The following is a 56,254-nucleotide window of genomic DNA, read 5'->3' as shown; positions in this document are numbered from 1 at the left end:
TGGGGCAGGCCTTGCGGAACGCGCCGCCCGCCGCCTGATCACATGTCCATCTCGACCTTGAAGAACAGCGTCTCGCCCGAGCTGTCGTCGACGCCGTCGTTGTCGGTCGCCGCAAAGGCGTTGCCGTCCGCGTCGATTGTGAAGCCTTCGATCTTGTCGACGACAAAGCCGTTCAGCGCCTGCAGGTCGGGGATGAAGTCGTAGACCATCGTCTTGGTGACGACCGGCAGATCTTCGGTCAGGGCGACGGGTTCCAGATCCGCCAGCGGCACAGAGTACAGCCGCTTGATGGCGGCGTTGGCGCCGATCTGGTTGTCGCGCTCGATGATGTAGACGACGTCGCCACCCGCGAAGGTGATGTCCGACAGACCGACCCAGCCGCTTTCGACGGCCTCGGTCGGATAGGCGACGCCGCCCCATTCCTTCGACTCGAGGTCATAGGACAGAAGCTTGACCTGGTTCGCCGGATCGTCATCGAACCCGCGCTGGATCGCGACCCACAGGACATCGCCGATACGGGTGACGCCCTCGGCGGCCCAGCGGCGTTCGACGGCCATGATCTCTTTCGGGAAGGGGATCGTCTCTTCGATCTCGCCATCCGCGCCGACGTGGTAAATCGCGTGCAGGACGCCGCGGTCAAGACGGCCCTCGGACGCGACGTAGAAGGTGCCGTCGTCGTTGGCGAACACGCCTTCAAGGTCGAGCCCCTGCGCCGGAACGCCTTCGCGCGTCAGCACCAGCTTGTCGGTGATCAGCGCCGGGGTCTGCGTCGCGTCGATGGTGAAGATCGCGGGCTGCATGCCGTAAAAGCTGTCCGACACAGCGTAAAGCGTTCCGGCGGTTGCGGGATCAGCGGCAAGCCCAGAAAGCGCACCCCAGCCGATCGGACGGCCTTCGTCGTCCATCGTGGACTTGATCTGCGGATAAGCGGCCGGACCGTCGCCAAGTTCGTACAGCATCACGTGCGCGCGCACGCCGCCGTCGGGGCCAAGATCGGCTTCGTTGGCGGTGACCAGCAGGTTGCGCGACGGGATCGCATAGGCGCCTTCCGGGCCGATGCCCGACGGCAGCAGCTGGATGAACTCGGGGTCGCCGCTGGTATCCCGGTACACGCCGACCAGCGAAGCGCGTTCCAGCAGCAGGAAGATATAGGTGTCGTCGCCGAAGACGCCGACTTCCATCCCCTCGGGCTCGACGCCCTTGTTGCCAGAACGGTCTTCCGGATAGTGCCCGGCCATCACGGCTTCGTACTCGATGCCGGTGTAGTTCTCGTACAGCTCGGTGCCATCCTTGTTGAAGATGGTGAACCCGCGCGCGCCGCCGTTCCAATCGCCTTCGTTGGCGATCACAAGGCGGTCGTCGTCCAGCCACTGAACCGCGTCGGGTTCGCGCAGGCGACCGGGCTGGCTGTCGGTGAAAACCAGCGCGCCCTCTTCCTGCGTGTCGATGCCTTCAAGATCGACCGAACCGGCAGAGAAGTGGCTGGCGATGCTGCCATCCGCGTTGAGGATGACGATGTGGTTGTTTTCCTGCAGCGTCACGGCGATCTGCCCGGCGTCGTTCACGTCGACGAACTCGGGCTCGGGATCTTCCGGCGCGATGTCGGCAAGGCCGGTCACGTCGGCGGTGATGATCGCGCCGCAGTCCATCGCGCCGTCGGTGACGGGAACGATCTGCACGGCGCCAGCGGGCATCTGCGGCAGGCCGCCGTCGCCCAGATCTTCGTCACGCTCGTTCTCGATGGCGATGACGACGAAGGACCCGTCCTTCGCGGGGGCGGTGGAATCCGGTTGGCCGGCCAGCGTGCATTCGCCGGTGATCTCTCCGGTCGCGGTGTCGATGGACACCATCTTGCCCGATGGATCGGTGTAGCTTTCCGAGGTGTTCACCCCAACGAAGGCGATCGTGCCGATGACGGACACGGCGGTCGGTTCGCCGTCCATCTCGACGACGCCCTTGCCCATCGGGGCCGCAGGGTCCGAGATGTCGATCATACCGATCACGCCCAGCGGGCTGTCCGAGTAAAGCAGCGTCATGCCGTCCTCGGTGGCCGCGATGATCTCGGGCGAGGTTTCGGTATCGGCATCGGCGCTCGTGTTCTCGGACACCGGGTAGCTGGCGATCCGGTTGAAGACTTGGGCCTCGGCCCCCGCGGCAAGCGCGAGTGTCGACGCCGCAAGCAGCAGTTTGCTGAGCATGGAACTGTCCCCTTGTTGTGTTGTTCCGGGTTGGGCTAGCGCCGGGATGCAACAGCAAGGTGACAGCGCGGCGATTGCCTGTGGATGAGTCAGCGCCGCGCACCGTCAAACGCGGACCGTCGGCGGCTGGGTTCTTTCGTTTTGCCCAAAAATCGGGAACTGTGGGGGCATGAGCCATAACCGAATTCGTATGCGTCACCTGCGCTGCTTCCTTGCCGTCGCCCGCCACGGGTCAGCCACCCGCGCCGCCGAGGCGTTGGGCACGGTGCAGCCCGGCGTCTCTCGGTCCTTGCGCGAGTTCGAGGAAGAGATGGGCTCGCCGTTGTTTGATCGCACCGCCACCGGGCTGGAGCTGAACGAAGCGGGCCGCACGCTTTTGTCCTACGTCAGCGCGGGGCTTGGGCAGGTTGACCGTGGAATAGAGACGATGCGCGGCCAGATGGGGGCCGAGAAGGTCACCGCCTTCGCGATGCCCAACGTGGTGCGGGTGGTGATGCCGGGCGCGGTGCGGCGGTTCAAATCGCTGTACCCCGAGGTAGACGTCGTCCTTGAGACCATCGCCAGCGGCCTGCTGCACCACCGCTTGCGGGACGGTTTCGTGGATTTCGGCTTTGGCCGCATCACGGCGGCCGAAAAGATGGCCGGTCTGAACTTCGAGCATCTCTATACCGAGGGTTTGGTGTTCTTCGCACGCGCCGGGCATCCGTTGGCGGCGCGCTCCGGCGTGTCCGTGGCAGAGGTCGATGACTTCCCGGTCATCCTGCCGTCCGGCGGCACGATCATCCGGGACGAGATCAACCGCTTCATCATCAGCCAAGGCGTCAGCGGCTTCACCAACCTGATCGAAACCGTGTCTTTCGAGTTCTCGCGCAACTACCTGCAAGCGTCGGACGCCGTCGTCTGCCTGCCGCTTGGCGCGATGCGCAAAGAGGTCGCCGCCGGGGATGTCGTGACGCTGGCGGTGGATGCGCCGCAACTGATGGGCGCCGTGGGGATTTCCAACGTCGCGGGGCGCAAGCTGTCCGCCCCGGCGCAACTGCTGATCCAGACGATCCGGGACGAGGTGGCGGATCTGGGTCTGTCATAACATTCAGGTTATGCCTTCACCGAAATTGATATTTCCTTCGCGGTTGGCGCGTCGCTAGCCTGATTGCCGAGGAAACAGGGAGGAGGATCCCGGCGGCGCGACGCAACGCGGTGCCGGATCCGCGACGCATGGCCAAGCCGAAGAACATTCTATTCATCATGTTCGACCAACTGCGGTGGGACTACCTTGGCTGTTACGGACACAAGCATCTGCACACGCCGCACATCGACCGTCTGGCGTCGAAGGGCGTGCGCTTCACGCGCGCCTACATCCAGTCGCCGATCTGCGGTTCGTCCCGCATGTCGACCTACACCGGCCGCTACGTCCACAGCCACGGCGCCAGCTGGAACTTCACGCCGCTGAAAGTGGGCGAGATGACGATGGGAGATCACCTGCGCGATGCCGGTATGGACGCGTGGCTGGTCGGCAAGACCCACATGGAAGCCGACGAAGAGGGGATGGCACGCCTTGGGCTGGACCCGGATTCGAAGATCGGCGCGCGGGTGGCGGAATGCGGCTTCGACATCTGGGAACGCGATGACGGCATGGTCACCAAGGGCCCGGACGGCAGCTTTGCCGAGGGTGGCATCACCAATGCCCACAACTACACCAACTACCTGAAGGCGCGCGGATACGAGTCCGAGAACCCGTGGCACGACTTCGCCAACTCGGGCATCGATGCCGAGGGCAACGTGCTGTCGGGCTGGTTCCTGAAGAACTCGACCGAGGCGGCGAACATCGCGGACGAGGACAGCGAAACGCCCTACATGACCACCCGCGCGATGGAGTTCATCGAGGGGCACGACGGCCCGTGGATGTGCCACCTGTCGTATATCAAGCCGCACTGGCCCTATATCGTGCCCGAGCCCTATCACGACATGTACGGCCCCGAGCATGTGCAGGGGCCGATCCGCAGCGCGGCGGAATACGACGACGCGCATCCGGTGCTGAGGGGGATGATGGAAAGCCCCGTGGGTAAGGCATTCTCGACCGACAAGATCCGGAACGCGGTGATCCCCGCCTACATGGGCCTGATCAAGCAGTGCGACGACCAGATGGGCCGTCTGTTCAAGTGGCTGGAAGACACCGGGCGGATGGACGAGACGATGATCGTCCTGACCTCGGACCACGGCGATTTCCTTGGCGATCACTGGATGGGGGAAAAGCAGTTCTTCCACGACACCTCGACCCGTGTGCCGCTGATCGTCTACGACCCCTCGCCAAAGGCGGACGCGACTCGCGGAACGGTGTCGGACGCGCTGGTGGAGTGCATCGACTTTGCGCCGACCTTCGTCGAGGTCGCGGGCGGCAAACCGGCGTCGCACATCCTAGAGGGGCATTCGCTGTTGCCGATCCTGCACGGCACCGCGACCGAGATGCCGCGCGACCATGTGATCTGCGAATACGACTATGCGGCCACGCCGCTGGCCGACAAGCTGGGCCTGAACGTCCGCGAGGCGGTGATGTTCATGGTCGCCGACAAGGACTGGAAGCTGATCCACTGCGAGGGCGGGTTCCGTCCGATCCTGTTCGACTTGGTCAACGACCCGCACGAGTTGACCGACCTTGGCGACCGCGCCGACATGGCCCCGGTGATCGAGCGGATGTACGACAAGCTGTTCCGCTGGGCCCGCCGCACCTCGCAGCGGACGACGCGCACGGAAGAGCAATTGATCGAGATGCGCACCTCGACCCGCCGCCGTGGCGTGATCATCGGTGTCTACGACGAGAATGACATTCCGCTGGAACTTTCGGTGCACTACCGTGGGCGAAAGGCGAAGGACATGAAGACGGGAAGACAAACGGAACAGACCTGAAGACCCGCGCCGCCGGGGAGGGCGGCGCGTCTACACACAAATTGGGAGGAGCATCCATGAACATCCTGACGAGGGCCATGACCGCGTCCGCGTTGGCAGCCGTCATCGCCACCGGCGCCAGCGCGCAGGCCAACCTGACCGCCGAAACGTCCAGCCCGGGCAACAGCCCGCACGTTTCGATCCTGCATCTGGCAGAGATCGCGGCGGAAGCCGGGATTGCCAACCTGCAGGTGCAGGAAGGCCAGACCCTGACCAACTCGATCGTCAACATCGCGGAAGGCAAGACGGACATCTCGGCGATGCCGCTGATCCTGCCGTTCCTGCTGAACGCGGGGCGCGGGCCGTTTTCCAGCATCGGACCCGAGAAGGGCGCCGAGCTCGCGTCGAACCTGCGCGCGCTGTACCCCTACAACGCGGGGGCCTACGGGCTGATCGCGCTGGAAAGCGAGGGCATCGAGTCCTGGGACGACCTTGCCGGCAAGAATGTCTGGAACGGCCCCCCGCGGGGCGCCGCGCTGGTCAACGCGCGGCAGGCGATCGCCGGTGCGGCGGGCCTGACCGATGGCGAGGACTACACCGGCCACCAGGCGAACTGGGCACAGCTTGCGACGCAATTGGTCGACGGCTCGATGGATGCGTTCGTGGTGCCGCTGACCTTCCCGTCGTCCCGCGTCACGACGATGCAGGCCGCGGGCAACGTGGTGATCGTGTCGACGCCCAAGGACGTGTTCGAAAGCGACGCCTACAGCAAGCTGTTCAACGCGCCCGGCAACGTCCCGATCTCGGTCGCTTGGGAAGACATGGGGTACACCGACGGTGTGCGTCTGGTTTCTGAAGACGGCGTGTTCCGTGGGCTGGGCACCGCCTTTGCGGACGTGGTGCACAAGGACATGGACTTCGATACCGCCAAGGCGCTGACCACGGCGTATATCGAAGCGATGGACCGCATGAAGGCCAAGACGCCCTATGCCGGCAACATCAACATCGGCGTGCTGGACGCCGATCTAAGCGGCTTCTGCGGCGCGAACCCGCTGAAGTACCACCCCGGCGCCGTCGCGGCGTGGGAAGAGGCGGGCTACGAAGTGCCCGACTGCGCCAAAGCCGAAGGGTGATCCCACACGGCCGGGCGGACAGCGCCCGGCCGCCTTATCGGGGACAAAGCGATGAGCGACACCGTCGAACGTGACACCGCGCACCGGCTGGCGCGCGTGCTTGGCATGATCCTTGTGATCATCGGCCTGCTGAACACCATGCCCGCGATCCCCGGGCTGGATGCCGCTTTCGAGCAGGCGTTCGGCAAGGGCGCGGTGATCCGGCGCTTTCCCTACGAATACCTGTTCCCGCTGGTCTTCGTCCTGATGATGACGATCGTCGCGCTGGAGCATTCCTTCGCGCGCGGCTTCTCCGGGCAGGCCCCGGCCAAGCGGGGCTTTGGTCTGTTCATGGACGTTGCGCTGGTCACGATGGCGACGCTGATCGCGCTGGGCTATCTCATCGAGATCGACGCGGTCTGCCTGATCGACCAGTTCACCGGCGAACGTGCCGAGTTGATCGCGCGCAGCCTGCAGGAAGAGAAAGAGTTCGCCGAGATGATGGGCCTTCCGGTGCCCACCACGGTGGACGATCCAAGCTGCATCCGCACGCTGAGCCTGTGGATCTTCCCGCTGATCGCGGCGGCGGTGACCGTGTTCCTTGGCTACAACGTGCGGGTCTGGGGCGTGTCGCTGGTCGCGGTGGCCATCGCGATTGCGGCCTACACGCTGCTGACGGTGGTCATCTGGTACCTGTTCGGCGCCGACGACATGAACAAGTACCTCGTCACCAAGCTGGGCGGAGAGCCGCGCCAACTGATCGACGGTCGGCCAAATGTCGAGGACATCCTCGTCAACAACGGGCAGGGCCTGTTGGGCCGGTTCATGGGCATCCTGATGAACACCGTGTTTCCGTATATCGTGCTGGGTGCGCTGTTCGGTGTGTCGGCGGGCGGGCGGTCGCTGATCAAGATTGCCTTCCTGTGGACCCGTCGCCTTCGCGGCGGACCGGCCCACGCCGCCATCGTGTCCTCGGCCATGTTCGGGACGATCTCGGGCGGGCCCGTGGTCAACGTCCTGTCCACCGGCGTTCTGACGATCCCGATGATGCTGAAGCGCGGCTTCCGGCGAGATTTCGCGGGCGGGATCGAGGCGGCGGCGTCGTCCGGCGGGCAGATCATGCCGCCGGTGATGGGGGTCGCGGCCTTCGTGCTGTCGGCGATGACCGTGGTGCCCTATCGCGACGTGATCATCGCGGCGATGATCCCGGCGGTCGCCTATTTCGGATGCCTGTTCCTGACCGTGGTGTTCGAGGCCCGCAAGCAGGGGCTGCAGCCGGTGGGCGACGCCACCGACGACATGCGGCTGACGCGCGAGGACCGGATTCACCTGCTGATGATCTTCGCCCCGATCCTGCTGATCCTTGTGCTGCTGCTGACCCCGAAAGAGGCGATCGGCTGCGGCCCGTTGTCGGGCCTGTGGGGCGTGACCAAGATCGTGACGGAAAACGGTTGCCGGGCCGAGAACCTGCCGTGGCTGCTGCAACTGATCCAGAACTCGGCAGGCGACGCCGGGTCCGCCGGTTGGTGGGCGACGGCGCTGCTGGTGGTGCTGTTCTTCCTCGACCGCGAGATCCGCCAGCGGCCCGGCCTGATCATCACCGCGCTGGCTGAGGCGGGCACGCTGGTCAGCCGCCTGTACCTGATGTTCCTTGCCGTGTCGGTCATCGACTTCTGTCTGAACCTGACGGGTCTGTCGAACTACATCGCCGTGGATATCATCGGCTGGCTGCGGGCCTCGGGCGGAACCATCGGCGACAGCGGGCTGTTCCTTGTGGCGGCGCTGGGCGCGACGATGGTGATGGCGATCCTGCTGGGCATGGGGATGCCCACGGTTCCCGCCTATATCAACGTGGCGCTTCTGATGGGGCCGATGCTGGTGGGGCTGGGCATCGCGACCTTCACGGCGAATATGTTCATTTTCTACTTCGCGGTGGCCAGCGCGATCACGCCTCCGGTGGCCGTGGCGGCCTTTGCGGCGGCGTCGATCACCAAAGGCGACCCGATGGGCACCGGCTTTGCCGCGGTGAAGGCCGGGATCGTGATGTTCGTCATCCCCTTCATCTTCGCCTTCTACCCCGAGCTTCTGCTGATCGAACCGGCGCAACTGAACCCGGTGCCGGGCGGAGACCGCTATCTTCCGGGGCTGGACGGTACGGTTCACTGGGGCGCGCTGGCGCTGATCGCCGTGCGGGTCGCCGTGGCGCTGTACCTGCTGGCCAGCGTGCTGGCCCGGTTCGACGGCGGCCGGATGACCCGGATCGAGGCGCTGCTGCGGCTGGTGCTGGCGCTTGGGGCTCTGGCCAAGGCACCGCCGGTCTGGGCCGTGGCCGTGGTTCTTGCGGCAGGGGTCGTCGCGTGGCACTGGTTAAAGCGTGACAAGCCGGGTGGCCCGGTCGCATCCCGCGCATAAGGGCGGCGGACCGGCGCATGACGGAGTGACCGACATGAAACTGCCTCGAACGCCCGACATGCGGCTGGATGGCCGCCGCGCACTGGTCGCGGGTGGCTCTTCCGGCATCGGGCTGGCCTGCGCCGCCGCGCTGGCGCGGGCGGGGGCCGAGGTGACCGTGGCCGGCCGGCGCGATGCGCTGGTGCACGAGGCGCGCGACGCGCTGCAGGCCGAAGGCCATGCGGCGCAGGCTTTGCCGCTGGACATCACCGATCTTGAGGCGACCGCCGCCGCCGTAGCCGAGGGTGGGCCGTTCGACGTGCTGGTCAACGCGGCGGGTACGGCGCGGCACAGCTTCGCAACGGAAACGCAGGCGCAGGACTTCGACGCGGTCATGTCCGTGAACCTGCGCGCCGCCTATTTTCTGGCGCAGGCCGTGGCAAAGGGCCTTGTCGCGGCGCGGCGTCCGGGCTCGCTGATCACCATTTCCAGCCAGATGGGGCAGGTCGGCGGGCCGAAGCGGTCGGTCTATTGCGCCAGCAAACACGCGGTCGAGGGCTTTACCAAGGCGATGGCGATCGACCTTGGTCCGATGGGAATCCGCGTGAACACGATTTGCCCGACCTTCATCCTGACCCCGCTGACGGCGCCGTTCTTCGATGAACCGGAAACCCGGCGCTGGATCGGTCAGAACATTCCGCTGGGGCGCGCCGGAGAGGTTGGCGATGTGGCCGGGGCTGCGGTCTATCTTGCGTCCGACGCCTCGGCGCTTGTGACGGGGTCCGCGCTGTCGGTCGATGGGGGCTGGACCGCGGGCTGACCGGGCAGGGGGCGACGGCGTGTCGGCGGCGCGGAGACAATCCGGGCGGCCCGTGCGGTTTCAGGCGCCATAAACGCAGCCGTCACCCGGCAAAATCCGCCGTTGCACGCATAGTTGCGGCTCCTCCCCTTTACACATGGGGGAGTCCCATGCTGGAACGTCGGTTACGCTGGCCGCCGCGCCGGGCGCCGGCTTGGTCGGGCCCAGTGGTGCGGCGCATGAACCGCAGAACCCGCCTCGCGTCCGTCCGATCCGGCACGGGGCACAGCGCAGGAGGAGTCCGATGGCGGTACTTCGCGAACTGGCTCAGGACATCACCCGGGCGACCGGCGTCAACCAACTGTCGGTCGAGCCGATGGCCCGGTCCGACAAGAACATGACGATGCTTCTGCGCGGCGAGGGGCAGGCGTTCTTCGCCAAGATCTTCACCGACGCGGATGCAAGCGCGGGCGACGCGAACCTGCGGTACGACCGCGAGAAGCAGATCCTGTCGAAACGCTGGCCCGTGGCCATGCCGGTCATGGTTTATTCCGCCGACACCGAACGGGTGATCGTCACGCGCGAGGTGAAGGGGCACGGGTTCAAGCACTTCATCGACGAGGGCCGCGTGATGGACGCGCTGGGCATGATGGCGCGTTGGGTCGCGGGCTTTCACAGCGCCGTCGGCACCCAGAAACGGGACGAGACCTTGTGGGATCATTTCGGCCAGTACGAAGAGATGGAGGGCAACCCGGCCTACGCCGTCCTGCGCGAGCTGCTGACGCAAGTGCCGCTGACCGAGTACGTTCTGACCAAGGGCGACGTGTCGGCCCACAACTTCAAATTCACGTCGGACGGAGCGGTCGGTCTGGACTTCGAATCAGTAGGCTACAGGGCCAAGGAATTCGACCTGATCGGCATGATCCGGGGGCTCCACAAGCTGACCGGCGAATCCATTTCCGAGATGGCGGACACGGTTGTGCAACAATACGACCTTGTGCGCCGGATTGATGATCTGGAGACCACGGCTGCCGCGGTAGCCGTCCTGACAGAGTTAACGGATTATTGACGAAATTGTGGCAGCAACCGTCTGATTTCCTTTAAAAAGGGCCTTTTCGATTTTCAATTGGGGCAAAATCTAGGCTTTGTTTAGATAACCTTGCGGCATATATTCTCCCACGAACCTGCGTGGGGGCTGGGCTGCCAATGACTTATTCGATTTTCGGGAACTGGTTCTGGGAGGGCCTGACCAAGGGCTGGTGCGACAAGGACGGCAATCCTGTCGACCAAGTCAGCGGCATCTATCAGGCCGACATCAACCATTACGGCAAGGTCCTGATCGACAACCCCGGTGGCAGCTACGACAACCACTCGATCCGCACGATGCAGGAAAACGTCGACAAGGACACCTACGTGTACCTCGACGGCACCGGCAAGGATTACGGCGACAGCCTGACCCTGCGCTATGACGACGGCGGCCACGACGTCGACATCGTCGAGGTGAACGCGGGCGATTTCGTCGGCGACTTCTGCATGAGTGTGCAAAGCCTTCAGACCATCGACAAGCTGTACATGTCGAATGTCGTCAGCTTCACCGCGATGGACGCGCACGGGAACCCGATCTCTCCGGTCTATACCGCGTCCAACGTCTATGGCAGCGGCGAGACCGGCGACCAGAACGGCGACGACTTCGGCGACGGCACCTATACGCTGAAGGAAACCGACGGCGACTGCGGCGCGCCCAGCGTGTACGAGATCACCTATCTCGACCGGAACGGCGACGAGAAGACGATCCACCTGCAGGCCCACATCGACCACGGCGACAAGGCGACCATCGGCATCGACTTCGTGGATGCGCCAATCTGCTTTGCCGGCGGCACCGAGATCTTGGTGAAGGGCGGCGTGAAGCGGGTCGAGGATCTGCAGCCGGGCGACATGGTCCTGACCAAGGACAGCGGTTTCCAGCCGCTGCAATGGATCGCGAACCGCCGCATCGGCGCGTCGGAACTGGCGCGCGGCGGCAACCTGCGTCCGATCCGCATCCGTGCCGGCGCGCTGGGAGAGAACATGCCCGAGCGCGACCTGCTGGTGTCGCCGCAGCACCGCATGCTGGTGTCCGACTGGCGCTGCGAGGCGCTGTTCGGTGAAACCGAAATGCTGGTTCCGGCCAAGGCGCTGGTCAACGACAGCACCGTCACCGTCGAATATGACGCCGACGAGGTGGTCTATTACCACTTCATGTTCGCGCAGCACGAGATCGTCTATGCGAACGGCGTGGAATCCGAAAGCTTCCACCCCGGAGAGCTGGGGCTGTCGACGCTGGACATGGCGGCGCGGGACGAACTGTTCCGGATCTTCCCGCAGTTGGATGGGAACGTCGATGCCTTCGGCGCCCCGGCCCGCCCGGTTCTGAAGAATTTCGAAGCGAAGGCGATGATGTCGGCCTGATACGGTCCAGACACCGCCTTGGAAATCGGTCGGCACGGGGGCGCCGGCCGATTTCTTTTTGTGGGGGCGGTTTCGGGGCGCGGGACGGCGACGGCGCTCGCGCTGGCGCGCATCGCCCCGCCCGCCGTCCCGTCAGGACAGATTGCCCAGCCGCGCGGCCTGCGCCTGCGCCCGAAGCGCCAGTTCCATCGCCTTGAAGCAGCGCGCCTGCGGCATCGCCGTCTCTGTCCGGTCGCGTACGTCCGCGATCAGCGCCGCGAAATAGGGCAGGCCCGCCCCTGACGCGTCGATGTGTTCGCAGCGATCGCCATTCACCAAGAACAGGTGGTCCTTGCCTTCGCGCCCGGTGATGTCGACGTATTTTCGAAGCTCGATATAGCCTTCGGTGCCAAGGATCGTCAGCCGCCCGTCGCCCCATGTCGGCAGCGCGTCGGGGGTGTACCAGTCGATCCGCACGTAGCCCTGCACGCCGTCGCCCCGGATCAGGATCTCGCCGAAATCCTGCAGCCCCGGATCGTCGGGATTGGCAAAGTTGGCAACGGTCGAGGTCACGATCTCGGCGTCGTCGCTGCCGGTGAAGAACAGGAACTGCTCGATCTGGTGCGAACCGATGTCGCACAGGATGCCGCCATAGCGGGCCTCGTCGAAGAACCAGTCCGGCCGCGTCGGGCGGTTCAGCCGGTGCGGCCCGAAGCCTGCCGTCTGGATCACCTTACCGATTGCGCCCGCGGCGATCAGCTCTGCCGCCTTGGTCACGCTGGCGACCTGAAAATGCTCCGAGTAATTCACCGACCAGATCCGCCCGGTCTCGGCCTGCACCTTCTGGATCTCGGCCAGCTGCTCCATCGTGGTACAGCCCGGCTTGTCGACCATCACGTCCTTGCCCGCGCGCATGGCGCGGATCGCGAACTCTGCGCGTTCGGACGGGACGCCCGCCAGCAGGATCATGTCGACATCCGGATCGGCCAGCAGGGTTTCCGGATCGTCGACACGGGGCAGGTCGGGAAAGCGTTTCACGAACCCGTCCTGCGTGCCCGGCTGACCTTCGGTCCACCAGCCGCGCCCGGTGCAGCCGTGGTCGATCATCATGCCAAGCATTTCGTAGATGTGGCGATGATCGATGCCGATCACGCCAAGAACCGGACCTGTCATTCAGGAGTCTCCCAATTGAATAGCGCGACCCGTATCCGAGGATCGCAGAATCGCGTCGATCAGCCCCTGCGCCGCTAGGGCGTCCTGGCCGGATGGCTCGGGCGCGCGACCGGCCCGTGCCGCGTCGACGAAGCCCGCGATCAGGTCGCGGTGCCAGTCATGCGGAAAGGCCATCGGATCCGCGCCGCCGCCGGTGGCGGCTTCCTCGCCCACGGTTTCGGTGCGCCCGTCGCGCCAGTCGATCCTAAGCGTGCCCGATTGCAGCGTTGCGACGCATTTGGAACAGTCCAATCGAATGGATTCCGCGCCTCCGGGCCATGCGGCCGTCGTGGCGAAGACCGATCCGACCGCACCATTCTCGAACCGCAGCCCGGCGGTGGCGAAATCCTCGCATTCCATGTCGTGCAGCCCGGTGGTCGCCGCCAGCCCCTGCACGGTGCGCACCGGCCCCGTCAGCGACAGCATCAGGTCCAGCGTGTGGATCGCCTGACTGATCAGAACCCCGCCGCCGTCACGCGCCATCGTGCCGCGGCCCGGCGCGTCGTAGTAGCCTTGGTCGCGCCACCACGGAATGTCGGCGCGGGCCATCTGAAGCGTGCCAAGCTCGCCGTCCCGCAGCATTCGTTGCAACGCGACCGACCCGGCGCGATAGCGGTGCTGGAACACGACGCCAAGCTGCACGCCCGCGTCGGCGCAGATCGCGGCGACCTCTTCCGCCTCGGCCAGCGTGCGGCCGATGGGTTTTTCCGACAGCACATGCTTTCCGGCCCCGGCGAACAGGCGCACCGGATCGGTCCGCGCATCGGGCGGGGTCAGCAGCAGCAGTGCGTCGACCGACGGATCGGCGGCCAACGCCTCGGGGCTGTCGGCAAGCGGAAAGCCGTACTCGGCGGCCATCGCGGCGCCGCTGTCGCCACGGGTCCAGACCCCGCGTACCGCGATGTCGGGTGAAAGCTCGGCCAGCGCGCGGGCGTGCGGCGTCGCGGCCATGCCAGCGCCGATGACGGCGATGCCGAATGGCTGTGTCATGCAGGTCTCCTCCCCTGTCCGGGAAGTCGTAGCACCCGCTGCGACGGGATGCCACGGGTTTGCCAAAGCGCCCCTGCCGTGCGAAATGCTTGCATGTCCCGCGCGAAATCGGGGCGCCCTTGCGGGAGGATCCGGGATGTTGAGATCATTGGTCATCGGGGCCGCGCTGGGTCTGTGCGCCGCCGCGGCGCAGGCGCAGACGGTGATCGACTGCAACGGCTGGCAGGGCAGCGCCCGCAACATCGCCGAACCGTGGGAGGCCAACACGACCACCTTCGCGAATGGGGCGATCCGGGTGGCCTTGCTGGACACCGTGGAACCGGCGGTGGGGGCCTTCTATCTGCTGATCATCCACCCCCCCTACGACGAGCTTGGCACGCCCGATTGCGGCATCGTCGGGATGGACGAGGGGATGGGCTTTGCGAACATGGATTTCGGCGCGCTGTCGGCGGCCTACGATCCGGCGACGGGGCTGACCCTGCGCGTCGGGGTCGAAATGTTCGCCGCCGCCACCGGCGGGTTCGATCCGGCGATCCTTGCCGTGACGGTGAACCAGTCGACCGGCGATCTGACCCCGAGGTTCGAAATCCCATGATCCTTGGCATCGGCACCGACCTTGCCAACATCGAGCGGATCGAACGGACGCTAGAACGGTTCGGCGACCGCTTTCGCAACCGTGTCTTCACCGATGTCGAACAGGCCAAGGCCGAGCGGCGGCGCGACACCGCGGGCACCTATGCCAAGCGGTGGGCCGCGAAAGAGGCCTGCTCCAAGGCGCTGGGCACCGGGCTGCGGATGGGCATCGCGTGGAAGGACATGGCGGTGTCGAACCTGAACACCGGCCAGCCCGTCATGGCGCTGACCGGATGGGCGGCGGAACGCCTGCAAGACATGACGCCCGACGGGCACGAGGCCATCGTCCACGTGACCCTGACGGACGACCATCCGTGGGCGCAGGCTTTCGTAATCATAGAGGCAAGGCCGTTGCCTTGACACCGAGGGCGCGCGCGCCCATGACGACTTACAAATAGAGGCGAGCGGGGAACCGGAATGTCCAGCAATTCCATCGGCAGCGGGATCATCGAGACGATCAAGACAATTGTCTACGCCCTGCTCATCGCGGGCGTGTTCCGCACACTCTTTTTTCAGCCTTTCTGGATACCGTCCGGATCCATGAAGGACACGCTGCTGATCGGGGACTTCCTGTTCGTGAACAAGATGGCATACGGATATTCGCAGTACAGCTGCCCGTTCGCCATGTGCCCGTTCTCGGGCCGCATCATGGGCGAGGAACCCGAACTTGGCGATGTCGTCGTGTTTCGCCATCCGACCACCGGATCGGACTTCATCAAGCGGGTGATCGGCCTGCCGGGTGACAAGGTTCAGGTGCAGGACGGCGTGCTGTCCATCAACGGTGAAGTGGTTCCGCAGACGGATGACGGTGTCTTCGTCGAGACCTTCGAACCGCAGGGTCCCGCCGGCAACCTGCCGCAGTGCGCGAACCCCAGCCCGGGCCTTGGTGCCGACTGCATCAAGGAAAAGTTCATCGAGACTTTGCCGAACGGTGTGGAACACTCGGTTCTGAACATCACCAACACACGTCTGGACAACACGCCGGTCTTCACCGTCCCGGAAGGACAGTTCTTCTTCATGGGCGACAACCGCGACAACTCCACCGACAGCCGCGTCGCTCAGGGCGCGGGCGGCGTCGGCTTTGTGCCCTTCGAAAACCTGATCGGCCGTGCCGACCGGATCATGTTCTCGTCCGCGGGCCGGTCGATGCTGTTTTTCTGGACGTGGAGGGGTGACAGGTTCTTCAAAGCCATCGAATAGGATCGCTGGCCAGGGAACTGGCCACCGACTGGCTTGACTGGGACGGTCGCACCGACCGCACCCGGTTCAGGATCTTCCTTGCCCTTGCCGGGGCGGTCTGGCTGACAGGAACCGCGATCCTGCTGGCGGGAATCCTGCACGAGGTTCCCGCCGTTATTCTGACCATCCTGATGGCGCTGCTTTTGTACCCGCTGGCGGGCTACAGCGTGCGCCGGTATCACGACGCGGGCGCATCTGGGATCCTGGCGTTCTTCGTCTTCGTTCCGGTGATCGGGCTGTTCTGCCTGCTGTACCTGCTGACCGCCCCCACCGATCACCGCACCGATGTCGAGATTTTCCCGATCGAATGGCCCGTCGTCGGCCTGATCCTGCTGACCTGCGTGGTCGGCTTCGCGGTCTCGCGCATTGTCTGGCAGCCGTTCCATGTGACCGACGCCGCGATGAAGCCCACGTTCCTTGTCGGTGACTATGTGATCGGCACCCGGGTCATCGGCACGCCGGACCGCAACGCCGTGGTGTTCTTCAAACATCCGTCTGATGGCGATTACAGCGCGGCGCGCGTGGTCGGACGGCCCGGCGACACGGTGCAGATGCGCGGCGGCCTGCTGCACATCAACGGAACCCCCGTCGAACGTCTGGCGCTGCAACCCTTCGTGGAAGCCTTCCGCGAACAAGGGCCGAAACGGATCTGGCCGATGTGCGCCGCCTTCGGCCCGCCGCCCGGCACCGACTGTATCAAGCGGATGTATGTCGAGCAGCTTGCGCAAGAGACCGGGCATACCATCCTCGACGTACAGAACGCGCCCGGCGACAACACCCCGCTGTACACGGTGCCGGCAGGGCATGTCTTCGTGATGGGGGACAACCGCGACTCTGCCCGCGACAGCCGCTTTGACCCGGACGACGGCGGCGTCGGTTTCCTTCCGACCGCCCGCATCATGGCCGAAGCACGGTTCGTCCTGTTCTCCAGCGGGGCGCGCCGGCCAGCGGCCGTCTGGGCATGGCGGCCCGACCGGTATTTCGCTTCGATCGAGTAGGCGGCGCGCCTTGCCGCCGCCGCCCGGCTTCGGCTATGCCGACGCCGTAGGGCGCGTCATGGAAGGAATCCGGTGAGACTGTCCGCGGAACAAGCAGCCTTCGCCAAGCGGCTGGGCCACAAGTTCGCCAACGGCGAGCTTCTTCAGCGTGCGCTGACCCATGCCTCGATGTCGTCCGCCAACCGGCCCGACAACCAGCGGCTGGAATTCCTTGGCGACCGGGTCCTGGGTCTTGTCATGGCAGAGACCCTGCTTAGCGCCGATGTCGGTGCCACCGAGGGGCAGCTGGCCCCCCGCTTCAACGCGCTGGTCCGCAAGGAAACCTGCGCCGAGGTTGCCGCCGACCTTGGGCTGGGCGATGTCCTGCGCCTTGGCCGGTCCGAGATGCTTTCGGGCGGTCGCCGCAAGCAGGCCCTGCTGGGCGACGCGATGGAGGCAGTAATCGCCGCCGTCTACCTTGACGGCGGGATCGAGGCGGCGCGCAGCCTGATCCTGACCGCTTGGGGAAACCGGATCGAAACGGTCGAGGAAGACGCCCGCGATCCCAAGACCGCGCTGCAGGAATGGGCGCAGGCCAAGGGCCACAAGCCGCCGCAGTATCGCGAGATCGCGCGCAGCGGTCCCGACCATGCCCCCGTCTTCACGATCGAGGTCGCGCTGCAATCCGGCGAGACCAGCCGCGCCGAGGCACCGTCGAAACGGCGCGCGGAACAGGCCGCGGCCAAGGCGCTTTTGGATCGGCTGGGCGGCTAGCCACCGGTCATGGGGACTGGTCATGAAGACTGGTCTCTGGCCCCGGTCCCGTGGATCATGTAGGAACGCGCGATTCCCAGACTGGACATGACATGACCCAGAAAGCCGGCTTCGTTGCCCTGATCGGAGAGCCCAACGCGGGCAAGTCCACGCTTCTGAACGCGATGGTCGGCACCAAGGTGTCGATCGTGACCCACAAGGTGCAGACCACCCGCGCCCGCATCCGCGGCGTTGCGCTGGAAGGCGATGCGCAGATCGTGTTCGTCGACACGCCCGGCCTGTTCCGACCGCGCCGCCGACTGGACCGCGCGATGGTGGCCGCCGCGTGGACCGGCGCCGGGGACGCCGACGTCGTTCTGCTGCTGATCGAGGCGCAGCGCGGCCTGACCGACGGCGTCGAGGCGATCATCGAAGGGCTGGAGGAACGGGGCGGCGACCGACCCGTCGCGCTGGTGATCAACAAGATCGATCGCGTTCAGGCCCCCGCGCTTCTGGCGCTGACCAAGAAGATGAACGACCGCTTCCCCTTCGTCGAAACCTTCATGATCTCGGCCGAAAAGGGCCACGGCGTCGACGACTTGCGTCATTGGCTGGCCGACCGGATGCCCGAAGGCCCGTGGCTGTATCCCGAGGACGAGATTTCCGACCTGCCGATGCGGATGATCGCGGCGGAAATCACCCGCGAGAAACTGACGCTTCGCCTGCATCAGGAACTGCCGTACCAGCTGACGGTCGAGACAGAAAGCTGGGAGGAACGCGACGACGGATCCGCCGTGATCCACCAGATGATCTACGTCGCCCGCGATGGCCACAAAGGCATCGTGCTGGGCAAGCGCGGCGAGACGGTGAAAGCCGTCGGCAAAGCCTCGCGCGAGGAACTGACAGAGATGCTGGACCGCCCGGTCCACCTGTTCCTGCAGGTGAAGGTGCGGCCGAACTGGCTGGACGAGAAGGAACGCTATTCCGCGATCGGTCTCGATTTCTCGGACGGCAACAGCTGACCCGATGCCACGGCTGACCTCGGACCTCTGGGTCTCGGCCTATCTTGCGCGGCTGCGGCTGGCGGACATTCCCGCCTTCGTGGTGGCAAAGGGCGATGCGACGGCGGGCGCGGTGCTGATCAAGCAAAGCCCGCTGGACGGCACCGCGACGCTGTACCAGCGGTCGGTGGACCTGATGACCGGAGACCGGCGCTGGGTCGTGCTGGCCGAAGGCGACGAACGCGACGTCGACGCCTCGGTCGCGAAACAGCGGTCTTTCGATCCCGACCTTTGGGTGATCGAGGTCGAGGACCGCGCAGGCCGCCACCTGCTGGACGAGGAAGGCCTCGACAGCTAGGCCGCACCCTCTTGCCCGTGCCCCCTTGCCCGTCCTCGCGTCCCGGCGATAGTGGGCGCATGGAATGGCGTGATCAGGGAATCCTGCTGTCGTCCCGCCGTCACGGCGAGTCCGGCGCGATCATCGAGGTCTTTACCCCCGGCCGCGGCCGGCATCTTGGCGTCGTGCGCGGCGGTGCCAGCCGAAAGACGGCGCCGATCCTGCAACCCGGCGCCCAGCTGGATGTCACGTGGCGCGCCCGGCTGGAAGAACACCTTGGCGCCTTCACGGTGGAACCCCTGCAAAGCCGAGCCGCCGGTGCGATGTCGGACCGGCTGGCGCTGGCCGGGCTGAACGCGGTGACGGCGCTGTTGTCCTTCACCCTGCCGGAACGCGAAGCCCACGAACCGCTGTACGATCGCAGCGTCACGCTGCTGGACATGCTCGACCGCCCCGAGATCTGGCCGCTGGCGTACCTTCACTGGGAACTCGCCCTGCTGGACGAACTTGGCTTCGGTCTCGACCTCGGAAGCTGCGCCGTGACAGGCGTGACGCAGGGGCTGGAGTATGTGTCGCCCCGCACCGGGCGCGCGGTGTCCGAGGCCGGGGCGGGCGAATGGAAAGACCGGCTTCTGCCGCTGCCGCGCTGCCTGCGCATCCTGTATGACGCGCCCTCGTCCGAGGTGGCGCAGGGTCTGCGCACCACCGGCCATTTCCTTGAAAACTGGCTGGCCCCCGCGTTGGGCGACCGCCCCTTACCGGCGGCGCGGCAACGCTTCGTCGATTTGCAGGCCCGGCAGGACCGTCCCGGCGGTCAGTGACCGCCCGCGATCCGCATCAACACCAATCCGCCGACGATCAGCGCCACCGCCAGAAGCCGCATAGGGGTGGCGGCCTCGCCCATGAAGACCACGCCGACGGCAAAGGCGCCGACCGCGCCGATCCCGGTCCAAACCGAGTAGGCGGTGCCAAGCGGCAGCGATTTCATCGCGACCGCAAGCAGGCCGAAGCTGGCGACCATCGCCACAAGCGTGACCACCGAGGGGCCGAGAACGGTGAAGCCTTCGGATTTCTTCATCGCCGACGCCCACACGATTTCAAGCAGGCCGGCGACAGCCAGAATGACCCATGCCATGACAGATTTGCCTTCCACGTTGTCCGGGTCATCCCGGTCGGGGCCACCATGATGGCGGCGGACCGCACGGGCAAGGCGCCTTGCCCGCCAGGTCCACGCTTTCCCGCCGCGCGGTCATTGCCAAACGCCATCCGATGGGCAACAACCCCGGAACGGCCGAAAAAATGGGAGGATAGTCATGCACACCATCGCGGGATTCGACCGCATCGGCGAAGAGAACGCCTTTGCCGTGCTGGCGCGCGCCGGAGAGCTTGCGGCGCAGGGCATGGATGTCATCAACCTTGGCATCGGCCAGCCCGACTTCCCGACGCCGGAGAACATCGTCGAGGCGGCGGTTAAGGCGCTGCGCGACGGTCAGCACGGCTATACCGCGGCAACCGGCATCCTGCCCCTGCGCGAGGCGGTTGCCGCCGATCTGGACCGCCGCTTCGGCGCGCAGGTCAGCCCGGACAACGTCCTGATCGTGCCCGGCGGCAAGGTCACTATGTTCACCGCGATCCTGATGTTCGGAGAACCGGGGGCCGAGATCCTGTATCCCGATCCCGGCTTCCCGATCTACCGCTCGATGATCGAGTTCACCGGGGCCAAACCCGTGCCGATCCCGATCCGCGAAGAGAACGGGTTCGCCTTCTCGGCCGAGGAAACGCTGTCGCTGATCACTGATAAGACGCGCCTGATCATCGTGAACTCGCCCGCCAACCCCTGCGGCGGCGTCACACCGAAGGCCGAAGTCGACAAGCTGGTCGCGGGCCTCGCGGACTGGCCCGATGTCGCGATCATGTCGGACGAGATCTACGACCAGATGCTTTACGACGGCGAGGAACACGTCACGCTGCTGGGCTACCCCGAGATCCGCGACCGGCTGATCCTGCTGAACGGCTGGTCCAAGACTTACGCGATGACGGGCTGGCGGCTGGGCTATTCGGTCTGGCCGCAGGACCTGTACGACAAGGCCCGCAAGCTGGCCGTCAACGCGTGGTCCTGCGTGAACACCCCGGCCCAATACGCCGCGCTAGAGGCGCTGACCGGTCCGCAGGACGCGGTGGCGAAGATGGTCGCGGAATTCGACGCCCGCCGAAAGCTGGTGGTCGACCTTGCCAACGACCTGCCCGGCGTCTCCTGCATCACGCCCAAGGGCGCCTTCTATGCCTTCCCGAATATCTCGGAAACGGGCTGGAAGGCGAAGAAGCTCGCGCTGTCGCTGCTGGAGGAAACGGGGGTCGCCACCGTGGGCGGTCCGGATTTCGGCACGCTGGGCGAAGGCTACATCCGCCTGAGCTATGCCAATTCGCAGGACAACATCCGCGAGGCGCTGGGACGGATGAAGGCGTTCCTGTCAAAGTGATCGGCCCTTCGGGCCGAGCCTCCGGCGGAGGTATTTGAAAAGAGAAGAAGCAGGGCGCCCTTTCTTCTCTTTGAAAATACCTCAGGGGGGCGCCAAAGGCGCGGGGGACGGCGTCCCCCTCTGCCATTGGCCATCACCCCAGAAGCCGGCGCGCGATCACCTGGGCCTGGATCTCGGCGGCGCCCTCGAAGATGTTCAGGATGCGCGCGTCGCACAGGATGCGGCTGATCCGGTATTCGGTGGCAAAGCCGTTGCCGCCGTGGATCTGCAGCGCGTTGTCCGCCGCGGCCCATGCCACGCGGGCGCCCAGCAGTTTCGCCATCCCAGCCTCGAGGTCGCAGCGCGTGTCGCTGTCCTTGCGGCGGGCGGAGAAATAGGTGAGCTGCCGCGCCACCATGATTTCGACCGCCATCATGGCAAGTTTCGAAGCCACGCGCGGGAAGGCGGCAAGGGGCTTGCCGAACTGCTGGCGATCCGTGGCGTATTGCAGGCCGGTTTCCAGCGCCGATTGCGCGACGCCGATGGCGCGGGCGGCGGTTTGGATGCGGGCGCTTTCGAAGGTCTGCATGAGCTGCCGGAAGCCCTGGCCCTCGACCCCGCCCAGCAGGTTTTCGCCCTGCACCTTGAAGCCGTCGAAGCCCAGTTCGTATTCCTTCATGCCGCGATATCCCAGCACCTCGATCTCGCCACCGGTCATGCCGGGGGTGGGGAAGGGGTCGGCATCGGTGCCCGGTGTCTTTTCCGCAAGGAACATGGACAGGCCGCGGTGGTCGGTGCTGTCGGGGTCGGTGCGCGCCAGAAGGGTCATGACGTGGGCCCGGGCGGCGTGGGTGATCCATGTCTTGTTGCCGGTGATCGCGTAGTCGTCGCCGGTTTTCACCGCACGGGTCCGCAGCGCCCCGAGGTCAGAGCCAGTGTTGGGTTCGGTGAACACCGCCGTCGGCAGGATCTCGGCCGAGGCGATCTTCGGCAGCCAGTGGGCCTTTTGCGCCTCGGTGCCGCCGCACAGGATCAGTTCGGCCGCGATTTCGGACCGGGTGCCCAGCGAGCCGACGCCGATATAGCCGCGCGACAGTTCTTCGGACACCACCACCATCGACGCTTTGGACAGGCCGAGGCCGCCGTGGTCTTCGGGGATGGTCAGGCCGAAGACGCCCATCTTGGCGAGATCTTCGATGATCTCCATCGGGATCAGGTCGTCCTTCAGGTGCCAGTCCTGCGCGTTGGGTATCACGCGCTCGTCCGCGTACCGGCGGAACTGGTCGCGGATCATCTCAAGCTCGTCGTCCAGCCCGGACGCGCCGAAGGTGGCGTGGCCGGCGTTGTCCTGCATCAGCGCGGCAAGACGCATGCGGGCGGCCTGTGTATTGCCGGACTGGGTCAGGGTCATCACGGCCGGGGTCATTAGGTGACGCTGATCGTCCTGCGACAGGTACATATCCTGCGGGCGGGCGATCTCGGTCTGGCTCATGGGGATGCCGCCGTAGATCTGCCAGAGGTATTCGCCGAACGCGATCTGGTGGATCAGGCGTTCCATCTCGCCGAACCGGGCGTCGGCATCAAGCGCCTCGGCCCAGTGCTGCATCTGGCGCAGGGATTCGACGTAGGTGGCCAGCCACGCAACCGCGTGGGCCGCCGTCTGGTGCGCCTCGAGCCGCGCGGGAGAGACGCGGTCGCCTTCGGTGACTTCGGTGCGCACCCGGGCAATCGCCATGTCCAGCAGCGATTGTGCCGCGGAAACGGCGTCGGCTGTCAGGGCCAGCAGGTCTGGCAGCATCACGCGATCGGTAGTCATGTCCTGTCCATCATGAGGCATCGGGCGCATCCTTCTCCACTCCGTCCGCTGGAATAGCGACTTTGCACCTGCAGCGCAACAATAATTCAAAATAGATATTCAAATAGAACAAAAGTGACTTTCAGGATTTAGCGCTGGGACGGGCGGCGCAAGCCTGTATGACGGTCGGGACCCATGAGGAGCGAAGCCGATGTTCGAGGTGTTCACACAGATCCCACCCGCGATCCTTGCCTTCGCATTTGGCGTCGCGCTGTTCGCGGGCTTCGTGAAGGGCGCGGTGGGATTTGCCCTGCCGATGATCATGATCTCGGGGCTTGGGTCCCAGCTATCGCCCGAACTGGCGCTGGCGGCGCTGATCGTCCCGACCGTGGCGGCGAACCTGTGGCAGGCGTTGCGCGACGGGGTGGCGGCGGCGCTGGGCACAACGCGCAAGTATTGGCTGTACATGCTGATCGTGCTGGTCTTCATCGCCGGCAGTGCTCAGTTGGTGCGGGTCATTCCAAGTTGGGTGTTCTTCCTGTTGCTGGGCCTTCCGATCACCGGTTTTGCGCTGGTCCAGATCGTCGGATGGAAGCTGCACATCCGCCCCGAGCACCGCACACGGGCCGAGTTGGGGATTGGCGCCGTTGCCGGATTCACCGGAGGGCTGTCCGGTGTCTGGGGCCCGCCGACCGTGGCCTATCTGACCGCGATCGACGCCCCCAAGGGCGAGTCGATGCGGATGCAGGGCGTCGTCTATGCCGCGGGGTCGATCGTGCTGCTGGCGTCGCACCTGCGGTCGGGCGTGTTGAACGCCCAGACGCTGCCCCTGTCCTTCGCGATGCTGGTGCCTGTCGTTCTGGGCATGGTCGCGGGGTATTCGGTGCACGACAGGCTGGACGCGGTGAAGTTCCGGCGTGCGATGCTTGTGGTGCTGGTCGTTGCCGGGCTGAACCTGATCCGGCGCGGCGTGATGGGGCTGTTGTTCTAGGGCTGCGCTATTCCAGCGGGCGCGCTTCGTCGATCAGCATGACCGGAATGCCGTCGCGGATCGGGAAGGCAAGATGCGCCGCGCGCGAGATCAGTTCCTGATGTGTGGCGTCATAGCTGAGCACGGCCTGCGTCTGCGGACAGACCAGCGATTCCAGCATCCGCCGGTCAAAGGCGGGCGCGGGCGCCGGAACCGAGGCGTCGTCGCTGGGGGTCGGCAGCACCTGCGGCCGGTCGCCGGTGTCGTCGGTCATTGCATCACCTCGTCGCCTGCACCGCCACGCAGCGCGAATTCGATCAGCGTCACCAGCGTCTCGCGCCGGGTGGACAGCGACGGCGCTTCCAGAAGCGCCTGACGGTCTTCGGGTTCGAAGGGGCACAGCATGGACAGCGAGTTGATCAGCAACTCGTCATCCGCTTCGCGCATCGCTTCCCAGTCGGTCTTCAGGTTCTCTTCCTGGAAATAGCGGGACAGCAGGCCAAGAAAGTCGCTGCGGTCGAAGCCCGGGTCGTGTTCCGCCGGTCCAAGATCGCGCGAAAAGTCGTCCCAGCCGATCTCGCACCGGCGGTAGGGCGTAAAGCCCTCGATCTCGTCGCGGACGCGGAAGCGGCAGACCCCGGTAAGCGTGATCAGATAACGCCCGTCCTCGGTTTCCGAAAACGCCGTCAGCCGGCCGGCGCAGCCGATCTGGTGCAGATGGCTTTGGGTGCCGCCCGGGGTTTCATAGGGCTGCACCATGCCGATCAGCCGATGCGGCGTCTTCATGCAGTCGTCCAGCATCGCAAGATAGCGCGGCTCGAAGATGTGAAGCGGCAGTTTCGCGCGCGGCAGCAACAGGGCGCCGGGCAGGGGAAACACCGGGATCGTGTCGGGCAGGTCGGCGGCTGAAATCATGATGCAAACCTAGCCCGACGTTACCCTCAGGCAAATATCATCGACGACAATTTACGGCGTCCCGACAGGACGACGGGATCCTGCGGTTTGAGCGAATCGAAGATGGTGAAAAGCTGCTGCTTGGCGGCGGCATCGTTCCATTCGCGGTCGCGGCGGAACAGTTCCAGAAGCTGGGCGACGGCCTCTTCCACCTGACCCTTGGCGTGCAGCGCCTGAGCAAGGTCGAACCGCGCCTGATGATCGTCGGGGTTCGCTTCGACCTGCGCGCTCAGTTCGGCGACGGGACCGGCGTTTGCGCCCTGCTTCGCAAGGTTCAGCTGCGCGTGGGCGGCTTCCAGTTCCGGCGCGGTGCTGATCGCGGCGGGGGCGCCGTTCAGAATCGCCTCGGCCTGTTCGAGATCGTCCATCGCGATGTGGGCGCGCACAAGGCCACCGTAGGCGGCGGCGTTTTCGGGTTCTTCGCCAAGGATCGCGGCGAAGGTCTGGGCGGCGTCGACAGCGGCACCGTCGGCCAGCATCGCCTCGGCCGCTTCGATCGCCTCGGCCAGACCGTTGTCTTCGCCGCCAAGCGCGGCGACGCGGTCGACGAAGGCCTTGATCTCGGACTGCGGCACGGCGCCTTGGAACATGTCGACCGGGCGGCCTTCGTGGAAGGCGACGACGGTCGGGATCGATTGCAGCGGCAGGCCCTGCTGCGCCAGCGCGGCGGCAAGGCGCTGGTTCTCGTCGACGTTCAGCTTGGCCATGCGGACCTTGCCCTTGGCATCGGTCACGGCCTGTTCCAGCATCGGGCCAAGCGTTTTGCAGGGGCCGCACCACGGCGCCCAGAAATCGACGATGACCGGGACCTCCTTGGATCCTTCCATGACGTCGGCGACGAAGGTCGCCTCGGTCACGTCCTTGATCAGGTCGCCTTGCGGCGCGGCTTGGTCGGTGTTCTGGCCCAGTTCCAGCATTGGCGTGTGCCCCATCCAATAAATATATCGTGTCGCAGCGTTAGATGGAGCATGCCCGGCAGTCTTGCAAGGGGCGCGGCGCCGTTGCCGCCGCGTGCGGCGTCAGGCCTTTTCCGCCTTTCGCTCGTGGGGAAAGTCGCCTTCGGCGATATAGGCCTCTTCGGCGGGGGTGCTGGGACGGCCAAGGACGGCGTTCCGATGCGGGTGGCGACCGAACCGGGCGATCACCTCGCGCACGCGGCGCGGTTGCTTCCCGGCGTCGTCGTAAAGGTTGCCGAAGTCCGGTGACAGCGGCACCACCATGCTGTCGGCCAGCCGGACGATCAGGTCCATCCGCTGCAGGTGATCGGGGCCTTCGCAATGGCCGATGGCGATCAGGTGGAACAGTCGTTCCCACGGTGTGGTCAGCGCCTTGAGATGACCGTTGTCGATCCCATCCAAACACAGGCGGCAAGACTTGATGTCCTGCGCGAAGGCGGCGGGCGTGTCGCGCCAGACCGAGCGGGGGAATTGGTCCAACGTCAACAACAGCGCAAGGCGTCCGCGCGGGGTTTCGGCCCAGCCGTCATAGGCGCCGCGCGCGGCGGCAAGGGTCACGTCGGCGTAGGTGTCGATGATTGCCGCATCCATGCCGCCCTGCATCCGGCTGTTCCAGAAGTCCCCGTGACGTTCGGGGACGCAGTCGGGCAGGTCGTCGGGAAACCAGAAGCCTAGGATCTCGTCCGGCGTCACCGCCCCAGCAGGTCGTTGTGGCATTGTTCGTCCCCCGTTCCTTGACGCAGCGTTGCGCGCGGAACGGGGTCTGGCAAGCCCTACAGGTCGAACGTTGCGAAAACCGGGGCGTGGTCCGACGGCTTTTCCCAGCCGCGCGCGTCGCGAAGGACGCGACTGGAATGCGCCGCGTTCGAGATGTCGGGCGTGGCCCAGACGTGATCCAGCCGCCGCCCCTTGTCGGCACCGGACCAGTCGCGGGCGCGGTACGACCACCACGAATACAGCAGTCCTTCGGGGATGTCCTGCCGGGTGATGTCGACCCAGCCCCCGGCGTCCTGCGTCTGCGCAAGATGGTCGACCTCTGTCGGCGTGTGGCTGACGATCTTCAGAAGCTGCTTGTGGTTCCAGACGTCGTCCTCGCGCGGGGCGATGTTCAGGTCGCCCACAAGGATCGCCTTCTCGGGGCGTTCGGCGTGAAACCAGTCGCGCATCTCGGTGAGATAGTCGAGTTTCTGCCCGAACTTCTCGTTCACCTCGCGGTCCGGCACGTCGCCGCCCGCCGGGACATAGAAGTTCTGCACCGTCACGCCGTTCTCCAGCTTCACCGCGACGTGGCGGGCGTGGCCCAGCCCGGCAAAGTCCATGTCCCCCACGTCGGTGATCGGGATCTTCGACAGCACGGCGACGCCGTTATAGCCCTTTTGCCCCCGCGCGACGAGATACGGGTAGCCAAGCGCACGGAAGTTCTCGACCGGGATCTTGTCGACCGGACTTTTGCATTCCTGCAGGCACAGCACGTCGGGCTGTTCCTCTTCCAGCAGCTTCAGAACCAGCGGTTCGCGCAGGCGGACAGAGTTGATGTTCCAGGTGGCAAGGGTGAAGGGCATGGAGGTCTCCGGTTCGCGGTGCGGCGGACCCTAAGCGCGGCGCGGCAGAGGCTCAAGGGCGAAGACCGGTGCGTTCGACCTGCGGTTGATCGCCTAGCGCAGGCCGGTCTCTTCCAGCAGGCCAAGGCGTTTGGCCTCGTAGTAATAGCCGCGCGCGTACCAGCCGATGGCTTCGTCCATGTTACCGCCAGACACAAGCCACGCGCCGCGCAGGTACTTCACCGCATAGCGCAGGTTGGTTTCCGCATCCAAAAGCGATTCTGGCGGGCCGCGATGGCCCATCGTGCGCGCGGTGGTCGGGTGGATCTGCATCAGGCCCATGTACGGCCCGTTGCGGGCGCCGGGCGTGTACCGGCTTTCACGCTGGACGACCCGGTGTACCAGCTCTCGCGGGACTTCGTAGCGGTCGGCATAGGTGTTGATCAGCGCGCGAAGTTCTGGGGATTCGCCTTGGTAAAGCGGCACGTCAGCCGCGCGCCGTTCGCGTCCGCCGCATCCGGCGACAAGGGCAAGGCAAAGCCCAAGGATCAACATGCGCAGCATCGGCAGTCCCCGTCCGGTTTCGTCGACGTCAGCCTAGCGTGCGCGGCGGCAGGTCAAAAGCCCCCGGCCGCGGGGGGCGCATTCACGTTTCGGCGGGCAGGCGCCTGTCCGCTTGACCGGCGGTCCTACCGCGCCAAGATGGGACGGCCCGCAACGGACGACTCGGTGACTGTCACGAATGCTGCGCCCCGCTTTATGCCTTTTCATTGCCTTGGCGCTTTTTCCACAGGGTCCGGCGCTTGCCGCCGACTGGGAAACCTTTAGCCATGATCTTGGCCGGGGCGCCGCGGTCTGTCCCTATGACGACGCCGAGACCGGCGCGTTCTTCTGCTTTGCCATCGCCTGCCCGCCCGAACGGGGAACACCTTCGATCCGCGTGGCGCTGGGCGGCGAGGTGCCGGACGGGGACGATGTGCCGCTGTCGGTTCAGGTCGATGGCCAGATGCTGTCGCACCTGTACCTGTCGCGCCTGCCGCAGGACGAACAGTCAGAGGACACCGCCGATTTCGCGACCCCGTTCGACCCGTCCCGCGACGAGGCCATGATCGCCGCGCTGATGTCGGGAAGCCGCGCGCGTCTGGTCTTCGGCACCGGGCTGACCGCGATGATCCAAGAGATCAGCCTGTCCGGAAGCCACGCGGCGCTGGACAAGGTATCGACCCTGTGCGGGGTGCCCGCGCTGGCGCCGGAAGAGGAGTGATTCCGGGGCGTCGGACGCCGAAGGTAAGGCCGCGGACAAAAAAGCCCGGGCGTGATGCCCGGGCCAGTCCAACAGGGAGGTGCATGCCATTACCCGGACATGCAACGGGAACTCTTCGCATATGGTGGTCAGACTATGCGATGACAACCATCGCGATAGTCCGGAATACCTTACGCAGGGGTATCCTATGCCACCAACCTGTACCCACCGGATTCGGTCACAAGAAGGCGGGCATTGGACGGATCCGGTTCGATTTTCTGCCGAAGCCGGTAAATATGTGTCTCAAGCGTGTGCGTCGTGACCCCCGCGTTATAGCCCCAGACCTCGTGCAGCAGCACATCGCGGGCCACGACACCTTCGGTCGAGCGGTACAGGAACTTGAGGATGTTGGTCTCTTTCTCGGTCAGCCGGATCTTCCGGTCGTCTTCCGTGATCAGCATCTTCATCGCGGGCTTGAACGTGTACGGCCCAAGCTGGAAGACGGCGTCTTCCGACTGTTCGTGCTGCCGCAGCTGGGCGCGAATGCGGGCCAGCAGGACGGGGAACTTGAACGGCTTGGTGACATAATCGTTCGCACCGGCATCAAGCCCGAGGATGGTGTCGCTATCGCTGTCGTGGCCGGTCAGCATCAGCACGGGGCACTTCACACCCTGCTTGCGCATCACGCGGCACAGCTCGCGACCATCGGTGTCGGGCAGGCCGACGTCCAAGATCACTAGATCGTACAGGCCTTCCTTGGCTTTCTCGAGCGCGTCGTGGCCATTGCCAGCCTCGAACACGTCGAAATCCTCGGTCATGACCAACTGCTCGCTCAGCGCCTCGCGCAGATCGTCGTCGTCATCGACAAGCAGGATTTTCTTCAAATTCGTGGACATAGACGGCGAACTCCTTGCATCCTGTCCAACGAAGTGAGGGCGAAACCGGTTCCCTGCAAGATTTGCTGCACCGATTTCACGCGGTCGTGTCGACACAGGCGGAAATGTTTCATATTTCAGGCTACCCGTAACGAACGGGCCCCGTCGCAACCGGATATTCCTCATGGCTCTGGATCCCACCATCGCAGAACAGCTGTCGCGCGCCCGCGCCGACCTGCGCATGGGGCTGCCCGTGGTGATCCACGACTGCTGCGGCGCCGCCCTTGCCGGCGCGGCCGAGACGCTGGATGCAACGCGGCTGGCGGACCTGCGCGCGTTGGGCAGCCCGCACGTGGCGATCACCGCCCGGCGGGCCGAGACGCTGAAGGCGCGGGCCTACGATGGCGATCTTGCCCGGGTGGCGGTGCCGGACGCGGTGGACATGGGCTGGATTCGCGGCATGGCGGACCCGGCCAACGATCTGGCGATGCCGATGAAGGGGCCGCATGTCTCGTTGCGCGGGGGCGGCGCCGACCTGTCACGCGCGGCGATCGCGTTGGCAAAATCCGCCCGGCTGCTGCCCGCCGCCGTGCTGGTGCCGGTTCCGGATGGTCCCGCGCTGGCCGCCGCACATGGGCTGACCATGATCGACGCCACCGCCGCCGGACCCGAGATGGAGGCCGCCAGCCCGATGCGCGACGTGATCTCGGGCCGGGTGCCGATGGCCGTGTCCGAAGCAGGGCGCGTCCACGTCTTCCGCCCCGACAACGGCGCGGAAGAGCACTATGCCGTCGAGATCGGTCGCCCCCCGCGCGACCGTCCGGTGCTGGCGCGGCTGCATTCGGCCTGCTTCACCGGCGATGTGCTGGGGTCGCTGAAATGCGACTGCGGTCCGCAACTGCGCGCCGCGCTGGCCCGGATGGGCGAAGACGGCGCGGGCGTTCTGCTGTACCTGAACCAAGAGGGACGGGGCATCGGGCTGGCGAACAAGATGCGCGCCTATTCGCTGCAGGATCAGGGTTTCGACACGGTCGAGGCGAACCACCGGCTGGGATTCGAGGATGACGAGCGCGATTTCCGCATCGGTGCCGACATCCTGAAGCGGATGGGCTTCGGCAGCGTGCGCCTGCTGACCAACAATCCGCGCAAGGTCACGATGATGCAGGGCCACGGCGTCGAGGTGACCGAACGCGTGCCGCTGCAGGTCGGGCTGAATCCGCTGAATGCGAAGTATCTCGACACCAAGGCGAAAAAGTCGGGGCATATCCTGTGAAAGGGTTCGCCGCCTTCGGCGCCGACCCGTCGGGGGCTCTGCCCCCGAACCCCCGGGATATTTCCGGACAGAAGAAGCAGGGGATGGTGCTGACGCCGAAAGGCCTGCGCGTCGGCGTGCGGCTGTTTCCCTGCGCCATCGGGCGCGGCGGTATCCGAGCGGACAAACGCGAGGGGGACGGCGCGACGCCCGTGGGGGTGCACCGGATCGTCGGCTGCCTGTACCGCGCCGACCGGATCACGCGGCCGAACGGTTGGGCCGTCCCGATCGGCACGCGCGACCTGTGGTCCGACGACGGCGGCGACCCGAACTACAACCACCTTGTGCGCGCGCCTTATCGTCCCAGCCACGAGCGTCTGCGCCGCGCCGATCCGCTATACGATCTTGTGCTGATCACCGATTGGAACTGGCCTGACGCCGTGCCTGGACGCGGTTCCGCGATCTTCATGCACCAGTGGCGCGCGCCGCGCTGGCCGACGGCGGGTTGTGTCGCGCTGCGCCGCGATCATCTGCGGGCGCTGGCGGCCATGCTGCGGCCCGGCGCGGAGTTGATCGTGCCGCGCGCGCTTGCTTCTTCTAACTGAAAATATCCCCGCCGGAGGCCCACCGCGCAGCGGCGGTCAGTAGACGCGGTCGCCGAAGATGGCAGACCCGACGCGGACACAGGTGGCGCCTTGGGCAATGGCGCTTTCGAAGTCCGAACTCATGCCCATCGACAGCTTGTCCAGCCCGTTGCGCGCGGCGATCTTCGCCAGCAGCGCGAAATGCAGCGACGGTTCCTCGTCGACCGGCGGGATGCACATCAGGCCGACGACCGGCAGGCCAAGCGCGCGGCATTCGGCCACCAAAGCGTCGGTTTCCTCGGGGGACACGCCAGCCTTCTGATCTTCCTCGCCGGTGTTCACCTGCACGTAAAGATCCGGGCACTGGCCCAGTTCGTCCTTCAGCCGCGCCAGCGTGCGGGCGAGCTTGGGGCGGTCGACGGTCTGGATCACGTCGAACAGTTCCATCGCCTGCCGCGCCTTGTTGGTCTGCAGCGGGCCCACAAGGTGAAGCGTCACGCCGTCGAAACGGTCACGGAATGCGGGCCACTTCCCCGCGGCTTCCTGCACCTTGTTCTCGCCGAACACGCGCTGGCCGGCTTTCAGCACCTCTTCCACCCGGTCCAGCGGCTGCACCTTGGAAATGGCGATCAGCTCTACCGAGCCGGGGGCGCGTCCGGCGGCGTCCTCGGCCTTGCGCACGCGGGCGGTGATGTCATCGAGACCCATGGTCAGTCCTTCCTTGCGTAGTCGCCGCCGAGGGCGTCGAGCAGTTCGTCCACCTCGGACCCGTAGCGTTCCCACGCCTTCAGCGAACTTTTGTAGATCGGCTGGCGTACCTGATGCACCGACAGGGTGTCGACCCGGCGCTTGTTCTCGTGAAAGTTCAGGCAGGCGTCTTCCCAGTCCAGACCGCAGGCCTTGATCAGGGCGCGAGACTGGCCCTCGGGGTCGGCGATCAGGTCCTCGTAGGCGATTTCGTGGAACCAGCCGGGCACTTCCTGACGCCAGAAGGCAATGATCTCTTCGAACAGGTGGTAATAGGCGGCAAGGTCTTTCCGGTCGTAGCTGTACAGGTGCCGGCCGGGCGCGAACATGTTGCGGTAGATCGACAGCAGGTTGTCGCGCGGGTCGCGGCGGACCACGACGATCCGGGCGTTCGGCAGCGCCAGCCGGATCGGCCCGATCGACAGGTAGCTTTGCACGCTTTTATCGGTGACGATGTCGGCGCCGGGGTGCAGGGCCAGCATCCGCTCGGCCGCGATCCGCCCTGCGCGGGCGATGTCGTCGTCGGGGACCGTGGCGATGTCACGGAACGACAGGTCCGCGTCGTGCAGGACCTTTTCCAATTCGTGCGGAAGATAACCAAGCTCTCCGCCGCCGGTGACGCGCGAATGGCTGGCAAGGATCTGTTCCACCAGCGTGGTTCCCGACCGGGGCAGGCCGGTCACGAAGATCGGGGCGAAATCGCTGGCGCCCGACACGGTGCGGGCGGTCAGGTCGCGACCGGCGAACGCCGCCTTGATCGCGTCGACGCGGTTTCGCCGTTCCACGACGTCGTAGGGGTACAGCTGCCGCACCAGTTCGTTCGCGGGGCGCAGGTAGGTGAACACGCGGTCGTACTGCTTCGTGTCCTCCATCGTCTTCGCCAGTGCGAAGCCGATGTTGGCGCGCGAGAAGTCGGTGACGCTGTCGTCATCGAACAGGGCCTGCATCTGGGGCACCAGCGGGTCGTCCGCCGCGATCTTTTCGGCCAGCAGGTACAGCCGGTAGGTCTCGCCGTTCTTCGGCATGATCTCTAGCGCGGTGCGGAAGTCGGCGCGGGCGTCGTCGAACCGGCCCAGCGTTTGCAGAATGCCGGCACGGGCGGAAAAGGCGGGGCCGAATCCGGGCGAGTCGGCCAAAAGCGAGTCGAGCTCGGCCAGCGCGGCGGTTTCATCACCGGCCTCGGCCAGCGCGCGGGCAAGGCACAGGCGGGCGCGGTCGGCGTCGGCGCCCGCCCGGATCGCGGCGCGCGCGGTCTCGGCGGATTGCACCGCCTGATGTTCCTGAAGCTGAAGCTGTGCCAGTTCCAGCAGCGCGCCGGGATGTGCGGCATCCAGCGAAAGGGCGCGGCGCAACGCCTCTTCGGCCTGCGCGGGGGGCAGGTTCGCCCCGACGCGCGCCGCGCCAAGCGCCACCCACGCGCGGGTCAGTTTCGGCAGCAGCGCCACCGCGCGTTCCAGAAAGGGCACGGCCTCTGCCGAGCGGCCTGTCCGTTGCAGGAAAGCGCCGTAGTTCGCCAGCCCTTCCGCATAGTCGGGCGCCAGCCGGACGACATCGCGGAACGCGGCATCGGCCCCGGCGGTATTGCCAAGCGCGGCTTGCGCGTTCGCCTCGATATCCGCCAGAAGCGCCACCTCGGGATGGGCCCGGCGCAGGGCTGCGATCACCTTCAGAGCGCCTGCGGGATCGCCGCCTTCCATCATGCGGACGGCCCGCTGCACCTGATCCGGGGGCGCCTTGCCAAGATCGACGCGGGTGCGGGCGCGGTTGCCGGTCAGCGCATCCTGCATCGCCACCACGAATTTCGGGGGCAGGGGCGCGGCCTTGGCGCGTTTCAGAAACGCGGCGGTCCGGGCCCGGTCGTTCAGCTGTTCCAGCGCGCGGGCGTACAGACCCCACAGCGCCTGTTCGCCGGGCTTCAGTTTCAGGGCGCGGTCCAGCAGCCCGGTCGCGCTGTCATAGCGTTTCAGTTTGAAGTCGATCTGCGCCATCTGGAACAGCGCGGGCGCCATGCGGCCGTCGATTGTCAGCACGTTGGCGTATTTCGCGCGCGCCTGTTCAAGCTTGCCTGCGGCCTCAAGCGCGCGGGCCTCTTTGACAAGGGCGGGAATCTGGGCGGGACCAAGTGGAAGCATGGGGGCGTATCGCTGTGTGAACCGGCACATCGGGCCCGGGGCCCGTTCGTGGATCAGCTAGCACGCGCGCCGGGGCGTGTCGAATGATGCGGGCCACGCGGCTCGCGCCGGGACTGGCGGTGCCCCAAAAAGAAAAGGACGGGTCGATTGACCCGTCCTTTCCGGAACTGTTGATCCTGATGGATCAGAAGCTCATCGCAACACCCAGCGAGAACTGGTCGGTGTCGGTGGTGACGCCGCCCATGTCCATTTCCGAGTAGCCGTAGCCGAACTGAACCTCGGCGCCGCCGCCCAGGTCGTAAGCGGCTTGCAGACCGAAGCCCGACTGGCTGTCGTCGCCGGTGCCTTCGAACATGCCGTAGTTACCCGAAACCGAGATGGCGCCGGTGGTGTAGCCGAGGCCGATCGCGTAGTGCGAGTCGACAACCAGGCCCGAACCCAGGACGACATCGTCGTACGAGGTGTAGTTCAGGATGGCGTGGAAGCCACCAGCGAACATCACGTCGACGCTGGCACCAACGGCCGAGGAGTCGAAGCCGGGGCCGGAAGCGGCTTGGTAACCGATGCCGAAGCCGAGGTCGACGCCGCCGAACGAGGTGGCGTAGGTGGCACCAACGCCAAAGGTCGGGTCATCAACGCCGGAGTCGTCGATCTCAGCCGACACTGCGAAGGCGAAGTCGCCGAACGAGTAGTCGTAACGAGCGATCTGGCCGTCTTTGCCGTCAAAGCCGTCCATGACGTTGTTGCCGTTGTAACCGGCGTGCGAGGTGTGCGCGTCGTCGATCGAAGCGCCCATGCCCACGTCGGACAGAGCCCAGTCCAGAGCGCCGTCGGTGTCGCCCATCGTCAGGGTGCCGAACGCGCCCGAGATGAAGATGAACTCGCCGCCTTGGGTGGTGCCAGCGAAGGCGCCGTTTTCGTCCAGGTCGACGCCGGCACCGAAGGTCAGGCCGTTGTCGGTTTCGCCGGACATGCGGAATTCAACATCGATGTCGGTCCAGAACTGGACTTCGTCGCCGTACACGCCGCCGCCGACAATACCCATTTCAGCCCAGCCGCCGATCGACACGCCCTGAGCGGACGCGATACCGGCAGAGGCCACGAGGGCGGTGGTCGCGAAGAGAACCTTTTTCATTGGTTTTCCCTCATTCGTTAAAAGGTGCACCTCAACCCGGTATTCGAATTGAGTATGTTGGGTGTGTCGCTCCAACTGTCTTCGAATGCAACGAAGACCGGACCGGTCCAGCCAAAGCGGAAAGGATTGATGCACGTATGCCACAGTGAGTTTTCGCCGCCCGGAAGCTACTGAAATGAAAATGCCTTGTCGCTCGCATGTGCGTCCGGTACACCCCAACGAACAAAGGGCACGGGGCACTCTGGCATGACCTATTTCAAACCGTTGAAAGCTCTCGCCATTCTGGGCGCGGCGCCGCTTCTGGTCGCGTGCGGCGGGTCCATCGGCGTCGGCGACGGCGTGTTCGGGCGCGGTGCGGACGGCCCGGTCAGCGACGCAGTTATAGAGCAGCGTCAGAATTCCCCGATCGAGGTCGAGAATCGCCGCCGCGCTGCGCGCGGTACGATCTGGGATCTGTTCGGTGCCAACCAGGACGACCCGAACGTCACCGTCGAGGTCAACAAGTACATCTGGAACGCGGCGCTGGACGTGCTGTCCTTCCTGCCGATCGAAGGTGCCGACCCGTTCTCGGGCGTGATCGTCACCGGCTTCGGCCGCCCGCCCGGCGGCGGGCGCGCGTATCGCGCGACTGTCTATGTACAGGACCCGGCGCTGGACGCCCGGTCGCTGACGGTGGCGCTGAACACGCAATCCGGCCCTGCCGATCCGGCAACGGTGCGCGCGATCGAGGACGCGATTCTGACCCGCGCGCGGCAGCTTCGGGTGCGCGACAGCAACCTCTGATCCACCCTAGACCCCAGAGTCTGACCAAAGTATCAACGCCGGGCCGGATCGCCCGGCGTTTTCTTTGGTGAACAGGAAGTCCCGCGCAATGTCCCGCTATGACGCGAGCGTAATCGAACCGAAATGGCAGGCCGCCTGGAAAGAGGCCGGCAGCTTCACCGCGCAGCGCGACGAGTCGAAGCCCAAGTACTATGTGCTCGAGATGTTTCCCTATCCGTCGGGCCGCATCCACATGGGCCATGTCCGGAACTACTCGCTGGGCGACGTGATCGCGCGCTATAAATCCAGCTGCGGATTTTCGGTGCTGCATCCGATGGGGTGGGACGCCTTCGGCATGCCGGCAGAAAACGCGGCGATGGCCTCGGGCGGGCACCCGAAGGACTGGACCTACAATAATATCGAAACGATGAAGGACCAGCTGCGGCCGCTGGGCTTCTCGATCGACTGGACCCGGGAATTCGCGACCTGCGACCCGGAATACTATGGCCAGCAACAGGCCATGTTCCTGGATTTCCTTGAAAAAGGCATGGTCTACCGCAAGGCCGCCACGGTGAACTGGGACCCGGTCGACATGACCGTTCTGGCGAACGAGCAGGTGATCGACGGCAAGGGCTGGCGGTCCGGCGCGGCGGTGGAACGGCGCGAGCTGACCCAGTGGTTCTTCAACATCTCCGATTATTCCGAGGACCTGCTGAGCGCGCTCGACGGGCTGGACGACTGGCCCGACAAGGTGAAGTCGATGCAGCGCAACTGGATCGGCAAGTCCACCGGGCTGCAGTTCGCCTTCTCGATGGTCGACGGCCCGCACGGTCACGACCGGGTCGAGGTTTACACCACCCGCCCCGACACGCTGATGGGCGCCTCTTTCGTCGGCATCTCTCCCGATCATCCGCTGGCCAAACAGCTGGAGCGCGACAACGAAGAGATCGCCGCCTTCTGTGCCAAGTGCCGCCAGATGGGCACGTCCGAAGAGGAACTGGAAACCGCCGAGAAGCTGGGCTTCGATACCGGGCTGACGGTCCGCCATCCCTTTGATACCGCTTGGGAACTGCCCGTCTACATCGCGAACTTCATCCTGATGGATTACGGCACCGGCGCGATCTTCGGCTGCCCCGCGCACGATGCCCGCGACCTTGAATTCGCGCGCAAGTACGACCTGCCGGTACAGTCCACCTTTGAACCCGTCGACGCCGAAGGCCACGTCGCGCCGGAGCAGGGCGGCGAGGCCTACGTCCCGCCGAAGCCGCAGCAGGTGCGCTATATCCGCGGCTTCGCGGGCGAAGAAGTACAGACCGGCGAGGACGGCATCGCCACGGCGGTGGCATTCTGCGAATCCAACGGCGTGGGGCAGGGAATCACAAAGTACCGCCTGCGCGACTGGGGCCTGTCCCGGCAACGCTATTGGGGCTGCCCGATTCCCGTGGTCCATTGTGAAGATTGCGGCGTGGTGCCCGAGAAAAAGGAAAACCTGCCGGTCCGCCTGCCGGATGACGTGTCCTTCGACACGCCCGGCAACCCGCTGGACCGCCACCCGACGTGGCGCGACACCGATTGCCCGCGCTGCGGCAAGCCCGCCCGGCGCGAAACCGACACGATGGATACCTTCGTCGATTCGTCGTGGTACTTCGCCCGTTTCACCGCACCGCGCGCCGCCATGCCCACCGACCGGGCCGAGGCCGATTATTGGATGAACGTCGACCAGTATATCGGTGGCATCGAGCACGCGATCCTTCACCTGCTGTACTCGCGCTTCTTCGCGCGGGCGATGAACGAATGCGGCATGCTGCCGGACAAGTCGCGCGAACCCTTCGACGCGCTGTTCACGCAAGGCATGGTGACCCACGCGATCTATCAGACCACGCGCGAACAGGATGGCCGCCCGGTCTATCACTATCCCGAAGAGGTCGAGCTGTCGGACGGCAAGGCCTTCCTCAAGACCGACGGGCGCGAGGTCCAGATCGTGCCCTCGGCCAAGATGTCGAAGTCGAAGAACAACGTGGTCGACCCGCTGGCGATCATTGAAAGCTACGGCGCCGACACCGCTCGCTGGTTCGTCCTGTCCGACAGCCCGCCGGAACGCGACGTGGAATGGACGGCCTCGGGCGCCGACGCCGCTTACAAGCACCTCGGTCGGGTCTGGCGCCTTGCGTCCGAGATCGCGGCAATGGACGACGGCGCGGGCGACGGGGACGAGGACCTGCAACGCGCGATGCACCGGGCGATTCACGACGTCACGATGGGGGTCGAGTCGTTCGGCTTCAACGCGGCGATCGCCAAGCTCTACGCCTTCACCAACACGCTAGCGAAGTCCAAGGCTGGCGGCACCGCCAAGCGCGAGGCCGCGAAGGTGCTGGCGCAGCTGATGTCGCCGATGACACCGCACTTGGCCGAGGAATGCTGGCAGATGCTGGGCGGCGAAGGGCTGGTCACCGGCCACGCGTGGCCCAAACCGGACGAATCGATGCTGGTCGAAGACACGGTGACCCTGCCGATCCAGATCAACGGCAAGCGCAAATCCGAGATCACGGTGCCCAAGGACATGGCCAAGGACGCGATCGAAGCCCTCGTGCTGGAAGAACCGGCGGTGCAGAAGGCACTGGACGGCGGCGCGCCGAAAAAGCTGATCGTCGTACCGGGCCGCATCGTCAACGTGGTGGTCTGACCGGCGCCTTCTTCTCTTCCGAAATACCTCGGGGGAGTCGCGCAAAGCGCGACGGGGGCAGCGCCCCCGCCGCCCGCGCCCGCACAACGCACCACGGTCGCAAGGGGCCGAGCAACCGCTTGTCATTCACCCGCCGCAGGGCGATTGTGGCGGACACCGGCCCTGCCGACCGGGCCGGGCCAGACCGACGCCAACCAGACTCGACAGACCGGATTTTCGATGACGACTTCGCCCGCCCCGACCGCCTCTCGCCGCGGCATGCTGGCCCTGATGGGGGCGCTGGCCCTGTCCGCCTGCGGTTTCACCCCGGTCTTCGGGCCGGGCGGGCAGGCCGAAGGGCTGCGCGGACAGATCTTCGTCGCCGACCCCGAAGACCGCAAAGGCTTCGTCTTCGTGTCGCGGATGGAAGACCGGCTGGGCCTGCCCGAGGCGGCGCCCTACCTGCTGGACTACACCATTTCGGTGCGCGAGGACGGCGTCGGCATCACGCCCGAACGCTCGACCACGCGGTACAACGTGCTTGGGCGTATCGACTATTCCCTGACCGAGCGTGCCACCGGCGCTAAGCTGGCGACCGGCAAGGTCGAAAACTTCACCGGCTATTCCGCCACCGGGTCGATCATCGGCGAGATCTCGGCGACCGAGGACGCCTATGAACGGCTGATGGTGATTCTGGCCGACCAGCTTGTGACCGAACTGATCGCGACCGCGCCGGACTGGCGGCGATGAAGCTTTCGGCCCGGGATTCCGCCAGCCATTTCTCGAAACCCGATCCCGGCTGCTGCGGGACGCTGATCTATGGGCAGGACGCGATGCGCGTCGCGCTGAAGCGGCAGGAACTGGTGGCCGCCATCGTCGGTCCGCGGGGCGAGGAAGAGATGCGCCTGACCCGGATTCCGGCGTCCGAGCTGCGCAAGGACGCGGCATTGGTGACGGACGCGGTGCGCGAAACCGGCTTCTTTCCCGGGCCGCGCGCGGTCTTTGTCGAGGACGCGGGCGACGGGCTGGCCAAGACCATCGCCGCCGCGTTCGACGGCTGGCGGCCGGGCGATGCCCATGTCGTTGTGACGGCAGGCTCGCTGACCGCCAAATCCGCGCTGCGCAAGCTGTTCGAAGGCCTGAAAAACGGCTTTGCGGTCGGGATCTACAACGACCCGCCCAGCCGCGAGGAGCTGGAGGCCGAACTGGCGAAGGCGGGCCTGAAGAACGTCGGCGGTGATGGAATGTCGGAACTTGTCGCCCTGTCGCGGATGCTGGACCCCGGCGACCTGCGCCAGACGATCGAGAAGCTGGCCCTGTTCAAGCTGGACGACCCTGCGCCGCTGTCGCCGGACGACGTCGCCGCCTGCGCCCCCGCGACCACCGAAGCCGCGATGGACGATGTTCTGAACGTGGTCGCCGAGGCCCGCACGCGCGAGATCGGACCGCTGATGCTGAAGCTCGAGGGGCAGGGTGTGCAGCCGGTTGGGCTTGTGATCGGGGCGACCCGGCACTTCCGCACGCTGTACGCCGCCGCATCCGATCCCGGCGGGCCCGGTGCCGGTCTGGGCCGCGCGCGCCCGCCGGTGTTCGGACCGCGACGGGACAGGATGCAGCGGCAGGCGCAGGGCTGGGGCGCGGCGCGTCTGGCGCAGGCGCTTGAAATGCTGACCGATACCGACCTTCAGCTGCGCTCGGCCCAGCAGCGCGCACCGGCGATGGCGCTGGTCGAACGCACGCTGATCCGGCTTTCGATGCTGGCCTCGGCCCGCAGGTAGGGGGCTCTGCCCCCGTCGCTGCGCGACTCCCCCGAGGTATTTTCCAAGAGAAGAAGCAGGCGGGATCAGGCCTGACGCGCCAGCCACGCGGCGGCCGCGCGCCCGGCGTGGCGGCCGGTGGCAAGGCAGGCGGTCAGAAGGTAACCGCCGGTCGGGGCCTCCCAGTCGAGCATTTCTCCGGCGGCGAAAATGCCGGGCCGCGCGCGCAGCATTAGGCCGTCGTCGAGCGCCGCGCGGGCGATTCCCCCGGCGGTCGAGATCGCCTCGTCCATCGGGCGCAGGCCGGCGTGCGGGATCGGCAGCGCCTTGATCGCTTTGGCAAGCTCGGCGCCGGCGGGGAGGGTCGGCAAGGCTTCCCGCATCAGGGCGATCTGCACCGGCGAAAGCCCCGCGTCCTTGCGCAGCCGGTTCGACACCGATGTCTTGGACGGGCGCGACAGGCGGTGGGCCAGCCGGCTGACGCCGACGTCTGGCCGCAGATCCGCGATCAGCGGTGCGCCGTCCCGCAGTGGGCGGGTCAGCGCATAGATCGCGCCGCCTTCCAGTCCGCGGGCCGAGACGACGAACTCGCCCCGGGTGTCCTGTGCGCCAGCGGTGAGGCGCACGCCCTTGACCGGGGTGCCGAAGTGGCGCGCCATGTGCGGCGACCAGTCCATCCGCAGGCCGGCGTTGGCCGGGGCGAAGGGGGCAAGTTCGACCCCCGCCGCGGCAAGCCACGGCGCCCAGGCCCCGTCAGAGCCCAGCCGCGCCCAGCTTGCGCCGCCGAGCGCGAGGATGGTCGCCGCCGGTGTTTCCCGTCTTTCGCCGTCCGGCGTGTCGAAGGTCAGCGCGTCGCCGTCCCAGCCGGTCCAGCGCCAGCGGGTGCGGATCGTCACGCCTTGCGCCGCCAGGTCCGCCAGCCATGCGCGCAGTAGCGGTGAGGCCTTCATCGCCTTGGGGAACACGCGCCCGGTGGAGCCGGTGAACATCTCTTGCCCCAGCCCGCGTGCCCAGTCCTGCACGGCGTCCGGTCCGAACGCGTCCAGCATCGGGGCCAGCCAGGTTGCGGCTTCGGCATAGGCGGCGCGGAAGCGGGCGGGGTCTTCGGCTTTGGTCAGGTTCAGCCCGGACTTGCCCGCCATCAGCAGCTTGCGGGCGACAGAGGGCTTCGCCTCGGCCACCGTCACCGCGACCCCGGCCGCCGCGAGTTCGCCAGCCGCCATCAGCCCCGCGGGGCCGGCGCCGATCACGAAGGCGGTGGGGTGGGTCATCGGGCTTGCCTGTCGCTGGTTTCGCGCCATCCTGTGGCATCGTGAGCGACGAAGGACAAGACGACTGGCCGGTCTGCGCCCTGTGCGGGCGGGTGATTCCGCCTTGGGCGAAGCAAAGCCTGCACCACCTTGTGCCCAAGCTGCGGGGCGGCAAGGGGGGCGAGACCGTGCGTTTGCACCAGATCTGCCACAACGAGATCCACGCGACGCTGACCGAGGCCGAGTTGGCGCGCAGTTATGCCACGCCAGAGGCGCTTCGGGCGCATCCACGGCTGGCGAAGTTCATCGCGTGGGTCGGCAAGCGGCCGCCGGACTTCCATTCGAAGACGCCGGGAAAGCGCCGGGCCCGGCGCTGAGGGCTTGCGGATGCGGGCCCGGGCTGCATGGTGGCAGGGGACTGGAGGTTCGGATGGCTCACGCGACGATGGAACAGTTGCAGGCGGCGCTGCCGCGGATCGAGGCCGCGCCGGCCGAGGGCATAGTGCGGGCGATCGTCGTCCGGCCCGCCCCCGGCGCGCGCGAGATGCCCTCCTCGGGCGAGATGAGCCTTGCGGGCGGGATGCATGGCGATCACTGGGCAAAGGGCTGTTGGCGCGAGACCGACGACGGGGCGCCGCATCCCGACGTGCAGATCTGCCTGATGCCCGCCCGGGTGATCGAGGCCATCGCCGGGCTCGATCCCGCGGACTGGGCGCCTGCGGGCGACAACCTGTTCATTGAGATGGACCTGTCGCCGGACAATTGCCCGCCGGGCACACGGCTGGCGATGGGAACGGCCGAGATCGTGATCACCACAGAACCGCACAACGGCTGTCAGAACTTCATCGACCGTTATGGCCGGGACGCCTGCGTTTTCGTCAACACGGGACGCGGTCGCGATCTGCGGCTGCGGGGAATTTACGGGCGGGTCGTCGTGGATGGCGTCGTGTCCGTGGGCGACGGGGTCAGAAAGGTCGGATCATGAGCGTCGGTTTCACCGAACACCCCAAGGCAGGGTATGTCGAGATCGTCGTCGATGGCACCGTCGGCAAGGCGGATTTCGACGCGATCATGCCGCGGCTAGAGGCCTTCATCGCGGCGCAGGGCGAGATTTCCGTGCTGAAGGTGGTGCGGGGGATCGGATTCGTGAACCTGCCGGCCGCGTTGGGCAACGCGTGGTCGGGGCTTCAGACCATGAGCCGGCTGCGGCGCGCGGCGCTGGTGACAGACCTGCCGTGGCTGGTGCCGTTCGCCGGTGCGGCGGCGATGCTGTCGCCGGTGGAGACGCGGGTGTTCGGGCTGGCCGAGTTGGAAGAGGCGCGGGCGTGGGTGTCGGAGAAGACGCCTGCGGGACCGCAAAGCGCCTGACCGGGGTTCAGATCATCGCCTTGATCGCGGCGACATGTGCGGATGACGCGGCCAGCGTGTCGGCTGCAAGCGCCTGGGCGCGTGGCAGGAGCGCCTCGGGTTCTACGAGTTCATCGACAAGACCGTAGCTCAGCGCCGTGTCGGCGGGGATCTTCTGACCCGCCATCAGGATCATCCGCGCGCGGGCCGGGCCGACAAGTGCGCGCAGCCGCACCGGGTCCGACGGTTGCGGCAGGAATCCCAGTTTCATCACCGGATAGAAGAACCGGGCGCCGGGCACCGAAAGGCGCAGGTCACAGGCAAGCGCCATGCCGAAGGCGCCGCCAGCCAGCGTGCCGTTCAGCGCGGCGACGGTCAGGCAGGGCAGCGCGGCGATGGCGCCAGACAGCTGTTCCCACACCGGGTCCGTGGCCAGCCCCGCGCGGGCTTCTGCCAGATCGGCGCCGGCCGAGAACACGCCGCCCGTGCCGGTGAGGATCAGCGCCTGCGCCTGACCGGCGGCGTCTGCCGCGATGCCGGCAAGCTCTGCCAGCATCGCCTTGGTCAGCGCGTTGGCCTTGTCGGGCCGGTCCAGCGTGACCGTCCACAGGGCGCCGTCCCGGTCCAGCCGGATCACGCGGTCAGCCCCAGCCGGGCGCGGATCGTTTCATCGCGCAACGAGATTTCTTCGCCCAGCCAGTCGTCGGCATCGGCGGTCGCCATCCACATAAGCGCCGTCGCGGGCCACTCGGGCGGGATGTGCGCCGACCAGTCCAATTGGCTGACCGGGTTGATGCCGCTGGACTTGATCTCGCGCTGCATCTGCGTGGCGACCGTGCCGGGCGACAGGCCGATGGCGCGGATGCCGCGCCCGCGATACTCGGCATCGGCAGAGCGGGTCAGCATCGCGGCGCCCGCCTTCGAGGCGCAGTAGTGCGACCATGCCTCGACCGGGTGATGCGCCGCGCCGGAGGACACGGTCAGGATGCTGCCGCCGCCCGCCGCCAGCATCACCGGCATCGCCGCGCGCATCCCGTAGTAGACGCCCTTCAGGTTGACGTCGATCGCGCGGCTCCAGCCTTCGGGGTCAGAGGTCGCGATGTGGGCGATCGGGTCGATCACGCCCGCGTTGTTGATCAGCACATCGAGGCTGCCGAACGTGTCGACGGTCGTCTTCACGGCGCTTTCGATGTCCTCGTAGCGGCTGACGTCGCAGGGGATCGCGATGGCGGCCGATCCGATGTCATCGGCCAGTGCGCCGATCTCGGTCTCGGAGCGCGCAAGCAGGGCGACCTTCGCGCCGGCTGCGGCGAACGCCCGGCCCGCGGCGGCGCCGATCCCACGGCTGGCCCCGGTGATCAGCACTGTCTTGCCGTTGAAATCCATGCGTTCACTTCCTTCTCATGCTTTTTTGTGCGGGTCGGGAATACCTTGCCTCAAAAAAGACCTAGCTTGACCCCGATTGCCAGCCAAACGAAGTTGGTATGGTTCAAATTATTCCTGGAAGGAAACAAATGAAACACTGGCATCTTCTCAGCGGCACCGCAGGAATTCTGATTGCGGCCGGCGCGACGACGGCTCAGGCCGACGTGAGCAGCGCCGACGTCTGGGCCGCATGGCAGTCGATGGCGACGCAGATGGGCGAAACGCTTTCCGCCGGGTCCGAAACGCAGGATGGCGGCACCCTGACCGTCACCGACATGACCGTCGCGATGGAAACCACCGACGCAAGCGCGACCGCGACCATCTCGGAAGTCGTCTTCTCCGAGAACGGCGATGGCACCGTGTCGATCACGATGGCGCCCACCTACGACGTCATGGTGAACATCACGCCCGAAGAGGGTGGCGAGACGGTCGAGATGGCGCTGACCTTCTCTTACGACGGTCTGGACATGACCGCGTCCGGCGATCCGGATGCGGTGAACTACGACTTCTCCGCGGCCAGCATTGCCATCGAAGTGGGTGATCTTGTGGTCGACGGCGAGGCGGTGGAACTGGACGCCGACGTGACCCTGTCGGATGTCGCCGGTGTCTACCGGACCGACGCCGACGCGACTGCCGTGTCGACGTTGACCGCTGCGACGATGTCCTTGGTTGCGCACATGGACGAGCCCGAGGGCGGCGAGGGAACCTTCGACATCACCGCCGATCTTGCGGATCTGAGCATGGAATCCGAAGGGTCCGTGGCGCTGATGGCCGGGGGCGTGAAGGAACTGTCGACCGCGCTGGCGGCTGGACAGTCGAGCATGACCACGATCACGCACGGCGCTGGCACCTACGACATCGTCATGGACAACGAGGATGACAGCTTCAACCTGAGCGGTGCCGCCGAAAGCGGTTCGCTGTCGGTTGGCCTCAGCTCCGAGGCGCTGACCTACGATGTGTCGAACACCGGGATCGATATGACCCTGTCGGGTGCTCAGATCCCGCTGCCCGAGGTCGTTGTGACGATGGCCGAGATGGGCTTTGCCCTGACCACGCCGGTGTCGAAAAGCGAAGAACCGCAGGATTTCGCCTTTGCCCTGACGCTGAACGAACTGGGTGTAAGCGAGATGATCTGGGGCCTGATCGACCCGTCGGGCACGCTTCCGCATGATCCGGCCACGCTGCGTCTGGACCTGTCCGGCAAGGCGAACTTCCTGTTCGATCTGTTCGATCCGGAATCGATGGAAATGGTCGACGACGAGATGCCGGCCGAGATCCACGAACTGGACGTCAACGAGCTGAAGCTCGAGGTGGCCGGTGCGGATCTGACCGGCAACGGCGGCTTCACGTTCGACATGAACGATCTTGAAACCTTCGACGGCATCCCGGCCCCGACCGGGCGTCTGTACCTGCAGCTTGTCGGCGCCAATGCGCTGCTCGACAACCTCGTCGCGATGGGCCTGCTGCCGCAGGACCAGGCGATGGGCGCGCGCATGATGATGGGCCTGTTCGCCCGTCCGGGCGAGGGCGAGGATTCGCTGGTCTCCGAGATCGAAATCGACGGTGCCACCGGTGCGATTTCGGCCAACGGGCAGCGCCTGCAGTAAGGCTTTGTCGGAATAACAAAGGCTTGCCTTTTTCGTGCCGTCGCGTTTCATCGCGGCGGCACGTCCATTTGAGGAGTACACGGATGACCAAAGCCCCCCTTCCGATTGCCGCGTTGACGCTGTTCCCGCTGGCCGCCGCCGCTGACGTGACACCGCAGGATGTCTGGGACAACATGTCCTTGGCCATGTCCGCTATGGGTGCCGAAGTGACGGCCGAACTTGCTGAGGACGGCGCGACCCTGACGGTATCGGACATGGTCGTCGCCTTCGCCTTCCCGAACGACACCGGCAGCCTTGAAGTGGACATGGGCGCACTTGTCCTCACCGGGCTGGACGACGGCACCGTTCGGATCGAGATGCCCGCGTCGCAGGACCTTGCGATACGCGGCGCGTTGGAGGGCGAAGGAAGCTTCAGCACCACCGTGACGCTGGGGGCCGAGAACTACGTCACGACGGCGACGGGCGAGGCTGGGGACGTCACCTATCACTATGAACTCGATGCCTACGACGTCGCGTTCACGGGGCTCGAACTGCAGGGCGCGCCGGGCGAGGAAGCGCCAGAAGCGGACATTGACGGCAACATGCGCTTCGAGACCATGAAGGGGTTCTACCGGATCTGGGGCGACGACCTTGTCCGCATGTCGACCCGCGGCACGATGGAGTCCGGCGCATTCGACATCGGGTTCGAAATGACCACGCCGGATGGCGACACGCTGGTGCAAAACAACTCGGCCGTGATGGGTGCCATGGAAAGCTCGGGCGAGATGGCGCTTCCGCAGGGCATGTCCATCATGGCGCTGGGCGAGGCGCTGCGCGACGGTCTGATGCTGAGTTACGAGTACCGTCTGGACAGTCAGGAAACCGAACAGGATCAGACGCTGAACGACGAGCCGTTGGGATCGCAGACCGCGAGCTATGGCCTGACCACAGGGACGCTTGGGTTCAGCGCCGAGGGACTGAGCCTGACCGGGCAGGTCGAAAACTATGAGATGGAGCTGATGCAGCCGATGATCATGCCGATCCCGCTGCAGTTCGCCATCTCGATGGCCGATGGCAGCCTGAGCGTTCCGGTCCTGCGCAGCGACGAACCCGCCGACTCGCACATGCGGTTTGCTCTGGACGGTCTGACGCTTGGCGACTCGCTTTGGGGCATGGTCGATCCGGCGGGCCAGCTTCCGCGTGACCCGATGCAGGTGGTGATCGACTTGACCGCCAAGCTGAAGCTGCTGTTCGACATGGTCAGCTACGATCAGCTGGTCGAGCTTGAAAGTTCTGATGAAGTCCCGGCCGAAGTGTCAGAGGTCGGCATCACCGAGATCCTGCTGAACGCCGTCGGGGCCGAGGTGATGGCGCAGGGCGCCTTCACGCTCGACAACAGCGATCTTGAGACCTTCGACGGCTTCCCCGCCACCGATGGCGCGGCGACCGTGACGCTGAAGGGCTTCGATCCGTTGCTGGACACGCTGATCGCGATGGGCCTTGTGCCCGAAGATCAGGCCGGCATGGCGCGGATGATGCTGGGCGGCTTCGCGCAGCGCGATGACGAGGGCACCTATACGTCTGACATCGAGATCGACGGTGAAACCGGGCAGATCAGCGCAAACGGTCAACGCATCCGCTAGCGGCAAAGCAGCGCGCGGGGTTGTCGCCCCGCGCCCATCGCATCATGTATGTGGCGCGGGTGGATTGCCCGCGCCGAATTATTTTGCCCCCACAGGGCTAAGAAAGGGAGATGTCATGGGACTTCGCATCAACGACACCGTGCCGGATTTCAAGGCCGAGACTAGCCAGGGCGAGATCAGCTTTCACGACTGGATCGGTGACAGCTGGGCGATCCTGTTCTCGCACCCGAAGGATTTCACGCCCGTCTGCACCACCGAATTCGGCGCTGTTGCCCAGCTGTCCGACGAATGGGCAAAGCGCGGCACCAAGGTGATCGGCATCTCGGTGGACGGCGTCGAGGATCACAAGAAGTGGATCGGCGACATCGAAAGCTATTCCTCGTCCGACGTGGGCTTTCCGATCATCGCCGACACCGACCTTGCGGTTGCCAAGGCGTTCGACATGCTGCCGGCTGAATATTATCTGCCCGACGGCGCGACGCCGGCCGACAGCGCGACCGTGCGATCGGTCTTCATCATCGGCCCGGACAAGAAGCTGAAGCTGTCGATGACCTACCCCATGAACGTCGGCCGCAACTTCGCCGAGGTGCTGCGCGCGCTGGACGGTCTGCAGACCGCCGCCAAGGAAACCATCGCGACGCCGGCGAACTGGGAAGTCGGTCAGGACGTGATCATCCCGACTTCGGTCTCGAACGACGACGCAAAGGCGAAATACGGCGAGTTCGAAACCGTGTTCCCCTATCTGCGCAAGGCCAAGCTGCCGTCGTAAGGATTACCGTTAGGTAAAACAAAGGCCCCGTCAATTTGGCGGGGCCTTTTTCGTTCAGGGTGCGTCAGCCGTCGTTTTAGGCTGTTGGGGCCATCTTGGGGTGCAGCACGACCTTCGTGTCCTCGGCCACACGTTCGTACAGATGCACGACGTGGCTGTTCACCAGCCGAACGCACCCGTTCGAGATGGCCGACGCCACGGTCCAAGGCTGCGGCGTCCCGTGGATGCGCAGCGCGGTGTCGTAGCCTGCGTCGTTGTACAGGTACAGCGCCCGCGCGCCCAACGGGTTGTCCGGGCCACCCGGCATTCCGTCTTCGTACTGGGCATAGCTGGCGGGATCGCGTTCGATCATGTCCGGCGTCGGCGTCCACGTCGGCCACTCTGCCTTGCGCCCGACGGTAAAGGTGCCGTCTTCGTACAGCGCGTCGCGACCCACGCCAACGACGTAACGCAGCGCCTGCCCGTCGCCTTCGGTCAGGTACAGGTAGAAGCGGTTCGGGTCGACGTGGATCTCGCCCGCCGGGTAATCCTTCGACACGCGGACGCGCATCGGCATGTGTTCCTGCGGAACCGTGTAGGTTTCCTGCGCGAATGCAGGGGCGGCGGCCAGCGCGGCAAGCGAAGCCGAACCGCTGGCGAGGAAAGTACGACGGGAAACCATAATGGGTCCTTTCATTGGGTCCCGCCCGGTGCGGCGGGAAAGCTCGTGTTCCTTGCTCTGTTGGCAGTGGAACGCGGAACCCACGGAAAAGGTTCAATCCTTCGACCGTGCGCTATGCAGAACGACGGCGGCGGAGCGCATGAAAAAGCCGCGCCCGAAGCCTGTCGGACGCGGCCTTGGTTCGCCTGTTCGGGCGGATCAGTTCTGGTCGAAGTAGACCAGTTCGATCCGCGAAGAGTGCATCCAGCCCTCGACCCCGTCATAGGTCCGGACCTGCCACCACCCTTGGTTGGTGGGGATGACCTCCATGTTGATTTCGTCGGCGTACACGCGGCCGATGATGGCGTGATTGGTGCCCGGCCCGCTGCGGATGTTGGTGTAGCCGTCCGGGTCGACGACCATGGCGTCCTGATACTCTTCGTAGATCTCGACGTCTTCGATGTACGAGTCGCTTTCCATCGACCAACTTGAGCACATCACATAGGCGCCGCCGCCGTACAGGGTGTCGATGTCGATCCCATAGCCTGACGGCGACAGCTGAAGCGCCCAGCTTTCCAGAACGGACACCGACGCTTGGCTGCGCAGTTCCAGAAAGGTGCCGGGGCTGGTGCCGGGGCCACGCTCGAAATAGGTGGACCAGCCCGGCACGTTCACATTCTCGTCGAAGGCGCAGATCGTGTCGAAGGTAATCCCATTGATGGTCAGGCCGCCCCCGTTGAAGGGAAAGCAGCTGCTGCTGTCCTCGTGCCATTTGGCGGACAGGTTCAAGATGCCGCCGGTCGCCATGTCCACGATCGTTTCTGCCGCGGCAGGCTCTTCGTAGCATTGGACAAAGTCGATGACGGCCTGCTGCACGCCCTGCGCGATGGCCGCGCCGGGAAGTCCAAGTGTCGCGGCAAGGAAAACGCCCTTCAGGGCCGGTTTGAACGGGTGTGTCACGATACAGGTCTCTTTACATTACCAAGTTCGGGTGGGGGACGCAGAAGACTTCAGCGCCGATCGCAAGCAGCCCCGCAGGAGGAGGAGGAGGAGGAAGCGGGGCTGCTTGCCGGGATCTACACATTGCCGCCACGGCCAGAATAAGGCAGCGGCGAGAAAAGCGAGAGAATGAGGAGAATTTAATCTGCACACGCTTTCGCACATTATTCAAAATTTATACTTAATATCTTCTTCTTAAATGTACCTCTTTTCGTTCCTGAGCGGCGGTTTCGATGTTTTTGCTCATGCGTTGCCGGGTTTTCATCCGGTGTGATTTTCATCAACGGCATGTGGTGCCTTGGATCAAGAATAACCATACGGAAATTCTCGTATATATGCGAGGACTGCCAATAACGCTTCAATAAATGCCTAATTTTAAAGATGAGTTTCTCAAGTCTGTGTTGACTGCATGTATGCCGAAAACACGCGTTGGATGATGGCACATCGCCATTCGCAGCCTGCAACGCAAAAGGCCCCGGCATCGCTGCCGGGGCCTTCCTTAACTCTTAAGGTCGAAGCGCCTTAGTCGGCAGCTTCTTCCTTCTTCTCTTCCGCGATCTCTTCGCCGGTCTCCTGATCGACGATCTTCATCGACAGGCGAACCTTGCCGCGATCATCGAAGCCCAGCAGTTTGACCCAGACTTCCTGACCTTCCTTCAGCACATCCGACGGATGGTTCAGGCGCTTGGGCAGGATCTGGCTGACGTGCACAAGGCCGTCACGCTTGCCGAAGAAGTTCACGAAGGCGCCGAAGTCGACGATCTTCACGACCTTACCCTTGTAGATCTTGCCTTCTTCCGGCTCGGCCACGATCGAGTAGATCATGTCATAGGCCTTCTGAATGGCTTCGCCGTTCGGCGAGGCGATCTTGATCACGCCGTCGTCGTTGATGTCGACCTTGGCGCCCGACACTTCCACGATCTCGCGGATGACCTTGCCGCCCGACCCGATGACTTCGCGGATCTTGTCCTGCGGAACCGTCATCGTTTCGATGCGCGGCGCGTGCTCGGAGAAGCCCGACGCTTCGGTCAGGGTCTTGGCCATCTCGCCAAGGATGTGCATCCGGCCCTCTTTGGCCTGAGCCAGGGCTTTTTCCATGATCTCGGGCGTGATGCCCGCGACCTTGATGTCCATCTGCAGAGAGGTGATGCCGTTCTCGGTCCCCGCAACCTTGAAGTCCATGTCGCCGAGGTGATCCTCGTCGCCAAGAATGTCGGTCAGGATCGCGTAGGAGCCGTCTTCTTCCAGCACAAGGCCCATGGCCACACCGGCCACCGGAGCTTTCAGCGGAACACCGGCATCCATCATCGACAGCGAACCGCCGCAGACGGAAGCCATCGACGACGAACCGTTCGACTCGGTGATCTCCGACACGACGCGGATGGTGTAGGGGAAGTCGGTGGCGGCAGGCAGAACGGCCTGAAGCGCACGCCAAGCCAGCTTGCCGTGACCGATCTCGCGGCGACCCGGCGAACCAACGCGGCCCACTTCACCGACCGAGTACGGCGGGAAGTTATAGTGCAGCAGGAAGTTCGACTTGTAGGTGCCGTTCAGCGCGTCGATCATCTGTTCGTCGTCGCCGGTGCCGAGCGTGGTGACCACAAGGCCCTGCGTCTCGCCACGGGTGAACAGAGCCGAACCGTGCGTCCGCGGCAGAAGGCCGGTTTCGCAAACGATCGGGCGCACCTCGTCGGTGCGACGGCCGTCGATGCGGCGGCCGTTCTTCACGACATCACCGCGCAGAACGCTGGATTCCAGCTTCTTCAGCGCCGAGCCAAGGTTCGCATCGGCCTGCTGCTCTTCGGTCAGCGCGGCGATGATCTCTTCCTTGACGGCGGAAACGGTGGTGGTCCGTTCCTGCTTGTCGGTGATCGCGTATGCGGCGCGCATCTTCTCTTCGCCCGCAGCTTTCACCGCGTCGTACAGCGCCGAGTAATCGGGCGGCTGGAAGTCGAAGGGTTCCTTCGCGGCGTCTTCGGCCAGGTCGATGATCAGGTCGATGACCGGCTGGATCTGCTCATGCGCGAAGGTGACGGCGCCCAGCATCTCGGCTTCGGTCAGCTCGTAGGCTTCCGATTCCACCATCATCACGGCTTCCTTGGTGCCGGCGACGACGAGGTCCAGACGCTGATCCGGGTTCTCACGCAGCTTGTGCATGTCGTCGACTTCCGGGTTCAGGATGTATTCGCCATCCTCGTACCCCACGCGGGCACCGGCGATCGGGCCCATGAAGGGCGCACCGGAAATCGTCAGCGCAGCCGAGGCGGCGATCATCGCGACGATGTCGGGGTCGTTGACCAGATCGTGCGACAGCACGGTGCACATCACCAGAACTTCGTTTTTGAAGCCGGGGACGAACAGCGGGCGGATCGGACGGTCGATCAGGCGGGCGGTCAGCGTTTCCTTTTCGGTCGGCCGGGCCTCGCGCTTGAAGAAGCCGCCCGGAACCTTACCGGCGGCGTAGTATTTTTCCTGGTAGTGGACGGTCAGGGGGAAGAAGTCCTGGCCTTCCTTCTGTTTCTTGGCGAACGTGACGTTCGCCATGACCGACGTTTCGCCCAGAGTGGCGATCACGGTGCCGTCGGCCTGACGGGCGACCTTGCCCGTTTCCAGCGTGAGCGTCTCTTCGCCCCACTGCATCGATTTCTTCGTAACGTTGAACATATGCGTATCCTATGAGGGAGCCCTCCCGGGCGTATCCCGGGTCTCCCGTTTGATTGGCGGCCCCATTGCCGCCGTCCCCTGTCATCCATTTCGCGTGCCGGGGACTGGTGCACATCGTCTCAGATGGGCGGGCCATACAGGAGAATGGCGCATTTTGAAACCGGTTTCTCTGACGGCGGGTCACCTGTTCAGGAAATGTTAACCCCGCCCGGGAAAGGTTGCGGCATGGTCATGCCGTCTTACAGCCGCCCGGATCAATGGGTCGAACTTCTGTTCTCTGCCAAGGCGGTCGGGGATGGCGGCGTGGTCCGCCGTTCGGTCGATTGGGTCGAGGCTGAGATCGGGCGCGCCACCTTCGTCGCCGCAGTGCGGGCGCGCGGGTTTCACCTGCTAGAGGCTGGCGGCCAGTTCATCGTGATCTGCAATCGCGCGCCGATGCGCCGGTTGGTCTGATAGGGCGACAGCCGGTGGGCTTTCGTCGAAAATTCGAAAGCCGGAAAATCAAACGCCCGCGCGGCGGACCGGGCGGGCGTCGAAAATCGGACTGTGCCGTCGCTTAGCGGCGGATGCCGAGGCGCTGGATCAGGTCCTGGTAGCGCTTCACGTCCTTGCCCTTCACGTAGTCCAGCAGCTTGCGGCGCTGAGCCACCAGCTTCAGAAGGCCACGACGCGAGTGGTTGTCCTTCTTATGGGTCTTGAAGTGCTCGGTCAGGGTCGAGATGCGGCTGGTCAGGATCGCAACCTGGACTTCCGGCGAACCGGTATCACCGTCCTTGGTGGCGAATTCCTTCATCAGGCGGGTCTTTTCTTCGACAGTAATCGACATCGGGGTCTCCTTTCGGATTGATGGCGCAAGCCGGGATGTCGTCCAGCAGGGCCCGTGGAGAGGCAACCGCCCGGATCGTCCGGACGGAAGCCGCGCATATAGTCCATCGCCCGGGCTTTGCAAAGCGCGAATCTCGACAGATCGCGCGTGGTGTTTCCACCTGCCGGACAATTCCGGCAACGCGTCGGTACAATCGCGGCACAACGGCGCATTCCCGGCGAAATTGGGCGGAATTTTGTCGAACTCGTGGCGAAACGATAGCGTCAGCGTGCTGCTGTAACCTGAAACCGGGGTATCGGGTATGATGAGTCTTGCCATGCTGCTAGGCATGATGCTGTTGGGCCTGTCGCTTGACGCATTCTCCAACGATGACGAAGCACCCGCCGAGGACGACCCAGAGGTCGTAGGCGGCGACTCCGGTGACACGCCGGTGATGGACGTTGCCAAGCTGGTGGATGCACCCGAAGCCGATGACCCCGAGGGCCCCGAGACGCTGGACGCCTTCGACCCTGCCTCTGACGTGATCGTCGTGGAACTGCCGGTCGGCATGACGGACCCGGACGTGTCCGTGACCGACGACAACGGCACATCGGTCGTTTCGCTGGACGGGGCCGAGATCGCGCGGGTCCAGTCGGTGAACGGACCCCTGACCGCCGACGCGGTGCGCATCGTCGAAGCCGGGTAGGGCGCGGACGTTAAGCTTAAACCCTAAAGGTTATTGCGACTCTTCCTTCAGGTCTGCTCCTTACAACACGCGTGGGGGCCTCGCCGGAGGTGGGACGTTGATTGCCGCTTTGCTATTGCTCGGATTGCTGCCGTTCGCGGCGATGCCGATCCTTGAATCCAATTTCGGCCCCGGCCAGCCGCCAGAGCCGGACCCCGACACGCCGCACGGAACCGAAGACACGCCGCTGGACGACATGGCCGGAGGGTCCTCGGACGATGACGCGTCACGGGACGGCGCGCGGCACCTGCTTGCCGCCGGGCCGGGAGAGCACAGCTTCCCCGATTTCCAGCCGGGCGAGGACAGCGTCGTGCTGGACCTGACCGGCGTCGGGGATGACCTGTTCTTCGACACCGCCACGTCCGACGACACCGCGCGCCTGTCCATCGCCTTCGCCGATGACGAGGTCATGACTTTGACCTTCCCCGGCTTGCAGGAGGTGCCGACGGGGGATGTCTTTCTGTCTGTCCTCGATCTGTCGTCGGGAGACCTGCTGGAGATCAGCCTTGACGAGGCATCGACGATCCTTGGCGACGTTGTCGTGGATCCGACGGAGCCCGATACACCGGACACGCCCGGCCCGGACGGGGAGGACGACGTGATCGACCCGGTCGATCCCGACACCCCGGATGCGCCGGGCCCCGAGGAGGACGGCCCCGTTGTCGACCCGGTGGACCCCGACGAGGCGGACGATACGGCAGATGTGCTGGACCCCGTCGATCCCGACACCCCCGACCAGCCGGGGCCCGGCGTGGCGGGAGACGTCCTTGATCCGGTCGATCCCGACACGCCGGACGGCCCCGGGCCCGACGGCACGGATGACGTGCTGGACCCCGTGGACCCGGACGCCGAACTGGCGGATGGCGGCTGGCAGACCGGTTCTGCCGCCATGCCGGCCGAGGTACAGGGTTTCGCGCCAGGCGATGATCTGCTGCGTATTCAGGTGGGGGATGACTGGTCGGCGGACGGCCCCCCGCACGTTCAGGTCGCGCCATCGCCGGATGGCGCCGACGCCGATGTGCTGTTGAACGGCACCCGCATCGCTGTCCTGAACGGCGCGCCCTACACGACCGAGGGGGATATCAGGCTGGACGTCGGCCCCTAACCGTTCCGGGGCAGGGGCACCACAGCGCCGTCCCGGTCCGGTTCCAGTTCCTCGAAGTCGAAGTTGTCCAGCTTCGCCGCCCGCTTGCCCGCGCGTTCGGCGGCGGTGCCGATGCCCTCGACATCCTCGCGCGCCTGACGGAAATGCGTTTCCAGCTTGCCCGCGCGCTGCAGGACCAATTCCACGTCGCGGTGAAGCAGCCGCAGCGTCTGGCGGATCGCTCCCGCCTGCGCCCGCATCCGCGCGTCCTTGAGGATGGCGCGCATCGTGTTCAGCGTCGCCATGCAGGTGGTAGGCGACACGATCCAGACCCGCGCGTCGAAGCCTTCGCGCACCAGTTCGGGGAAGTTCGCGTGCAGTTCGGCATAGACCGCTTCCGACGGCAGGAACATCAGCGCGCCATCGGCGGTCTCGCCATCAAGGATGTACTTCTCGGAAATCGCGCGGACATGCGCGCGCACGGCGGTGCGCATCTGGCGTTGCGCCTCGGCCAGCGCGGC

At 65.5% G+C, this 56,254-nt stretch carries 56 protein-coding genes (1 of these 56 running past the window's edge); 33 read left to right on the top strand and 23 right to left on the bottom strand.

Going from position 1 to position 56,254, the window contains the following annotated elements; translation table 11 throughout:
* Positions 1–38: 38 nt before the first annotated feature.
* Positions 39–2,198, bottom strand: a complete 2,160-nt coding sequence (locus P1K30_RS06265) for an esterase-like activity of phytase family protein (RefSeq protein WP_275631835.1) — start codon at positions 2,196–2,198, stop codon at positions 39–41.
* A gap of 169 nt (positions 2,199–2,367) precedes the next feature.
* On the opposite strand from P1K30_RS06265, the gene P1K30_RS06260 reads away from it, so the two are divergent.
* The 7 genes from P1K30_RS06260 to P1K30_RS06230 all read left to right on the top strand — a co-directional run bounded on the left by P1K30_RS06260 (position 2,368) and on the right by P1K30_RS06230 (position 11,831).
* Positions 2,368–3,285, top strand: coding sequence for a LysR substrate-binding domain-containing protein (locus P1K30_RS06260; protein ID WP_275631834.1), 918 nt, complete (start codon positions 2,368–2,370; stop codon positions 3,283–3,285).
* A gap of 128 nt (positions 3,286–3,413) precedes the next feature.
* The gene (locus P1K30_RS06255) at positions 3,414–5,102 is read left to right on the top strand and encodes a sulfatase-like hydrolase/transferase (protein WP_275631833.1); all 1,689 of its coding nucleotides are present in this window, start codon (positions 3,414–3,416) and stop codon (positions 5,100–5,102) included.
* 56 nt (positions 5,103–5,158) lie between these two features.
* Positions 5,159–6,214: a TAXI family TRAP transporter solute-binding subunit gene (locus tag P1K30_RS06250; RefSeq protein WP_275631832.1), complete on the top strand. Its 1,056-nt coding sequence runs from the start codon at positions 5,159–5,161 to the stop codon at positions 6,212–6,214.
* Positions 6,215–6,265: 51 nt separating this feature from the next.
* Positions 6,266–8,605 (top strand): TRAP transporter permease, encoded by a 2,340-nt coding sequence (locus P1K30_RS06245; RefSeq protein ID WP_275631831.1) that lies wholly within the window; start codon positions 6,266–6,268, stop codon positions 8,603–8,605.
* Positions 8,606–8,639: 34 nt separating this feature from the next.
* The gene (locus P1K30_RS06240) at positions 8,640–9,404 is read left to right on the top strand and encodes an SDR family NAD(P)-dependent oxidoreductase (RefSeq protein ID WP_275631830.1); all 765 of its coding nucleotides are present in this window, start codon (positions 8,640–8,642) and stop codon (positions 9,402–9,404) included.
* Between the two features lie 283 nt (positions 9,405–9,687).
* Complete coding sequence (locus P1K30_RS06235; RefSeq protein WP_275631829.1) at positions 9,688–10,452, top strand: hypothetical protein; 765 nt, start codon at positions 9,688–9,690, stop codon at positions 10,450–10,452.
* A 137-nt stretch (positions 10,453–10,589) separates the two neighbouring features.
* A complete protein-coding gene (locus P1K30_RS06230) occupies positions 10,590–11,831 on the top strand; it encodes a Hint domain-containing protein (protein WP_275631828.1) in 1,242 nt (413 codons plus the stop codon).
* Between the two features lie 132 nt (positions 11,832–11,963).
* On the opposite strand, the gene P1K30_RS06225 is transcribed toward P1K30_RS06230, so the two are convergent.
* Positions 11,964–12,983: a Gfo/Idh/MocA family protein gene (locus P1K30_RS06225; protein ID WP_275631827.1), complete on the bottom strand. Its 1,020-nt coding sequence runs from the start codon at positions 12,981–12,983 to the stop codon at positions 11,964–11,966.
* Positions 12,984–14,012, bottom strand: coding sequence for a Gfo/Idh/MocA family protein (locus tag P1K30_RS06220; RefSeq protein ID WP_275631826.1), 1,029 nt, complete (start codon positions 14,010–14,012; stop codon positions 12,984–12,986).
* A gap of 136 nt (positions 14,013–14,148) precedes the next feature.
* Between P1K30_RS06220 and P1K30_RS06215 the strand changes: the two genes are divergently transcribed.
* The 8 genes from P1K30_RS06215 (at position 14,149) to recO (ending at position 19,773) form a co-directional block, all read left to right on the top strand.
* Positions 14,149–14,607, top strand: coding sequence for a hypothetical protein (locus P1K30_RS06215; protein ID WP_275631825.1), 459 nt, complete (start codon positions 14,149–14,151; stop codon positions 14,605–14,607).
* Positions 14,604–15,005 carry a holo-ACP synthase gene (acpS, locus tag P1K30_RS06210; protein WP_275631824.1) on the top strand — a complete coding sequence of 134 codons (402 nt, stop codon included), beginning with the start codon at positions 14,604–14,606 and terminating at the stop codon, positions 15,003–15,005. Before P1K30_RS06215 ends, acpS begins: the two co-directional genes overlap by 4 nt.
* A gap of 57 nt (positions 15,006–15,062) precedes the next feature.
* The gene (gene lepB / locus P1K30_RS06205) at positions 15,063–15,845 is read left to right on the top strand and encodes a signal peptidase I (protein WP_275631823.1); all 783 of its coding nucleotides are present in this window, start codon (positions 15,063–15,065) and stop codon (positions 15,843–15,845) included.
* The gene (gene lepB, locus P1K30_RS06200; protein WP_338052355.1) at positions 15,842–16,882 is read left to right on the top strand and encodes a signal peptidase I; all 1,041 of its coding nucleotides are present in this window, start codon (positions 15,842–15,844) and stop codon (positions 16,880–16,882) included. Before lepB (P1K30_RS06205) ends, lepB (P1K30_RS06200) begins: the two co-directional genes overlap by 4 nt.
* A gap of 72 nt (positions 16,883–16,954) precedes the next feature.
* On the top strand, positions 16,955–17,635 hold the full coding sequence (gene rnc, locus P1K30_RS06195) for a ribonuclease III (protein ID WP_275631822.1): 681 nt from the start codon (positions 16,955–16,957) through the stop codon (positions 17,633–17,635).
* 92 nt (positions 17,636–17,727) lie between these two features.
* On the top strand, positions 17,728–18,636 hold the full coding sequence (gene era, locus P1K30_RS06190) for a GTPase Era (protein ID WP_275631821.1): 909 nt from the start codon (positions 17,728–17,730) through the stop codon (positions 18,634–18,636).
* Positions 18,637–18,640: 4 nt separating this feature from the next.
* Positions 18,641–18,973, top strand: a complete 333-nt coding sequence (locus P1K30_RS06185) for a DUF1491 family protein (RefSeq protein WP_275631820.1) — start codon at positions 18,641–18,643, stop codon at positions 18,971–18,973.
* A gap of 59 nt (positions 18,974–19,032) precedes the next feature.
* Positions 19,033–19,773, top strand: coding sequence for a DNA repair protein RecO (recO, locus tag P1K30_RS06180; RefSeq protein ID WP_275631819.1), 741 nt, complete (start codon positions 19,033–19,035; stop codon positions 19,771–19,773).
* Here the strand turns inward: recO and P1K30_RS06175 are convergent.
* Positions 19,767–20,087 carry a DMT family transporter gene (locus P1K30_RS06175; protein WP_275631818.1) on the bottom strand — a complete coding sequence of 107 codons (321 nt, stop codon included), beginning with the start codon at positions 20,085–20,087 and terminating at the stop codon, positions 19,767–19,769. The genes recO and P1K30_RS06175 overlap by 7 nt on opposite strands.
* A 178-nt stretch (positions 20,088–20,265) precedes the next feature.
* Here P1K30_RS06175 and P1K30_RS06170 point away from each other — a divergent pair, with 178 nt between their 5' ends.
* The gene (locus P1K30_RS06170) at positions 20,266–21,432 is read left to right on the top strand and encodes a pyridoxal phosphate-dependent aminotransferase (protein ID WP_275631817.1); all 1,167 of its coding nucleotides are present in this window, start codon (positions 20,266–20,268) and stop codon (positions 21,430–21,432) included.
* Positions 21,433–21,565: 133 nt separating this feature from the next.
* On the opposite strand, the gene P1K30_RS06165 is transcribed toward P1K30_RS06170, so the two are convergent.
* Positions 21,566–23,248, bottom strand: coding sequence for an acyl-CoA dehydrogenase family protein (locus P1K30_RS06165; RefSeq protein WP_275631816.1), 1,683 nt, complete (start codon positions 23,246–23,248; stop codon positions 21,566–21,568).
* Between the two features lie 169 nt (positions 23,249–23,417).
* On the opposite strand from P1K30_RS06165, the gene P1K30_RS06160 reads away from it, so the two are divergent.
* Positions 23,418–24,197: a sulfite exporter TauE/SafE family protein gene (locus tag P1K30_RS06160; RefSeq protein ID WP_275631815.1), complete on the top strand. Its 780-nt coding sequence runs from the start codon at positions 23,418–23,420 to the stop codon at positions 24,195–24,197.
* A gap of 7 nt (positions 24,198–24,204) precedes the next feature.
* Here P1K30_RS06160 and P1K30_RS06155 read toward each other — a convergent pair whose 3' ends face one another.
* The 6 genes from P1K30_RS06155 to P1K30_RS06130 form a co-directional block, all read right to left on the bottom strand.
* Entirely contained in the window at positions 24,205–24,357 is a 153-nt protein-coding gene (locus P1K30_RS06155; protein ID WP_275632279.1) for a Trm112 family protein, read from the bottom strand.
* A gap of 89 nt (positions 24,358–24,446) precedes the next feature.
* A complete protein-coding gene (locus tag P1K30_RS06150; RefSeq protein ID WP_275631814.1) occupies positions 24,447–25,091 on the bottom strand; it encodes an LON peptidase substrate-binding domain-containing protein in 645 nt (214 codons plus the stop codon).
* 26 nt (positions 25,092–25,117) lie between these two features.
* A complete protein-coding gene (locus P1K30_RS06145; RefSeq protein WP_275631813.1) occupies positions 25,118–26,062 on the bottom strand; it encodes a thioredoxin family protein in 945 nt (314 codons plus the stop codon).
* 87 nt (positions 26,063–26,149) lie between these two features.
* Positions 26,150–26,803: a DUF924 family protein gene (locus P1K30_RS06140; RefSeq protein ID WP_275631812.1), complete on the bottom strand. Its 654-nt coding sequence runs from the start codon at positions 26,801–26,803 to the stop codon at positions 26,150–26,152.
* A 56-nt stretch (positions 26,804–26,859) separates the two neighbouring features.
* On the bottom strand, positions 26,860–27,648 hold the full coding sequence (locus tag P1K30_RS06135; protein ID WP_275631811.1) for an exodeoxyribonuclease III: 789 nt from the start codon (positions 27,646–27,648) through the stop codon (positions 26,860–26,862).
* A gap of 93 nt (positions 27,649–27,741) precedes the next feature.
* Complete coding sequence (locus tag P1K30_RS06130; protein WP_275632278.1) at positions 27,742–28,182, bottom strand: transglycosylase SLT domain-containing protein; 441 nt, start codon at positions 28,180–28,182, stop codon at positions 27,742–27,744.
* A gap of 220 nt (positions 28,183–28,402) precedes the next feature.
* Here P1K30_RS06130 and P1K30_RS06125 point away from each other — a divergent pair, with 220 nt between their 5' ends.
* Positions 28,403–28,891, top strand: coding sequence for a DUF1176 domain-containing protein (locus P1K30_RS06125; protein WP_275631810.1), 489 nt, complete (start codon positions 28,403–28,405; stop codon positions 28,889–28,891).
* Between the two features lie 185 nt (positions 28,892–29,076).
* Here P1K30_RS06125 and P1K30_RS06120 read toward each other — a convergent pair whose 3' ends face one another.
* Positions 29,077–29,766: a response regulator transcription factor gene (locus tag P1K30_RS06120; protein ID WP_275631809.1), complete on the bottom strand. Its 690-nt coding sequence runs from the start codon at positions 29,764–29,766 to the stop codon at positions 29,077–29,079.
* A 163-nt stretch (positions 29,767–29,929) separates the two neighbouring features.
* On the opposite strand from P1K30_RS06120, the gene ribA reads away from it, so the two are divergent.
* Complete coding sequence (ribA, locus tag P1K30_RS06115; RefSeq protein WP_275631808.1) at positions 29,930–31,018, top strand: GTP cyclohydrolase II; 1,089 nt, start codon at positions 29,930–29,932, stop codon at positions 31,016–31,018.
* An 83-nt stretch (positions 31,019–31,101) separates the two neighbouring features.
* Positions 31,102–31,602: a L,D-transpeptidase family protein gene (locus P1K30_RS06110; RefSeq protein WP_275631807.1), complete on the top strand. Its 501-nt coding sequence runs from the start codon at positions 31,102–31,104 to the stop codon at positions 31,600–31,602.
* A gap of 36 nt (positions 31,603–31,638) precedes the next feature.
* Here P1K30_RS06110 and P1K30_RS06105 read toward each other — a convergent pair whose 3' ends face one another.
* The 3 genes from P1K30_RS06105 to P1K30_RS06095 all read right to left on the bottom strand — a co-directional run bounded on the left by P1K30_RS06105 (position 31,639) and on the right by P1K30_RS06095 (position 35,595).
* Entirely contained in the window at positions 31,639–32,289 is a 651-nt protein-coding gene (locus P1K30_RS06105) for a YggS family pyridoxal phosphate-dependent enzyme (protein WP_275631806.1), read from the bottom strand.
* Positions 32,290–32,291: 2 nt separating this feature from the next.
* Entirely contained in the window at positions 32,292–34,460 is a 2,169-nt protein-coding gene (locus tag P1K30_RS06100) for a tetratricopeptide repeat-containing sulfotransferase family protein (RefSeq protein ID WP_275631805.1), read from the bottom strand.
* A gap of 184 nt (positions 34,461–34,644) precedes the next feature.
* Positions 34,645–35,595, bottom strand: a complete 951-nt coding sequence (locus P1K30_RS06095) for a porin (protein ID WP_275631804.1) — start codon at positions 35,593–35,595, stop codon at positions 34,645–34,647.
* A gap of 246 nt (positions 35,596–35,841) precedes the next feature.
* Here P1K30_RS06095 and P1K30_RS06090 point away from each other — a divergent pair, with 246 nt between their 5' ends.
* From P1K30_RS06090 to holA, 4 genes are all read left to right on the top strand, one after another.
* Positions 35,842–36,378: a DUF3576 domain-containing protein gene (locus P1K30_RS06090; protein ID WP_275631803.1), complete on the top strand. Its 537-nt coding sequence runs from the start codon at positions 35,842–35,844 to the stop codon at positions 36,376–36,378.
* Positions 36,379–36,466: 88 nt separating this feature from the next.
* Positions 36,467–39,040 (top strand): leucine--tRNA ligase, encoded by a 2,574-nt coding sequence (gene leuS / locus P1K30_RS06085; RefSeq protein WP_275631802.1) that lies wholly within the window; start codon positions 36,467–36,469, stop codon positions 39,038–39,040.
* Positions 39,041–39,259: 219 nt separating this feature from the next.
* A complete protein-coding gene (gene lptE / locus P1K30_RS06080; protein ID WP_275631801.1) occupies positions 39,260–39,769 on the top strand; it encodes an LPS assembly lipoprotein LptE in 510 nt (169 codons plus the stop codon).
* Complete coding sequence (holA, locus tag P1K30_RS06075; RefSeq protein WP_275631800.1) at positions 39,766–40,797, top strand: DNA polymerase III subunit delta; 1,032 nt, start codon at positions 39,766–39,768, stop codon at positions 40,795–40,797. Before lptE ends, holA begins: the two co-directional genes overlap by 4 nt.
* Positions 40,798–40,862: 65 nt before the next feature.
* Here holA and P1K30_RS06070 read toward each other — a convergent pair whose 3' ends face one another.
* Positions 40,863–42,047, bottom strand: coding sequence for a TIGR03862 family flavoprotein (locus P1K30_RS06070; RefSeq protein ID WP_275631799.1), 1,185 nt, complete (start codon positions 42,045–42,047; stop codon positions 40,863–40,865).
* A 41-nt stretch (positions 42,048–42,088) separates the two neighbouring features.
* On the opposite strand from P1K30_RS06070, the gene P1K30_RS06065 reads away from it, so the two are divergent.
* The 3 genes from P1K30_RS06065 to P1K30_RS06055 are packed head-to-tail and all read left to right on the top strand — an operon-like array spanning position 42,089 to position 43,394.
* Positions 42,089–42,403 (top strand): HNH endonuclease, encoded by a 315-nt coding sequence (locus tag P1K30_RS06065; RefSeq protein WP_275631798.1) that lies wholly within the window; start codon positions 42,089–42,091, stop codon positions 42,401–42,403.
* A gap of 53 nt (positions 42,404–42,456) precedes the next feature.
* Positions 42,457–43,011, top strand: a complete 555-nt coding sequence (locus tag P1K30_RS06060) for an MOSC domain-containing protein (protein ID WP_275631797.1) — start codon at positions 42,457–42,459, stop codon at positions 43,009–43,011.
* Complete coding sequence (locus P1K30_RS06055; RefSeq protein WP_275631796.1) at positions 43,008–43,394, top strand: SpoIIAA family protein; 387 nt, start codon at positions 43,008–43,010, stop codon at positions 43,392–43,394. The genes P1K30_RS06060 and P1K30_RS06055 overlap by 4 nt, the downstream gene beginning before the upstream one ends.
* Positions 43,395–43,401: 7 nt before the next feature.
* Here the strand turns inward: P1K30_RS06055 and P1K30_RS06050 are convergent, their stop codons facing one another.
* Positions 43,402–44,010 carry an enoyl-CoA hydratase/isomerase family protein gene (locus P1K30_RS06050; RefSeq protein WP_275631795.1) on the bottom strand — a complete coding sequence of 203 codons (609 nt, stop codon included), beginning with the start codon at positions 44,008–44,010 and terminating at the stop codon, positions 43,402–43,404.
* The gene (locus tag P1K30_RS06045) at positions 44,007–44,759 is read right to left on the bottom strand and encodes an SDR family oxidoreductase (RefSeq protein WP_275631794.1); all 753 of its coding nucleotides are present in this window, start codon (positions 44,757–44,759) and stop codon (positions 44,007–44,009) included. Before P1K30_RS06045 ends, P1K30_RS06050 begins: the two co-directional genes overlap by 4 nt.
* Positions 44,760–44,887: 128 nt before the next feature.
* Here P1K30_RS06045 and P1K30_RS06040 point away from each other — a divergent pair, with 128 nt between their 5' ends.
* The 3 genes from P1K30_RS06040 to P1K30_RS06030 all read left to right on the top strand — a co-directional run bounded on the left by P1K30_RS06040 (position 44,888) and on the right by P1K30_RS06030 (position 48,796).
* Complete coding sequence (locus P1K30_RS06040) at positions 44,888–46,405, top strand: DUF2125 domain-containing protein (protein WP_275631793.1); 1,518 nt, start codon at positions 44,888–44,890, stop codon at positions 46,403–46,405.
* Positions 46,406–46,488: 83 nt separating this feature from the next.
* Positions 46,489–48,027, top strand: coding sequence for a DUF2125 domain-containing protein (locus P1K30_RS06035; protein ID WP_275631792.1), 1,539 nt, complete (start codon positions 46,489–46,491; stop codon positions 48,025–48,027).
* A 115-nt stretch (positions 48,028–48,142) separates the two neighbouring features.
* The gene (locus tag P1K30_RS06030) at positions 48,143–48,796 is read left to right on the top strand and encodes a peroxiredoxin (protein WP_275631791.1); all 654 of its coding nucleotides are present in this window, start codon (positions 48,143–48,145) and stop codon (positions 48,794–48,796) included.
* 76 nt (positions 48,797–48,872) lie between these two features.
* Here the strand turns inward: P1K30_RS06030 and P1K30_RS06025 are convergent, their stop codons facing one another.
* From P1K30_RS06025 to pnp, 3 genes are all read right to left on the bottom strand, one after another.
* A complete protein-coding gene (locus P1K30_RS06025) occupies positions 48,873–49,457 on the bottom strand; it encodes a L,D-transpeptidase (protein WP_275631790.1) in 585 nt (194 codons plus the stop codon).
* Positions 49,458–49,655: 198 nt separating this feature from the next.
* Positions 49,656–50,396: an SH3 domain-containing protein gene (locus P1K30_RS06020; protein ID WP_275631789.1), complete on the bottom strand. Its 741-nt coding sequence runs from the start codon at positions 50,394–50,396 to the stop codon at positions 49,656–49,658.
* Positions 50,397–50,957: 561 nt separating this feature from the next.
* A complete protein-coding gene (gene pnp, locus P1K30_RS06015) occupies positions 50,958–53,099 on the bottom strand; it encodes a polyribonucleotide nucleotidyltransferase (RefSeq protein ID WP_275631788.1) in 2,142 nt (713 codons plus the stop codon).
* Positions 53,100–53,330: 231 nt separating this feature from the next.
* Here pnp and P1K30_RS06010 point away from each other — a divergent pair, with 231 nt between their 5' ends.
* Complete coding sequence (locus P1K30_RS06010) at positions 53,331–53,552, top strand: N-(5'-phosphoribosyl)anthranilate isomerase (protein WP_275631787.1); 222 nt, start codon at positions 53,331–53,333, stop codon at positions 53,550–53,552.
* Positions 53,553–53,655: 103 nt separating this feature from the next.
* Here the strand turns inward: P1K30_RS06010 and rpsO are convergent, their stop codons facing one another.
* Positions 53,656–53,925 carry a 30S ribosomal protein S15 gene (gene rpsO / locus P1K30_RS06005; protein ID WP_275631786.1) on the bottom strand — a complete coding sequence of 90 codons (270 nt, stop codon included), beginning with the start codon at positions 53,923–53,925 and terminating at the stop codon, positions 53,656–53,658.
* 304 nt (positions 53,926–54,229) lie between these two features.
* Here rpsO and P1K30_RS06000 point away from each other — a divergent pair, with 304 nt between their 5' ends.
* Together P1K30_RS06000 and P1K30_RS05995 are read left to right on the top strand one after the other, a co-directional pair.
* Positions 54,230–54,610 (top strand): hypothetical protein, encoded by a 381-nt coding sequence (locus P1K30_RS06000; RefSeq protein WP_275631785.1) that lies wholly within the window; start codon positions 54,230–54,232, stop codon positions 54,608–54,610.
* Positions 54,611–54,707: 97 nt separating this feature from the next.
* Positions 54,708–55,754 (top strand): hypothetical protein, encoded by a 1,047-nt coding sequence (locus tag P1K30_RS05995; protein ID WP_275631784.1) that lies wholly within the window; start codon positions 54,708–54,710, stop codon positions 55,752–55,754.
* Here the strand turns inward: P1K30_RS05995 and P1K30_RS05990 are convergent.
* Positions 55,751–56,254: the 3' end of a DNA recombination protein RmuC gene (locus tag P1K30_RS05990; protein WP_275631783.1), read on the bottom strand. It continues 666 nt past the right edge of the window; only the last 504 of its 1,170 coding nucleotides appear in the window; the start codon falls outside the window, past its right edge; its stop codon occupies positions 55,751–55,753. The genes P1K30_RS05995 and P1K30_RS05990 overlap by 4 nt on opposite strands.

The sequence above is a fragment of the Psychromarinibacter halotolerans genome (assembly GCF_029168315.1).
GTDB classification, from domain to species: Bacteria; Pseudomonadota; Alphaproteobacteria; order Rhodobacterales; family Rhodobacteraceae; genus Psychromarinibacter; species Psychromarinibacter halotolerans.
Note: the sequence above shows the minus strand (reverse complement) of the source record. Positions and strands in the feature narration are given on the sequence as shown.

Coding starts and splice junctions, on each gene's coding strand:
- P1K30_RS06265 (WP_275631835.1), bottom strand. CDS start 2,198: ATGCTCAGCAAACTGCTGCTTGCGGCGTCGACACTCGCGCTTGCCGCG.
- P1K30_RS06260 (WP_275631834.1), top strand. CDS start 2,368: ATGAGCCATAACCGAATTCGTATGCGTCACCTGCGCTGCTTCCTTGCC.
- P1K30_RS06255 (WP_275631833.1), top strand. CDS start 3,414: ATGGCCAAGCCGAAGAACATTCTATTCATCATGTTCGACCAACTGCGG.
- P1K30_RS06250 (WP_275631832.1), top strand. CDS start 5,159: ATGAACATCCTGACGAGGGCCATGACCGCGTCCGCGTTGGCAGCCGTC.
- P1K30_RS06245 (WP_275631831.1), top strand. CDS start 6,266: ATGAGCGACACCGTCGAACGTGACACCGCGCACCGGCTGGCGCGCGTG.
- P1K30_RS06240 (WP_275631830.1), top strand. CDS start 8,640: ATGAAACTGCCTCGAACGCCCGACATGCGGCTGGATGGCCGCCGCGCA.
- P1K30_RS06235 (WP_275631829.1), top strand. CDS start 9,688: ATGGCGGTACTTCGCGAACTGGCTCAGGACATCACCCGGGCGACCGGC.
- P1K30_RS06230 (WP_275631828.1), top strand. CDS start 10,590: ATGACTTATTCGATTTTCGGGAACTGGTTCTGGGAGGGCCTGACCAAG.
- P1K30_RS06225 (WP_275631827.1), bottom strand. CDS start 12,983: ATGACAGGTCCGGTTCTTGGCGTGATCGGCATCGATCATCGCCACATC.
- P1K30_RS06220 (WP_275631826.1), bottom strand. CDS start 14,012: ATGACACAGCCATTCGGCATCGCCGTCATCGGCGCTGGCATGGCCGCG.
- P1K30_RS06215 (WP_275631825.1), top strand. CDS start 14,149: ATGTTGAGATCATTGGTCATCGGGGCCGCGCTGGGTCTGTGCGCCGCC.
- acpS (WP_275631824.1), top strand. CDS start 14,604: ATGATCCTTGGCATCGGCACCGACCTTGCCAACATCGAGCGGATCGAA.
- lepB (WP_275631823.1), top strand. CDS start 15,063: ATGTCCAGCAATTCCATCGGCAGCGGGATCATCGAGACGATCAAGACA.
- era (WP_275631821.1), top strand. CDS start 17,728: ATGACCCAGAAAGCCGGCTTCGTTGCCCTGATCGGAGAGCCCAACGCG.
- P1K30_RS06185 (WP_275631820.1), top strand. CDS start 18,641: ATGCCACGGCTGACCTCGGACCTCTGGGTCTCGGCCTATCTTGCGCGG.
- recO (WP_275631819.1), top strand. CDS start 19,033: ATGGAATGGCGTGATCAGGGAATCCTGCTGTCGTCCCGCCGTCACGGC.
- P1K30_RS06175 (WP_275631818.1), bottom strand. CDS start 20,087: ATGGCATGGGTCATTCTGGCTGTCGCCGGCCTGCTTGAAATCGTGTGG.
- P1K30_RS06170 (WP_275631817.1), top strand. CDS start 20,266: ATGCACACCATCGCGGGATTCGACCGCATCGGCGAAGAGAACGCCTTT.
- P1K30_RS06165 (WP_275631816.1), bottom strand. CDS start 23,248: ATGCCTCATGATGGACAGGACATGACTACCGATCGCGTGATGCTGCCA.
- P1K30_RS06160 (WP_275631815.1), top strand. CDS start 23,418: ATGTTCGAGGTGTTCACACAGATCCCACCCGCGATCCTTGCCTTCGCA.
- P1K30_RS06155 (WP_275632279.1), bottom strand. CDS start 24,357: ATGCTGGAATCGCTGGTCTGTCCGCAGACGCAGGCCGTGCTCAGCTAT.
- P1K30_RS06150 (WP_275631814.1), bottom strand. CDS start 25,091: ATGATTTCAGCCGCCGACCTGCCCGACACGATCCCGGTGTTTCCCCTG.
- P1K30_RS06145 (WP_275631813.1), bottom strand. CDS start 26,062: ATGGGGCACACGCCAATGCTGGAACTGGGCCAGAACACCGACCAAGCC.
- P1K30_RS06140 (WP_275631812.1), bottom strand. CDS start 26,803: ATGCCACAACGACCTGCTGGGGCGGTGACGCCGGACGAGATCCTAGGC.
- P1K30_RS06135 (WP_275631811.1), bottom strand. CDS start 27,648: ATGCCCTTCACCCTTGCCACCTGGAACATCAACTCTGTCCGCCTGCGC.
- P1K30_RS06130 (WP_275632278.1), bottom strand. CDS start 28,182: ATGTTGATCCTTGGGCTTTGCCTTGCCCTTGTCGCCGGATGCGGCGGA.
- P1K30_RS06120 (WP_275631809.1), bottom strand. CDS start 29,766: ATGTCCACGAATTTGAAGAAAATCCTGCTTGTCGATGACGACGACGAT.
- ribA (WP_275631808.1), top strand. CDS start 29,930: ATGGCTCTGGATCCCACCATCGCAGAACAGCTGTCGCGCGCCCGCGCC.
- P1K30_RS06110 (WP_275631807.1), top strand. CDS start 31,102: ATGGTGCTGACGCCGAAAGGCCTGCGCGTCGGCGTGCGGCTGTTTCCC.
- P1K30_RS06105 (WP_275631806.1), bottom strand. CDS start 32,289: ATGGGTCTCGATGACATCACCGCCCGCGTGCGCAAGGCCGAGGACGCC.
- P1K30_RS06100 (WP_275631805.1), bottom strand. CDS start 34,460: ATGCTTCCACTTGGTCCCGCCCAGATTCCCGCCCTTGTCAAAGAGGCC.
- P1K30_RS06095 (WP_275631804.1), bottom strand. CDS start 35,595: ATGAAAAAGGTTCTCTTCGCGACCACCGCCCTCGTGGCCTCTGCCGGT.
- P1K30_RS06090 (WP_275631803.1), top strand. CDS start 35,842: ATGACCTATTTCAAACCGTTGAAAGCTCTCGCCATTCTGGGCGCGGCG.
- leuS (WP_275631802.1), top strand. CDS start 36,467: ATGTCCCGCTATGACGCGAGCGTAATCGAACCGAAATGGCAGGCCGCC.
- lptE (WP_275631801.1), top strand. CDS start 39,260: ATGACGACTTCGCCCGCCCCGACCGCCTCTCGCCGCGGCATGCTGGCC.
- holA (WP_275631800.1), top strand. CDS start 39,766: ATGAAGCTTTCGGCCCGGGATTCCGCCAGCCATTTCTCGAAACCCGAT.
- P1K30_RS06070 (WP_275631799.1), bottom strand. CDS start 42,047: ATGACCCACCCCACCGCCTTCGTGATCGGCGCCGGCCCCGCGGGGCTG.
- P1K30_RS06060 (WP_275631797.1), top strand. CDS start 42,457: ATGGCTCACGCGACGATGGAACAGTTGCAGGCGGCGCTGCCGCGGATC.
- P1K30_RS06055 (WP_275631796.1), top strand. CDS start 43,008: ATGAGCGTCGGTTTCACCGAACACCCCAAGGCAGGGTATGTCGAGATC.
- P1K30_RS06045 (WP_275631794.1), bottom strand. CDS start 44,759: ATGGATTTCAACGGCAAGACAGTGCTGATCACCGGGGCCAGCCGTGGG.
- P1K30_RS06040 (WP_275631793.1), top strand. CDS start 44,888: ATGAAACACTGGCATCTTCTCAGCGGCACCGCAGGAATTCTGATTGCG.
- P1K30_RS06035 (WP_275631792.1), top strand. CDS start 46,489: ATGACCAAAGCCCCCCTTCCGATTGCCGCGTTGACGCTGTTCCCGCTG.
- P1K30_RS06030 (WP_275631791.1), top strand. CDS start 48,143: ATGGGACTTCGCATCAACGACACCGTGCCGGATTTCAAGGCCGAGACT.
- P1K30_RS06025 (WP_275631790.1), bottom strand. CDS start 49,457: ATGGTTTCCCGTCGTACTTTCCTCGCCAGCGGTTCGGCTTCGCTTGCC.
- pnp (WP_275631788.1), bottom strand. CDS start 53,099: ATGTTCAACGTTACGAAGAAATCGATGCAGTGGGGCGAAGAGACGCTC.
- P1K30_RS06010 (WP_275631787.1), top strand. CDS start 53,331: ATGCCGTCTTACAGCCGCCCGGATCAATGGGTCGAACTTCTGTTCTCT.
- rpsO (WP_275631786.1), bottom strand. CDS start 53,925: ATGTCGATTACTGTCGAAGAAAAGACCCGCCTGATGAAGGAATTCGCC.
- P1K30_RS06000 (WP_275631785.1), top strand. CDS start 54,230: ATGAGTCTTGCCATGCTGCTAGGCATGATGCTGTTGGGCCTGTCGCTT.